Source organism: Streptomyces triticagri (assembly GCF_003429565.1).
Lineage (GTDB): Bacteria > Actinomycetota > Actinomycetes > Streptomycetales > Streptomycetaceae > Streptomyces > Streptomyces triticagri.
Genome location: NZ_QUAK01000099.1, coordinates 1 through 56,016, shown reverse-complemented (window position 1 = coordinate 56,016; position 56,016 = coordinate 1). Strand labels below are relative to the sequence as shown.

Annotated in this window: 55 protein-coding genes (1 of these 55 only partly in view); 31 read left to right on the top strand and 24 right to left on the bottom strand. The window is 71.7% G+C overall.

Features of this window, described 5'->3' with window-relative positions; genetic code table 11:
- The 4 genes from DY218_RS18405 to DY218_RS18390 form a co-directional block, all read left to right on the top strand.
- A protein-coding gene (locus DY218_RS18405) for a lytic transglycosylase domain-containing protein (RefSeq protein ID WP_128557155.1) crosses the window boundary here: on the top strand, positions 1–1,691 show its 3' portion. 7 nt of this gene lie to the left of the window's left edge; 1,691 of the gene's 1,698 nt are visible here — the last part of the coding sequence; its start codon lies beyond the left edge, outside the window; its stop codon occupies positions 1,689–1,691.
- Between the two features lie 33 nt (positions 1,692–1,724).
- Positions 1,725–2,165, top strand: a complete 441-nt coding sequence (locus DY218_RS18400) for a hypothetical protein (RefSeq protein WP_128557154.1) — start codon at positions 1,725–1,727, stop codon at positions 2,163–2,165.
- 144 nt (positions 2,166–2,309) lie between these two features.
- Positions 2,310–2,444, top strand: coding sequence for an SPW_0924 family protein (locus DY218_RS18395; protein ID WP_128557153.1), 135 nt, complete (start codon positions 2,310–2,312; stop codon positions 2,442–2,444).
- A gap of 14 nt (positions 2,445–2,458) precedes the next feature.
- Positions 2,459–3,463, top strand: a complete 1,005-nt coding sequence (locus tag DY218_RS18390) for a DUF3068 domain-containing protein (protein ID WP_128557152.1) — start codon at positions 2,459–2,461, stop codon at positions 3,461–3,463.
- 42 nt (positions 3,464–3,505) lie between these two features.
- On the opposite strand, the gene hrpB is transcribed toward DY218_RS18390, so the two are convergent.
- Both hrpB and DY218_RS18380 read right to left on the bottom strand, forming a co-directional pair.
- Positions 3,506–6,040, bottom strand: coding sequence for an ATP-dependent helicase HrpB (hrpB, locus tag DY218_RS18385; protein ID WP_128557151.1), 2,535 nt, complete (start codon positions 6,038–6,040; stop codon positions 3,506–3,508).
- Between the two features lie 55 nt (positions 6,041–6,095).
- Positions 6,096–7,016 (bottom strand): class I SAM-dependent methyltransferase, encoded by a 921-nt coding sequence (locus tag DY218_RS18380; RefSeq protein WP_128557150.1) that lies wholly within the window; start codon positions 7,014–7,016, stop codon positions 6,096–6,098.
- 387 nt (positions 7,017–7,403) lie between these two features.
- On the opposite strand from DY218_RS18380, the gene rpsA reads away from it, so the two are divergent.
- The 4 genes from rpsA (at position 7,404) to DY218_RS18360 (ending at position 11,177) form a co-directional block, all read left to right on the top strand.
- Positions 7,404–8,921, top strand: coding sequence for a 30S ribosomal protein S1 (rpsA, locus tag DY218_RS18375; protein ID WP_128557149.1), 1,518 nt, complete (start codon positions 7,404–7,406; stop codon positions 8,919–8,921).
- Positions 8,922–9,128: 207 nt separating this feature from the next.
- The gene (locus DY218_RS18370; protein ID WP_128557148.1) at positions 9,129–10,067 is read left to right on the top strand and encodes a PAC2 family protein; all 939 of its coding nucleotides are present in this window, start codon (positions 9,129–9,131) and stop codon (positions 10,065–10,067) included.
- Positions 10,068–10,133: 66 nt separating this feature from the next.
- A complete protein-coding gene (gene coaE / locus DY218_RS18365) occupies positions 10,134–10,754 on the top strand; it encodes a dephospho-CoA kinase (RefSeq protein ID WP_128557147.1) in 621 nt (206 codons plus the stop codon).
- 48 nt (positions 10,755–10,802) lie between these two features.
- The gene (locus DY218_RS18360) at positions 10,803–11,177 is read left to right on the top strand and encodes a tetratricopeptide repeat protein (RefSeq protein WP_128557146.1); all 375 of its coding nucleotides are present in this window, start codon (positions 10,803–10,805) and stop codon (positions 11,175–11,177) included.
- Between the two features lie 71 nt (positions 11,178–11,248).
- On the opposite strand, the gene DY218_RS18355 is transcribed toward DY218_RS18360, so the two are convergent.
- The 4 genes from DY218_RS18355 to DY218_RS18340 all read right to left on the bottom strand — a co-directional run bounded on the left by DY218_RS18355 (position 11,249) and on the right by DY218_RS18340 (position 15,731).
- Positions 11,249–11,518, bottom strand: coding sequence for a DUF6343 family protein (locus tag DY218_RS18355; protein WP_128557145.1), 270 nt, complete (start codon positions 11,516–11,518; stop codon positions 11,249–11,251).
- Positions 11,519–11,595: 77 nt separating this feature from the next.
- A complete protein-coding gene (locus DY218_RS18350; protein WP_128557144.1) occupies positions 11,596–12,744 on the bottom strand; it encodes an alkaline phosphatase PhoX in 1,149 nt (382 codons plus the stop codon).
- Between the two features lie 13 nt (positions 12,745–12,757).
- Positions 12,758–14,812 (bottom strand): hypothetical protein, encoded by a 2,055-nt coding sequence (locus tag DY218_RS18345; protein ID WP_128557143.1) that lies wholly within the window; start codon positions 14,810–14,812, stop codon positions 12,758–12,760.
- 4 nt (positions 14,813–14,816) lie between these two features.
- On the bottom strand, positions 14,817–15,731 hold the full coding sequence (locus DY218_RS18340; RefSeq protein WP_128557142.1) for an SGNH/GDSL hydrolase family protein: 915 nt from the start codon (positions 15,729–15,731) through the stop codon (positions 14,817–14,819).
- Between the two features lie 188 nt (positions 15,732–15,919).
- On the opposite strand from DY218_RS18340, the gene DY218_RS18335 reads away from it, so the two are divergent.
- From DY218_RS18335 to DY218_RS18320, 4 genes are all read left to right on the top strand, one after another.
- Positions 15,920–17,170 (top strand): helix-turn-helix domain-containing protein, encoded by a 1,251-nt coding sequence (locus tag DY218_RS18335; RefSeq protein ID WP_128557165.1) that lies wholly within the window; start codon positions 15,920–15,922, stop codon positions 17,168–17,170.
- Between the two features lie 102 nt (positions 17,171–17,272).
- Positions 17,273–18,262 (top strand): trypsin-like serine peptidase, encoded by a 990-nt coding sequence (locus tag DY218_RS18330; RefSeq protein WP_128557141.1) that lies wholly within the window; start codon positions 17,273–17,275, stop codon positions 18,260–18,262.
- Positions 18,263–18,352: 90 nt separating this feature from the next.
- Positions 18,353–19,045, top strand: coding sequence for a class I SAM-dependent methyltransferase (locus DY218_RS18325; RefSeq protein ID WP_128557140.1), 693 nt, complete (start codon positions 18,353–18,355; stop codon positions 19,043–19,045).
- 127 nt (positions 19,046–19,172) lie between these two features.
- Positions 19,173–19,637, top strand: coding sequence for a DoxX family protein (locus DY218_RS18320; RefSeq protein ID WP_199566773.1), 465 nt, complete (start codon positions 19,173–19,175; stop codon positions 19,635–19,637).
- Here the strand turns inward: DY218_RS18320 and DY218_RS18315 are convergent.
- Together DY218_RS18315 and DY218_RS18310 are read right to left on the bottom strand one after the other, a co-directional pair.
- A complete protein-coding gene (locus DY218_RS18315) occupies positions 19,612–20,919 on the bottom strand; it encodes a Tm-1-like ATP-binding domain-containing protein (protein WP_128557139.1) in 1,308 nt (435 codons plus the stop codon). The genes DY218_RS18320 and DY218_RS18315 overlap by 26 nt on opposite strands.
- A 179-nt stretch (positions 20,920–21,098) precedes the next feature.
- A complete protein-coding gene (locus tag DY218_RS18310) occupies positions 21,099–21,506 on the bottom strand; it encodes an RNA-binding S4 domain-containing protein (RefSeq protein WP_128557138.1) in 408 nt (135 codons plus the stop codon).
- Positions 21,507–21,545: 39 nt separating this feature from the next.
- Between DY218_RS18310 and DY218_RS18305 the strand changes: the two genes are divergently transcribed.
- From DY218_RS18305 to DY218_RS35635, 3 genes are all read left to right on the top strand, one after another.
- Complete coding sequence (locus DY218_RS18305; RefSeq protein ID WP_128557137.1) at positions 21,546–22,328, top strand: uracil-DNA glycosylase; 783 nt, start codon at positions 21,546–21,548, stop codon at positions 22,326–22,328.
- A 130-nt stretch (positions 22,329–22,458) separates the two neighbouring features.
- Entirely contained in the window at positions 22,459–23,688 is a 1,230-nt protein-coding gene (locus DY218_RS18300) for a nitrate/nitrite transporter (RefSeq protein WP_407703652.1), read from the top strand.
- 104 nt (positions 23,689–23,792) lie between these two features.
- The gene (locus DY218_RS35635; RefSeq protein ID WP_407703651.1) at positions 23,793–24,776 is read left to right on the top strand and encodes a pentapeptide repeat-containing protein; all 984 of its coding nucleotides are present in this window, start codon (positions 23,793–23,795) and stop codon (positions 24,774–24,776) included.
- Here DY218_RS35635 and DY218_RS18290 read toward each other — a convergent pair.
- Complete coding sequence (locus tag DY218_RS18290) at positions 24,742–25,149, bottom strand: RidA family protein (RefSeq protein ID WP_128557135.1); 408 nt, start codon at positions 25,147–25,149, stop codon at positions 24,742–24,744. The two genes, DY218_RS35635 and DY218_RS18290, sit on opposite strands and share 35 nt — an antisense overlap.
- Positions 25,150–25,325: 176 nt before the next feature.
- Between DY218_RS18290 and DY218_RS18285 the strand changes: the two genes are divergently transcribed.
- Positions 25,326–26,249 (top strand): NADP-dependent oxidoreductase, encoded by a 924-nt coding sequence (locus DY218_RS18285; RefSeq protein WP_128557134.1) that lies wholly within the window; start codon positions 25,326–25,328, stop codon positions 26,247–26,249.
- 108 nt (positions 26,250–26,357) lie between these two features.
- Here the strand turns inward: DY218_RS18285 and DY218_RS18280 are convergent, their stop codons facing one another.
- Positions 26,358–27,212, bottom strand: coding sequence for a S1 family peptidase (locus tag DY218_RS18280; RefSeq protein ID WP_128557133.1), 855 nt, complete (start codon positions 27,210–27,212; stop codon positions 26,358–26,360).
- Between the two features lie 210 nt (positions 27,213–27,422).
- Between DY218_RS18280 and DY218_RS18275 the strand changes: the two genes are divergently transcribed.
- Positions 27,423–28,907 (top strand): membrane-associated oxidoreductase, encoded by a 1,485-nt coding sequence (locus DY218_RS18275; RefSeq protein WP_128557132.1) that lies wholly within the window; start codon positions 27,423–27,425, stop codon positions 28,905–28,907.
- 55 nt (positions 28,908–28,962) lie between these two features.
- Here the strand turns inward: DY218_RS18275 and DY218_RS18270 are convergent, their stop codons facing one another.
- Entirely contained in the window at positions 28,963–29,691 is a 729-nt protein-coding gene (locus DY218_RS18270; protein WP_128557131.1) for an MmyB family transcriptional regulator, read from the bottom strand.
- A gap of 310 nt (positions 29,692–30,001) precedes the next feature.
- On the opposite strand from DY218_RS18270, the gene DY218_RS18265 reads away from it, so the two are divergent.
- Together DY218_RS18265 and DY218_RS18260 are read left to right on the top strand one after the other, a co-directional pair.
- Complete coding sequence (locus tag DY218_RS18265) at positions 30,002–30,670, top strand: helix-turn-helix domain-containing protein (RefSeq protein WP_233521684.1); 669 nt, start codon at positions 30,002–30,004, stop codon at positions 30,668–30,670.
- A 395-nt stretch (positions 30,671–31,065) separates the two neighbouring features.
- Positions 31,066–31,581: a lytic polysaccharide monooxygenase auxiliary activity family 9 protein gene (locus tag DY218_RS18260; protein WP_128557129.1), complete on the top strand. Its 516-nt coding sequence runs from the start codon at positions 31,066–31,068 to the stop codon at positions 31,579–31,581.
- 376 nt (positions 31,582–31,957) lie between these two features.
- Here the strand turns inward: DY218_RS18260 and DY218_RS18255 are convergent, their stop codons facing one another.
- From DY218_RS18255 to DY218_RS18240, 4 genes are all read right to left on the bottom strand, one after another.
- Positions 31,958–32,902, bottom strand: coding sequence for a TIGR03564 family F420-dependent LLM class oxidoreductase (locus tag DY218_RS18255; RefSeq protein WP_128557128.1), 945 nt, complete (start codon positions 32,900–32,902; stop codon positions 31,958–31,960).
- Positions 32,903–32,974: 72 nt separating this feature from the next.
- On the bottom strand, positions 32,975–33,481 hold the full coding sequence (locus DY218_RS18250) for a DUF3574 domain-containing protein (protein WP_128557127.1): 507 nt from the start codon (positions 33,479–33,481) through the stop codon (positions 32,975–32,977).
- Between the two features lie 130 nt (positions 33,482–33,611).
- A complete protein-coding gene (locus DY218_RS18245; RefSeq protein WP_128557126.1) occupies positions 33,612–34,898 on the bottom strand; it encodes a threonine synthase in 1,287 nt (428 codons plus the stop codon).
- An 82-nt stretch (positions 34,899–34,980) separates the two neighbouring features.
- Positions 34,981–35,910 (bottom strand): LysR family transcriptional regulator, encoded by a 930-nt coding sequence (locus DY218_RS18240; RefSeq protein ID WP_128557125.1) that lies wholly within the window; start codon positions 35,908–35,910, stop codon positions 34,981–34,983.
- Between the two features lie 113 nt (positions 35,911–36,023).
- Between DY218_RS18240 and DY218_RS18235 the strand changes: the two genes are divergently transcribed.
- Together DY218_RS18235 and DY218_RS18230 are read left to right on the top strand one after the other, a co-directional pair.
- Positions 36,024–36,551, top strand: coding sequence for a DapH/DapD/GlmU-related protein (locus DY218_RS18235; RefSeq protein WP_128557163.1), 528 nt, complete (start codon positions 36,024–36,026; stop codon positions 36,549–36,551).
- 74 nt (positions 36,552–36,625) lie between these two features.
- A complete protein-coding gene (locus DY218_RS18230) occupies positions 36,626–37,987 on the top strand; it encodes an amidohydrolase (RefSeq protein WP_128557124.1) in 1,362 nt (453 codons plus the stop codon).
- Between the two features lie 349 nt (positions 37,988–38,336).
- On the opposite strand, the gene DY218_RS18225 is transcribed toward DY218_RS18230, so the two are convergent.
- Together DY218_RS18225 and DY218_RS18220 are read right to left on the bottom strand one after the other, a co-directional pair.
- On the bottom strand, positions 38,337–38,762 hold the full coding sequence (locus DY218_RS18225; RefSeq protein ID WP_128557123.1) for a hypothetical protein: 426 nt from the start codon (positions 38,760–38,762) through the stop codon (positions 38,337–38,339).
- Entirely contained in the window at positions 38,753–39,223 is a 471-nt protein-coding gene (locus DY218_RS18220; protein ID WP_325052005.1) for an ATP-binding protein, read from the bottom strand. The genes DY218_RS18225 and DY218_RS18220 overlap by 10 nt, the downstream gene beginning before the upstream one ends.
- Positions 39,224–39,395: 172 nt before the next feature.
- Between DY218_RS18220 and DY218_RS18215 the strand changes: the two genes are divergently transcribed.
- Together DY218_RS18215 and DY218_RS18210 are read left to right on the top strand one after the other, a co-directional pair.
- Positions 39,396–40,256 (top strand): helix-turn-helix domain-containing protein, encoded by an 861-nt coding sequence (locus tag DY218_RS18215; protein WP_128557122.1) that lies wholly within the window; start codon positions 39,396–39,398, stop codon positions 40,254–40,256.
- Entirely contained in the window at positions 40,257–40,505 is a 249-nt protein-coding gene (locus tag DY218_RS18210) for a DUF397 domain-containing protein (RefSeq protein ID WP_128557121.1), read from the top strand.
- Between the two features lie 70 nt (positions 40,506–40,575).
- On the opposite strand, the gene pdxR is transcribed toward DY218_RS18210, so the two are convergent.
- Complete coding sequence (gene pdxR / locus DY218_RS18205) at positions 40,576–42,021, bottom strand: MocR-like pyridoxine biosynthesis transcription factor PdxR (protein ID WP_128557120.1); 1,446 nt, start codon at positions 42,019–42,021, stop codon at positions 40,576–40,578.
- Between the two features lie 41 nt (positions 42,022–42,062).
- Between pdxR and DY218_RS18200 the strand changes: the two genes are divergently transcribed.
- A complete protein-coding gene (locus tag DY218_RS18200; protein ID WP_128557119.1) occupies positions 42,063–42,578 on the top strand; it encodes a carboxymuconolactone decarboxylase family protein in 516 nt (171 codons plus the stop codon).
- A 34-nt stretch (positions 42,579–42,612) separates the two neighbouring features.
- Here the strand turns inward: DY218_RS18200 and DY218_RS18195 are convergent, their stop codons facing one another.
- Positions 42,613–44,106 carry a glutamate synthase subunit beta gene (locus tag DY218_RS18195; protein ID WP_128557118.1) on the bottom strand — a complete coding sequence of 498 codons (1,494 nt, stop codon included), beginning with the start codon at positions 44,104–44,106 and terminating at the stop codon, positions 42,613–42,615.
- Positions 44,107–44,281: 175 nt separating this feature from the next.
- Complete coding sequence (locus DY218_RS18190) at positions 44,282–44,764, bottom strand: anthrone oxygenase family protein (RefSeq protein ID WP_128557117.1); 483 nt, start codon at positions 44,762–44,764, stop codon at positions 44,282–44,284.
- Positions 44,765–45,031: 267 nt separating this feature from the next.
- Between DY218_RS18190 and DY218_RS18185 the strand changes: the two genes are divergently transcribed.
- From DY218_RS18185 to DY218_RS18175, 3 genes are all read left to right on the top strand, one after another.
- Positions 45,032–45,709, top strand: a complete 678-nt coding sequence (locus tag DY218_RS18185) for a nucleoside/nucleotide kinase family protein (RefSeq protein WP_199566775.1) — start codon at positions 45,032–45,034, stop codon at positions 45,707–45,709.
- Between the two features lie 121 nt (positions 45,710–45,830).
- Complete coding sequence (locus DY218_RS18180; RefSeq protein ID WP_128557115.1) at positions 45,831–46,250, top strand: CBS domain-containing protein; 420 nt, start codon at positions 45,831–45,833, stop codon at positions 46,248–46,250.
- A gap of 440 nt (positions 46,251–46,690) precedes the next feature.
- Positions 46,691–47,587 (top strand): class I SAM-dependent methyltransferase, encoded by an 897-nt coding sequence (locus DY218_RS18175; RefSeq protein WP_233521682.1) that lies wholly within the window; start codon positions 46,691–46,693, stop codon positions 47,585–47,587.
- A 95-nt stretch (positions 47,588–47,682) separates the two neighbouring features.
- Here DY218_RS18175 and DY218_RS18170 read toward each other — a convergent pair whose 3' ends face one another.
- From DY218_RS18170 to DY218_RS18155, 4 genes are all read right to left on the bottom strand, one after another.
- Positions 47,683–48,588: a carbohydrate kinase family protein gene (locus DY218_RS18170; protein ID WP_128557114.1), complete on the bottom strand. Its 906-nt coding sequence runs from the start codon at positions 48,586–48,588 to the stop codon at positions 47,683–47,685.
- On the bottom strand, positions 48,585–49,487 hold the full coding sequence (locus DY218_RS18165) for a pseudouridine-5'-phosphate glycosidase (protein WP_128557113.1): 903 nt from the start codon (positions 49,485–49,487) through the stop codon (positions 48,585–48,587). The genes DY218_RS18170 and DY218_RS18165 overlap by 4 nt, the downstream gene beginning before the upstream one ends.
- Positions 49,488–49,667: 180 nt before the next feature.
- A complete protein-coding gene (locus DY218_RS18160) occupies positions 49,668–50,231 on the bottom strand; it encodes a methylated-DNA--[protein]-cysteine S-methyltransferase (protein ID WP_233521681.1) in 564 nt (187 codons plus the stop codon).
- A gap of 51 nt (positions 50,232–50,282) precedes the next feature.
- Entirely contained in the window at positions 50,283–51,158 is an 876-nt protein-coding gene (locus tag DY218_RS18155) for a glycerophosphodiester phosphodiesterase (protein WP_128557111.1), read from the bottom strand.
- Between the two features lie 259 nt (positions 51,159–51,417).
- Here DY218_RS18155 and DY218_RS18150 point away from each other — a divergent pair, with 259 nt between their 5' ends.
- From DY218_RS18150 to DY218_RS18135, 4 genes are all read left to right on the top strand, one after another.
- Positions 51,418–52,254, top strand: a complete 837-nt coding sequence (locus DY218_RS18150; RefSeq protein WP_128557110.1) for an MHYT domain-containing protein — start codon at positions 51,418–51,420, stop codon at positions 52,252–52,254.
- 39 nt (positions 52,255–52,293) lie between these two features.
- Positions 52,294–54,447: an excinuclease ABC subunit UvrB gene (gene uvrB / locus DY218_RS18145; protein WP_128557109.1), complete on the top strand. Its 2,154-nt coding sequence runs from the start codon at positions 52,294–52,296 to the stop codon at positions 54,445–54,447.
- 164 nt (positions 54,448–54,611) lie between these two features.
- Positions 54,612–55,190: a TerD family protein gene (locus tag DY218_RS18140; RefSeq protein WP_128557108.1), complete on the top strand. Its 579-nt coding sequence runs from the start codon at positions 54,612–54,614 to the stop codon at positions 55,188–55,190.
- Between the two features lie 131 nt (positions 55,191–55,321).
- Positions 55,322–56,016: TerD family protein (locus DY218_RS18135; RefSeq protein ID WP_147336150.1), on the top strand; the 695-nt coding region annotated here is incomplete at its 3' end.

Below are 56,016 nucleotides of genomic sequence, written 5' to 3'. Positions count from 1 at the left end.
CGGTATTCGGCCGGCGGCTACGCAAGACGACGGTGACCGCCGCGGTCGCAGCCGCGGCGGTGGCGGCCCTCTCGGCCTCCCAGGCGCCGGGCCTGACGGACACCCCGCAGGGCAGAAAGTCCACCAGCGACTCCTCGAGGCCTTCGGGCGACGACTCCGCGACGGGCGACTCCCCGTACTACACCGACCTGCCGCCCCTGAAGTCGCCCAAGCCGCCGGGTGACGGTGGCAAGGCGAGCCCGGGCGAGGCGGAGGCCGGAATCCCGGCGACCGTCCTCGACGCGTACAAGAAGGCCGAGTCGGCGCTGCGCGAGGCCAGGCCCGGCTGCAATCTGCCGTGGCAACTGCTCGCGGCCATAGGCAAGGTGGAGTCCGGCCAGGCCCGCGGCGGCAAGGTGGACAGGGACGGCACCACCCTGTCCCCGATACTCGGCCCGCAGCTGAACGGCGACGGCTTCGCCAAGATCACCGACACCGACGGCGGCGCCTACGACGGCGACACCACCCACGACCGTGCCGTCGGGCCCATGCAGTTCATCCCGCAGACCTGGTCCAACTGGGGCAAGGACGGCAACAAGGACGGCAAGAAGGACCCCAACAACATCTACGACGCGGCCCTCGCGGCCGGCCACTACCTCTGCGGCGACGGCCGCGACCTGGCGTCCACCGCCGACCTGCACCGCGCGATCCTCAGCTACAACCGCTCGCAGGAATACCTCAACACCGTCCTGACCTGGCTCGAGTACTACCGCAAGGGCACCCACGAGGTCCCGGACGGCACCGGCGTACAGCCCGACGACCGCAGCGACGCGAAGCGTCCGGGCGCGGCCGGCCCGTCGCCGAGCCCGTCACCGGGCAAGGGCTCCGGCGGTCCGTCCCCGAGCCCCGGCGGTTCCGGGAAGCCCGGCGGCGGAGGCGGTTCCGGCAAGCCGGGCGGTGGCGGCGGCGGTTCCGAGACCCCGGGCGGCGGCGGAGGCGGCGGTGGATCCGAGTCGCCGAGCCCCGGACCCGCCGACCGGGTGGCCGCACTCGAGGCCGCCTCCACGGGCGAGTTGACGGCCACCGAAGGCACCACCTTCGCCACCCGCCCGTCCGTCACCGCGCACGACGCCAAGGGCGCCGGGGTGACGAACGTCAAGGTGAAGTTCACCCTGGTCGGCGACACGGACACCCGGTTCGACGGCGGCGCGACCAGCGCCACCGTCACCACGGTGGCCGGCGGCCGGGCCATCGCTCCCGCACTCGAAGCGGGCGAGCAGACGGGCGAGTTCACGATTCGCGCCAAGGTCGTCGGCCGCACCCTGGCCGGCGTCGACCAGACCGCGAAGGTGACCGCGCGCCAGGCGGACGCCCTCGCACGGACCAGCGACAAGGCACTGACCTGCAAGCCGGGCGGTGAATTCGCCGACGCCGTCGAGGTGAAGGCGACCCTCGACGGCAAGGCCGCCGCCGGAGTCGAGGTCTCCGCCACCATGATCAAGGGCGCGGACGACGCCGAAGTCAACGACAAGGGCCCGTACTTCAAGGACGCCGAGGGCAAGACCCTGCGCACCCTGAAGGGCCTCGAGACCGATGTGAACGGCGTCCTGAAGCTCCCGAAGATCTACGCCGACGACACCGCAGGCACCCACCTGCTGCGCCTGACCGCGATCGGCGGCGGCACGATCACCGTCGAGCTCGAGATCGCCTAGAGGGAGACGCCCCCTGGGCCATCCTTGGGTTCCATGAACGACATCGAAGCCGAACTCGACGACTACCTCACTCGCTACGCCGGCACCCTCACCTCGTACGACTCCCGGGCCGCGGCCGAGCTGTGGGGCAGCCCCGGCATGATCCTCAACGACCAGCAAGGTGCCGGCGTTGTGGAGTCCCGCGAGGCCATGGCCGCCGGGCTGGAGCAGTCCTACCCCGTCTACCGCCGGCTCGGCCTCGCATCCGTCGGATACGAACGCCTCGGCCATCAACAGCTCAGCGACGCCATCTTCCTCGTCCGCGTGCGCTGGCTCTTCTACGACAGCGACGGCACCGAAATGACCGACAGCTTCGCCGCCTACATCCTGCGCCGCGGAGAAGAAGGGCTCCGAGCGTTCGTCTGCGTCCCCGCCGACGACGCGGAAAAGCTCCAAGCCCTCGCGGACAAGAAGGGCGTCAACCTCTTCGAGTAGTTCTCCGGCGCATCCCCCAGGCGCAGCACGCCCACCGCCCCCGGACCCCACCAGGTCCGGGGGCGGTGCAACGTGTTCTCATCTCGTCCCCGTGTTGCTACGGTGCCTCAGCCCTGACGCCGTATCAGATCCGGGAGGCCGAGCATGCGCGCCCTCATCGCCGCAGCAGTCGGTCTTGCCGCCGCGTTCGCCCTCGTCCTGACCATCACGGCCGTGGGAGCGCCGCCCGGCGAGACCTCGCCCGAACCGCTGCTGACCACCGTGCCCGAGCACCCGTAGGGAGGGCCGCCGCGATGCGCCGCAAGGCCAGTCTGATCCTGCTCGCGTTCGCCGTGTTCTTCACGGCGCTCTCGCCCCTGATGCGCTGGTACGCCTTCCCCCGCCTGGCGAAGATCCCGCCGAGCCAGTACCAGACCATGGTGCTCGAGGCGAAGCCCGCCACCCTCGTCGACTACGGCACGATGAAGCCGAAGAAGGTCGACAGGCTGACCATCGTGCAGACCCTCAAGGGCAACGTCGAGGAATCCGAGAAGATCGAGAAGTCCGCCGACCGCGATGTGGTCGTCTGGGACGCGCAGACCTACGTCGAGGGCCCCGACAAGAAGATGGTCTCCAAGATCCCCGAGCGCTACATCTTCGATGCCCACAGTCAGGACCCCGTACACGCCAGTGGGGAGTCGGCCGACGGGCATCCGGTCAAGCGCGAGGGCATCGAGTTCAAGTGGCCGTTCCTGACCGAGAAGCGGGACTACACCTACTTCGACGCGCGCACCCGCACCTCCGCACCGATCCACTACAAGGGGGAGCAGACCTTCCGCGGCGTCGACGTCTACTACTTCGAGCAGACCATTCCGTGGACCAAGGTCGACTTCCCCAGCGTCATGCCTGTGGAGGGCATCGACCCAAGGACGCTGGAGAAGGAGTCGGGCACCACGATGTGGTACACGACGGTCCGCAAGTTCTGGGTCGAGCCCACCACCGGCGCCCCCGTCTACGGCGAGGAGGAGCACAAGGAGGAGATGCGCGGCGGCACCCTCATCGGGGAGGGACGCGACAAGGTCACCGCCTTCTCCGGCCATGTGAAGATGCGTGAGGACTTCATCGAGTCCACGGTCGACCTGGTGAAGTCCCAGCGGATCCTGGTCCTGCTGCTCACCAGCTACCTGCCCTGGGGATTCCTCGTCCTCGGCGCCGGACTGCTCGCCCTGTCCCTCGTCCTCGAAGCCCGCAGTCGGCGCCCCGGCGATCCACCGGCCGATCCCAGCCGCAGCCCGGAACCGGAACCGGCAGCCGCCTGACCTCACACGCGCCGCCAGCACTCGGACCCGCCTGCCGGTCGCTCAGCCGCGGCCGCGCCCCTCGAGGCGAGCCTTGGTGTGCCGGGTCGGCTCCGCCTCGGCCGGATGCTCAGGCCAGGGATGCTTCGGATAGCGCCCGCGCAACTCCGCCCGCACACCGCGATAGCCGTCCCGCCAGAACGACGCCAGGTCCGCGGTGACGGCCGCGGGCCGGCCCGCCGGCGACAGCAGATGCACCACAACCGGAACGCCGGCGACCTCGGGTGTCCCGGCCGCACCGAACATCTCCTGCAGCTTCACCGCGAGCACCGGCCGCTGCGGATCGGTGTAGTCGAGGCGGATCCGGGAACCGCTCGGCACCTCGATACGCTCCGGCGCCAACTCGTCGAGCCGCGCCGCCTCACCCGTCGCCCAGGGCAGCAGCCGCCGCAACGCCTGGCCCGCATCGATTCGCCCCAGGTCCGCCCGCCGCCGGGACCGGGACAGCTCCGGCTCCAACCAGTCGTCCACGCGCGCGTGCAGCGCATCCTCGGACACGTCGGGCCAGGGCTCCCCGATCTGCTCGTGCAGGAACGCAAGCCGCCGGCGCAGCTCCTCGGCGTCCCGGGACCAGCGCAGCAGCCCGGTGCCCTCCGCCCGCAGCCCGTCGAGCAGCGCCGCCCGCACCTCCGCGGCGCCCGGGTCGGCGAGCGGACGTACGGTCAACTCCACGGCGCCCAGGCGCTCCACCCGGCGCGCCAGCACATCGCCGCCGGCCCAAGCCACCTCCCGTACCTCCTCGTGGAGGGCGCCCGCGGCGGTACGGGCGATGTCCTCGTCGACGACCGCGCCGAGCCGTACGCGCGCGTGGGCGCTGCCCGTCGGACGGTCGGCCACGGCCACCGCGATCCACTCGGCGCCGTGCAGCACGGAACCGGACGCGACCTCCGCGCCGGTGCCGGACACCATCAGATGGCCGCCGCCCCTGCGCCGCGCAAGCCGCTCGGGGAAGGCCAGCGACACCACGATTCCGGCCGCCCGGTCGTCGCCCGAGCCGCCGTGCGAGGCCGCACCGGCCTGCGGACCGCCGCCACCTCCCGCCAGGTTCGTCTCGAGGCGGCGGGCCTCCGTACGCCAGCGACTGCCGTAACCGTCACGGCCCGCGCGTGCCGCGCGGAGGCAGGAGGCGAGGTCGTCGCCGTACTCGCGCGGCGGCTCCTCGCTCAGCAGCGCCACCACCTCGGCGGCCCGCCGCGCACCCACCTCGCGCGCGCCGTCGAGCAGCGCCCGCGCGAGCCGCGGATGCAGGCCCAACCGGGCCATCCGTACGCCCCGTTCGGTAACCCGGCCCGAACCGTCCACGGCCCCGATCGTCGTCAGCGTCTCGCGCGCCACGGCCATCGCACCGGCCGGCGGCGGGTCGAGCAGCGCGAGCCCCGCGGCGTCCGGATCGCCCCAGCACGCGGCCTGCAGGGCGAACGCCGTCAGATCGGCCACCCGGATCTCCGGCAGCGGGAACCGCGCCAGACGACCGTCCTCGGCCTCTGACCAGCAGCGGTACACCGTGCCGGGCGCCTCACGGCCCGCCCGCCCCGCCCGCTGCCGTCCGGCCGCCGCCGACGCCCGCACTGTGGTCAGCGCGCTCAGACCTCGCGCATGGTCGATGCGCGGCTCGCGGGCCAGGCCGGAGTCCACCACGATCCGCACCCCCGGCACGGTCAGGCTCGACTCGGCGACCGACGTGGCAAGGACCACCCGCCGCCGCCCGGACGCAGTGAGCACCGCGTCCTGCACGGCGGCCGAAGCCCGGCCGTGCACCTGCAGCACCTCGACCCCGTCCAGGCCGCCCAACTGCCCCGCAACCCGCCCGATCTCACCGACACCGGGCAGGAAGCAGAGCACATCGCCCTCCCGCTCCGCGAGCGCCCTGCGCACCACCGACGCGACATGCGCCAGGAGCGCCGGATCCACCCGCATCCCGTGCGGCGGCCGCACCGGCCTGGCCGGCGGCGCCCAAGCGACCTCCACCGGATGCGCGACACCCGCCGCCTCGACCACGGGCACGTCACCGAGCAGCCGCGCCCACCCCTCGGCGTCCGTGGTCGCCGACGCCGCCACCAGGCGAAGCTCCGGGCGCAGCGTCCCGCGTACGTCGAGCAGGAACGCGGCCACCGTGTCGGCGTCCAGATGCCGCTCGTGGCACTCGTCCAGGACGACCGTGTCGACGCCGGTCAACTCCTGGTCCCGCTGCAGCCGTTGCAGCAGCACCCCCGTCGTGACGACCTCCACGCGCGTGCGGGGGCCGACCGCCCGCTCGCCGCGCACCGTGAAGCCGACGCTCTCGCCGACCCGTTCACCGAGCAGCCAGGCCATCCGCCGGGCCGCGGCCCGCGCGGCGATCCGCCGCGGCTCGGCCACCACCACACGGTGCGCGGGCCCGGCCCCGGTCAGACCGGCGAGCTCGAGCGGCACGAGCGTCGTCTTGCCGGTGCCGGGCGGTGCGCAGAGCACCGCGCCACCCCCGTCGTCGAGCGCCGCGCGCAGGGCGGGCAGCGCACTGCGTACGGGCAGCCGGCCGAGGTCGTCGTAGCGGATCACACCCCAAGTCTCCCGGACGCCGAAGCCGCGCCGACGGCTGCACCCGGCCGGCCGGTCAGCCCGTCGCCGTCTCCTGCCGCTCGCAGACGAAGATCGCCGTGCCGGGGATCAGCCCGCCGCGCAGCGGAGACCAGCCGCCCCACTCCTGCGTGTTCCATGCGGGCCATTCCGGTTCCACCAGATCCACCAGGCGGAATCCGCCCGCGACCACGTCCCGCACCCAGTCGCCGATCGTGCGGTGGTGTTCCACATAGACCGCGCGGCCCTGCTCGTCCTGCTCGACGTACGGCACCCGGTCGAAGTAGGAGGCGCTGATCGAGAGGCCCTCGGGTCCGGGCTCGTCCGGGAACGCCCACCGGATGGGATGCGACACCGAGAACACGAACCGCCCGCCGGGCCGCAGCACCCGGCGCACCTCCCGCAGCACCAGCTCCGCATCGGCGACGAACGGCAGCGCGCCGTACGCCGAGCACGCCAGGTCGAAGGAGCCGTCCGCGAAGGGCAGCCCGCCTGCGTCCGCCTGCACGAGACCCACCGTGTGGTCGCGGTTCAGGAGGTCGTCGATCCGCAGGGCGTGCTGCAGCTGCCGGTGCGAGAGGTCGAGCGCCACCGGGCGGGCGCCCTGGGCGGCCAGCCAGCGCGAGCACTGCGCCGCACCCGCGCCGATCTCCAGGACGCGGCGGTCCTGCAGGTCCTCGACCGGGCCGAGGAGGCCGGCCTCCACCTCGTCCAGGCCCTCCGGTCCCCACACGAAGCGGTCGTCGCCGAGGAACGTGCCGTGCTCCTGCTGGTACTCGTCGGCGTTCCCGTCCCACCAGCCGCGATTGGCCCGACTGCTCTCGGCGACACCCGCGCTGCGCCGCGTCGCCACGGGCTCGGCGGCCTCCGAGTCCACAAGGGGCAGCCCGTGCGTCCCGGACCTCTCGTGCGTCCCGGACCTGTCGTGCGTCTCGGACTCTTGGATGATCGGCTCCATCGTCGTACTCTCAGCTCGAAACCGGCGGCCGTCGACCGCCGTGGGGCACAGGGTGACAGTGTGCTCCACGCCGGGTGGCGCGGGCGCCGAGAGTGACCTGTGCCGGGTATGCGGCGATCCGCCCCGGGTGTGCGCCTTCGCGCATTGACCCTGCCCGACGGCCCCCGTATGCTACAAGTTGCGCTGCGGGCCTGCGCTCCTCAGACAGAGCAGGGCGCGCTCGCATCTGTTGTATGTCCCCTCGGTCGTCGAGGCGCTGATGGACTTTCCCGGGAAATCTCCCTGGCAGGACCGCGCCTTTCACACTGTCCGGCTTCTGCAGAGCGAAACGGGCTCCCGGCGTAGCAGTACCTACGACTCACCGTCCGTACCGGAGCCCTTTCCCACATGACGAGCAGCACCGAGACCACCGCCACCACTCCGCAGGTAGCGGTCAACGACATCGGTAACGAGGAAGCCTTCCTCGCCGCGATCGACGAGACGATCAAGTACTTCAACGACGGCGACATCGTCGACGGCGTCATCGTGAAGGTCGACCGGGACGAGGTCCTGCTCGACATCGGTTACAAGACCGAAGGCGTCATCCCCTCCCGCGAGCTTTCGATCAAGCACGACGTCGACCCCAACGAGGTCGTCGCCGTGGGCGATGAGATCGAGGCCCTGGTTCTCCAGAAGGAGGACAAGGAAGGCCGTCTCATCCTGTCCAAGAAGCGCGCTCAGTACGAGCGTGCCTGGGGCACGATCGAGAAGATCAAGGAAGAGGACGGGATCGTCACCGGTACCGTCATCGAGGTCGTCAAGGGTGGTCTCATCCTCGACATCGGCCTCCGCGGCTTCCTCCCGGCCTCCCTGGTCGAGATGCGCCGCGTCCGCGACCTCCAGCCCTACGTGGGCAAGGAGCTCGAGGCGAAGATCATCGAGCTGGACAAGAACCGCAACAACGTGGTCCTGTCCCGCCGCGCCTGGCTGGAGCAGACCCAGTCCGAGGTCCGCCAGACGTTCCTCACCACCCTGCAGAAGGGCCAGGTCCGCTCCGGCGTCGTGTCCTCCATCGTCAACTTCGGTGCCTTCGTGGACCTGGGTGGCGTCGACGGTCTGGTGCACGTCTCCGAGCTCTCCTGGAAGCACATCGACCACCCCTCCGAGGTTGTCGAGGTCGGCCAGGAAGTCACCGTCGAGGTCCTCGACGTGGACATGGACCGCGAGCGCGTCTCCCTGTCGCTCAAGGCCACGCAGGAAGACCCGTGGCAGCAGTTCGCCCGGACCCACCAGATCGGTCAGGTCGTCCCCGGCAAGGTCACCAAGCTCGTTCCGTTCGGTGCGTTCGTCCGCGTCGACGAGGGCATCGAGGGCCTGGTGCACATCTCCGAGCTGGCCGAGCGCCACGTGGAGATCCCGGAGCAGGTCGTCCAGGTCAACGACGAGATCTTCGTCAAGGTCATCGACATCGACCTCGAGCGTCGCCGCATCAGCCTCTCGCTGAAGCAGGCCAACGAGGCCTTCGGTGCCGACCCGTCCGTCGTCGAGTTCGACCCGACGCTGTACGGCATGGCCGCGTCCTACGACGACCAGGGCAACTACATCTACCCGGAGGGCTTCGACCCCGAGACCAACGACTGGCTCGAGGGCTACGAGACCCAGCGCGAGGCCTGGGAGACCCAGTACGCCGAGGCGCAGCAGCGCTTCGAGCAGCACCAGGCCCAGGTCATCAAGTCCCGCGAGGCCGACGCCCAGGCCGAGGCCGAGGGTGCGGCCGCGCCCGGCGGTGCGGCCCCGGCGCCCTCCGGTGGCGGTAACGCCGGCGGCGGTTCGTACTCCTCGGAGACCACGGACAACTCCGGCGCCCTCGCCTCCGACGAGGCCCTGGCCGCGCTCCGCGAGAAGCTCGCGGGTGGCCAGAGCTGACGACGGCTGACGGCCGGCGGCAGCCAGTAGCACACTGAGGCCCGCACCCTTCGGGGTGCGGGCCTTCGTGCTGCCCGCTTCTGCCCTTCCGCGGCGCAACTCCCGTACGCCTCGCGTGCGATGAGGACTCTGCCCGCATGCCCGGGGCGGGAATGCGGACGGGCCGCTGCGTGTTCTTCGGGGGGAACACGAGGAGGAGCGGTCACAGTGCTTGATCCCAAGGGTTTGTACGCATGGGAGCCGAAGGGCCTCGCCGTCGTCGACATGGCGCTGGCGCAGGACTCGGCCGGACTCGTCATGCTCTACCACTTCGACGGATACATCGACGCGGGCGAGACGGGTGACCAGATCGTCGACAAGCTGCAGGACTCTCTCCCCGGTCAGGCCGTCGCCACCTTCGACCACGACCGGCTGATCGACTACCGCGCCCGCCGTCCGCTGCTCACCTTCGAGCGGGACAGCTGGACCCACTACGAGGTGCCGGAGCTCACCGTGCGCTTGGTGCAGGACGCCACCGGCGCACCGTTCCTGCTGCTCTCCGGTCCCGAGCCGGACGTGGAGTGGGAGAGGTTCGCGAGGGCCGTGGAGCAGATCGTGGAGCGGCTCGGAGTGCGCCTCGCGGTCAACTTCCACGGCGTCCCGATGGGCGTGCCGCACACCCGCCCGGTCGGACTCACCCCGCACGGCAACCGCACGGACCTGATCCCCGGCCACCGCAGCCCCTTCGACGAGGCCCAGGTGCCGGGCAGCGCGGCGGCCCTCATCGAGTACCGGCTGATCGAAGCGGGCCACGACGTGCTCGGCGTCGCCGCACACGTACCGCACTACATCGCGCGCTCCGCCTACCCGGACGCCGCCCTGACCGTCCTGGACGCCGTCACCTCCGCGACCGGCCTCGTACTGCCCTCGGTGGCGCATGCGCTGCGCACCGAGGCGCACCGCACCCAGACCGAGATCGACCGCCAGATCCGGGAGGGCGACGAGGAGTTGGTGACCATGGTCCAGGGCCTTGAGCACCAGTACGACGCCGCGGCCGGAGCCGAGACCAGGGGGAACATGCTGGCGGAGCGGGTCGACATCCCCTCCGCCGACGAGATCGGCCAGGAATTCGAGCGGTTCCTGGCGGAGCGGGAGGGCGACGGCTGAGCGGCCGCGGGATGCGCAGGGGCCGGCCCATGGGCAGTCCCTGGCCCCGCGGCTAAGCTGCCGGGCATGCTGAAAGTTGGCCTGACCGGCGGAATCGGTGCCGGTAAGAGTGAGGTGTCCCGGCTGCTCGACTCCTACGGAGCGGTCCTCGTCGACGCCGACCGGATCGCCCGCGAAGTGGTGGAGCCGGGCACCCCCGGTCTGGCCGCGGTCGTCGCGGCGTTCGGCGAGGAGATCCTGACGCCCGACGGCGCCCTCGACCGGCCCAGGCTCGGGTCCGTCGTCTTCGCCGACCCCGAGCGCCTGTCCGTACTCAACGGCATCGTGCATCCACTCGTCGGCGCACGCTCCGCCGAACTGGAGGCCGCCGCGCCGCCGGACGCCGTGGTGGTGCACGACGTCCCGCTGCTCGCCGAGAACGGCCTTGCCCCCCTCTACGACCTGGTGGTCGTCGTCGACGCCTCGCCCGCCACCCAGCTGCACCGCCTGGTGCAGCTGCGGGGCATGAGCGAGCAGGACGCCCGGGCCCGGATGGCCGCGCAGGCGGACCGCGAGAAGCGGCTCGCCGTCGCGGACGTGGTCATCGACAACGACGGCCCGCTCGAGGCCCTCGAACCGCAGGTGCGGGCCGTCTGGGAGGACCTCGTCCAGCGGGCCAGGACCGGCCCCGCAGACGCAGCGGAATAGCCCGGAAGACCGGCTGGTTGAAGGGGGCAATCAAGGAAGGATGCGCTCGTGTCCCAGAGCTTCAGCCGTACCCCCGAGACGGACATCATCGACTACCGGTCGGCCGAGCACCTGCTCGCCGCCCGTGATCCGCGCGGTGCGATCAAGCTGCTCGACGAGGTGATCGGCCAGCACCCGGAGAGCACCGCGGCCCGCCTGCTGCGCGCTCGGGCCTTCTTCGCCGCTGCCCAACTGCGGGCCGCCGAGCTGGAGTTCACCATCGTCCTGGAGCGCGAGCCGGACAACGCGTTTGCGCACTTCGCGCTCGCCCGCACCTTCGAGCGGGCGAACCGTCCGGATCAGGCCAAGCGGCACTTCCGCCTCGCCGCCGCACTCGATCCGCAGCCCGAGTACGTCACCGCGGCCAGGTTCGAGCAGACGTGAGCCCACGCAGGACCCCGCCACGGCGGGACGGACGCTGAACAGGCCGGAATGCGGAGTGCACTCCCTCCCGGTCAGCGGTCCGTCCCGCCGTGGTCCGGTTCGTAGGGCGGTACGTCACGGCCGGGCTGGTAGTGCGGGCCCTGCCGGATGTGCCGTACCACCAGGACCAGGTCGACCGTGACGATCAGCCAGAGGATCCCGCAGGCCAGCGCCCAGCCGGGCCGGCCGACCAGGGCGAAGGCGACCGTCCCGCCGGCGGTCCAGATCAGGCCCCACACGCTGAGCCAGAAGCGCATACGCAGGGCACTGCGTGCGGTGACGGGTTCACTGCCTGTACGCATCGGTGCTCATCTCCCGCTGCCGGCTTCCCCCTCCATGATTCACCCGGTGGCCGCGAACCCCCAACACGCACGGTGCCTCAATGCCGGAACGGCCCGGTGACCTCGTAGGTGATGCCACCGGAGCCGGTGCGCTCGCCGCTGGTGCCGCGCTGCGAGGAGAAGTACAGCCGGCTTCCGTCGGGGGAGAAGGCCGGTCCGGTGATCTCCGATTCCGACTGGTCGTCCAGGCGCAGCACCGGGGCGACGACGCCGTCCGGAGTGATGATGTTGATCTCCATGTTGCCGCCGTCCTCCGCGACATAGAGGTCGCCCGCCGTGCTGCCGGTGACGTTGTCGACGCCGTCGAGCGGGCCGCCGCCGCTGTAGACGGCCGTCACGGTCTGCGCGCGCGTGTCGTACGCCCATACCGAGCGGTCGCCCTTGGCGGTGAAGTAGCAGACGCCGTCCGCGTAGTGGCAGCCTTCGCCGCCGTCGAAGTGGCGGGCCTCGTCCACCTGGTGGCGGGTCTGGACCAGGGGCGCGTCCGGATCGGGGACCTCGCGCCACTCCACCGAGTCGCCGCCGGTCGAGCAGAGCACCTCGAGCCGTCCCGCGGTCAGATCGCCCCAGGTGTCCGGCGTGTAGCGGTACAGACAGCCGTCGTCCTCGTCCTCGGTGAGGTACACGACCTCGTGGTCCGGGTCGCAGGCGGCGGCCTCGTGCTTGAAGCGGCCCATCGCGTGATGGGAGCGCGCCGGCACTTCGCCGTACGGGTCGGTCTCGAAGACCCGGCCGCGGTGGATCTCCTCGCAGGACAGCCAGGTGTGCCACGGTGTGGCGCCGCCCGCGCAGTTGAGGTTGGTACCGGACAGGATGCGGTACGCGTCCGAGACGCTGCCGTCGGCCGTGAAGCGGAGCGCCGACACCCCGCCGATCAGCGGAAGTTCGGAGTTCGACACATAGATCCAGCCGTCACCGTCCGGGAAGCAGGCTCCGCCGTCGGGCGCCGAGTGCCACAGGATGCCGCCGACCGAGTGCAGCGACTTCGCGACGATGCGGCCGGTGAATCCGGCGGGCAGGGCGAGCCCGTTGCCGTCCGGTGCGCCCAGCGGTCCGTACGGGCTCTCGGCGGCGGCCGGCCGGGCCGGTGCATCGGCGGCGGCCTGCTGCCAGAGCGCGCCGGAGAAGGCGACGGCTCCGGCTCCGGCGGTGACGATGCGCAGGAAGGTGCGGCGTTGCAGCGGCATGGGGGCCTCTCCGTCAGGGGGCGGGCAGGGCGGTGCAGGGGGCGCCGCCGCATACATCGATGACCCGCCCGGTGGTCAGGAAGGTGGCCTTCTGCTGACGGGCGGACGGCATGTTGCGGGGATCCTCGTGCGGGTCGGCGCCGTGACCCGGTTCGCCGGGCGGGGTGTTGGACAGGGGCGGGGTCGGTGTGCCGCTGTCCCAGACGACCATCGCCGAGCCCTGGTACGGCAGTCGGGCCGGACGGATGCCCCAGTGCGGGACCCGGTCGGGGCTGCGGCCGTCGGCCAGGGCTGGGGTGACGAGCCGGGCGCCGATGGTGCGGGCCTGTACATCGGCGGCGATGTTCGCGACCTGGTGGTCGCCGTACGCGATGTGCATCAGGACCGACTTGGGCGGGGAGTGGCCACCGGTGCGGTCGCCCGGGCGGCCGCGGGCGCCGGTCAGCACGCTCGCGTAGCCGTTGGTCTCGCCGCGGTCCCAGACCATCTGGTAGAGCCCGAGCACCAGTTGCTGTCGGAGCCGGTCCGGGTACGCCACGTCGAGGATCTGCTGGAACGGCGCGAAGTCGGCGCTGCGGTTGAGCAGCAGGCTGTAGTTCATGCCCGTCACGCCCAGCACGCCGCGCTCGATGTCGGGTGATGCGGCGACCAGGGCACCGCCCAGGATGCCGCCCTGGCTGTTTCCGTCGTACGCCAGGCCCTGCCGGGTGTCGAGCAGGGGACGTCCACCGGGGGAGCGGAACGCGGGATCGCGGGTGAGCCCCTGCGGGTGGATCAGTGCGCGCCCGAGGAACTGGGCGCCGAGCATGCCCTGTTGGGAGCGTTCGGGCACGGACGGGAAGAGGTTCATGTCGGACAGGGCGCCGACGACGACCGGGATGTCGTCCTCGGCCATGCCGATCCAGTCGGTGGCGCAGAACGTGAAGTTGTGTTCGCCGGCCATCGCCTTGACGTTGCCCGCGCCGACCTCGTTCCGGCTGCCCAACAGTCCGTGCCCGTACAGCGACGCGCTCGAGGGGGTGGTGAACGCGGAGCGCGGGATCTCGCAGCGGAACTCGGCGCGCTGGGTCCGGCCCGGCAGCCGGCGCGGGCTGCCGTCCCGGCCGCGGTGGAAGACCGAACCGGGCGGGCCGCCCGGCAGATCGAGATAGCTCGGCACCGTGACATGCCCGGTGACCTCGCGCGCGATCAGCGGGTCGTCCCCCGCGGTGAAGTCCTCGACCCCGGTGACCTGGAACTGCGGTGCGCGGGAGCCGAGTTCACCGAACGCCTGGTCGCGCACGGAGTACAGGTCACCGGTCAGATTCGCTTCGCTCGCCACCGTGAAGTCCCAGGCCAGATGCAGTCCTTCGGTGCGGACGCCGGCGCGGCGCAGCTCGTGCAGGACCGGTCGCAGCTGCCGCTGACGCTCGTACAGCGGATGGCTGCGCGGCAGGCGGGCACCGGCGGCCAGAGCGAACGGCTCGGGCGCGGGCAGCGCGCGGCCGGCGGAGTCCTTCATGCCGCGCAGCGCGACCAGATAGCGGTGTCCGGGCCGGAAGTTGCGTGCGGGGTGGATCAGCAGCGCCTGCCGGTCGCCGCTCGTGGCGTTCGCGTCCGCCTCGACCCAGTACGGGTGGCGGCGGCCGGTGGTGGCGTCGATCAGGACCACCGGGGCTGCGCGGTCCAGGGAACGCCCGATGTCGGTGATCGGGGCGGCGCCGGTGGCCGCCAGGTCGAGGCCCGGCACATGAGCGGTCACGGTCGAGCCCGGGGAAAACCCGTCGGAGCGGTTCCACGGCGCCGGATCGACCGGGCGCCCGAGGACGGGCCGGGGCAGTACATCGCCGCGGAACGCGACCCGGCGGCCGGTCTCGGTGCCCGGATCGCGGCGCGTGTACCAGTCGTTGGGGAACGGCAGCAGGCACTCGGAAGCGGTCAGCGGATCGCAGCCGCCGGGGCGTGCGGCACCGGCCTGCTGCGGCGAAGCGGCCGAGGGACGGTCGCCGGCCTGCGCGGGCTGCGCGAGTGCCGGACCGGTCGCGGCGAGGACCGCCGCGAGCAGCGTCGTCAGGAGCCGGTGCCGCATCGGATCAGCTCCCGGCCAGGTGTTCGGCGATCAGCCGGGCGTAGTTCTCCTCGCCCCGCCGGTTGGGATGCAGCGGTGCGGCTGCCGCAGTCGGTACGTATCCCTCGACCCACTTGTCGGAGGGTTTCCGGCAGGCGTCGTGGCCCTCGCTCGGGGTGGCCAGGTCCACGTACTCGGCGCCGTGTGCCGCGGAGGACGCGGCCATCACGTCGTTCAGACGGTTCACGTTGCCCTGCAGATAGTCGGCGTCCACGCCGAGCACCGGCTGGTACGGGAAGCAGCCGCCCGGCTTGATGTACAGGCCGTAACCGGCCACCACGACACGGGCGTCGGGCGCCTTGGCGGTGATCGTGTCGAGTACCGCGTCCAGCGCGGGGCGGAAGGCGTCGACGCGCTCGGCGACCTGGTCCACGCCGCCCTCGGTGAACTTCTCCTTGCAGGGCGTCGCGTTCGGGTCGAGGGTCTGGCAGTCCTGGGCCACGCCGACCAGTCCCGCGTCGTTGCCGCCGATGGTGAGGGTGACCAGGGTGGTGTCCGGTCCGAGCGCGTCGAACTGCGGCGGCGCCTCGCCCATCGGCACGTCGAGGAGTTCCAGCTTCTGCGGGGTCGTCATGTGGTCGCTCTTCGCTCCGCTGCAGGTGACGTCCCGCAGTTCGGCGACGCCCAGGGTGGCGGCCAGTTCGTGCGGATAGTTGTGCGTGGAGCGGCCGCAGGCCAGCGGGCCGGTCGGGCTCGGGATCAGCGGGCCGGCCGGCATGGAGTCCCCGAGGGCCACGTACACCTCCCCCTCGGCCGGCCGGGCACGCTCCTCGGCCGCCGCGGGTGCGGCGAGCGTGCCCGCGGCGAGCGCGGCCAGCGCGGCGCCACCGGCCAGGTTCCTGACGGTTCGACAAATCCCCGTGCGGTACGTCGAGTTCATGGTGGGCTCCCGGCGTCGTGGAATGTCCGCCGGTCACTATGCAGATTCCCGCACCGCTCTTTAACTGGTGGGTAACGCAGATTTATCGGGGGGCCTTTGTGATGCGTGACAAGGACGGCGCGAGAGCACGGCGGTCCGGTGCGCACCCGCGCGCGGACGCACGGCAGCCCGGCCCGCCGCACCGGCTGCTGCGTATCGCCGGGCGCCCGGCCGGACCGCATCTGCGCGCCCGCGTACCCGAGCTGACCCGCCGCGTCGTCGCCCGGCTGCGGGCCGAACTCCCGGTCTACGCGGAACTGCCGGGCGAGGAACTGACCGGTGACATCGCCGACATAGTCCAGCACAATCTGCGGCTCTTCGCCGACTGCGTCGAGCACCGCAGGCCCGCCACCGAGACCGAACTCGACCAGCAGCGCGACTCGGCCGCCCAGCGCGCCGAGGAGGGCGTCCCCCTCGACGCCATCCTCACCGCGTACCACATCGGCACCATCCTGTGCTGGCAGGAGATCTCCGCGGACGCCCGCCCGCACGAACTGGCCGATGTGCAGGAGACCGTGGACCGGATGATGGAGCTGCAGCGCCGGCTCACCTCAGCCGTCAGCGCCGCCTATCTGGAGGCCCGCAGCATTCTCGACAGGCAGGAGCACGACGGCCGGCACGCGCTGCTCGCCGCGCTCCTCGCCGGGGAGCCCGCACGGCTCGGGCCCACCGGACCTCGCCCGGCCGCGCTGTACGTGGCGATGACGCTCGCCCTCGGCACCCACCCCGACGAGACGGTGGCCGGCCCGGGCGCGGGCATCGCCGCACGGCGCAAGACCCGTCGGGTGCGCTCCGTACTGGACCGGCACACCGGGGAACCGGCCCTGACCGCGCTCGACGCCACCGGCGGAACCGTCCTGCTGCCGGTCGCGGAGCCGCCCTCCTGGGACGGGCTGCGGGCGCTGGTCGAGCGTGCGGGCGAATCGGCCGGCGTACCGGTCACGGCGGCCGCCACGGTCGCGGCGCCGCACGAGGTGGCGCCCGCCGTCACCCGCAATGCCGAGGTCGTCGACCTGGTGCGCCGCACCCGACGGCCGCCCGGCCTCTACCGCCTCGCCGATGTCCTGCTCGACTACCAGCTCAGCCGGCCGAGCGCAGCCCTGGACGATCTGGCGGCGCTGCTCGCACCGATCGAGGAGCGCCCCGGGCTGCTGCACACCCTGCAGACCTTCCTCGACGAGGGGCTCGACCGCAGGGCCGCCGCCGCGGCCCTGCACGTACACCCCAACACCGTCGACTACCGGTTGCGCAGCATCGCCCGTCTCACCGGTCTCTCCCCGGTACGGCCCGCGGATCTGCCGCAGCTCGGTGCCGCCCTGGTGGCGCGCCGCGCACGGGCCGGTGCGCCGGGCGAGGCGCGCGGTGCAGGCGCCGGAAGTGGGCCGGTTCCCGCCTCCTGACACGGCGTCGGTTCCGTGGCACGCTGCCCGTGCACGTCTTCCCGTACCCCCGCAGGTCCGCGCGGTGATTCCGCAACGACCCCCGCAGAAGGAGTACTTCGCGTGAGACGCAGCCTTCACACACCCCGGCGCATACTCGGCGCCCTCGCCGCGACCGGCGCACTCCTGGCCGGCACCCTCGTGGCGGCCGCACCCGCAACCGCGGCCCCGGGGTCCCCCACACACGTCAAGGCTTCGGACAGCGAGACCGGTCGGCCCACCGACACCGCGGCCTACTGGACCGCCGAACGCATGCGCGCCGCCGAACCGCTCGACCTGCTGCCCGCCGCGGTCGGCGAAGTGACCGACCGGATCGCCAAGGGCACCGAACTCCTCGTCCCGCCCACCGAGGCCCCGCCCGGCGCCGAGGCCTTCCCCGAATCCGGCGCACCCTGGACCGGCGGCGGCCAGGTCGCCACCACCTCGGGACGGGTCTTCTTCACCTACGACGGCCGGCAGGCCTCCTGCTCGGGCAACGCCGTGACCAGCGCCAACAAGTCGACGGTGCTCACCGCCGGGCACTGCGTGAAGATGGACGGCGCCTGGCACACCGACTGGGTGTTCGTGCCCGGCTACCACGACGGCGAGGCGCCGTACGGCACCTGGACCGCGGCCAAGACGCTCTCCACCCCGCAGTGGACGGCGAGCGAGGACATCAACTTCGACGTGGGCGCCGCCGTCGTCGAGCCGCTCGACGGCAAGCAGCTCACCGATGTCGTCGGCGCCCAGGGCGTGGCCTTCAACTCCGGCTACGACAAGGCCATGTACGCCTTCGGCTTCCCCGCGGCCGATCCGTACGACGGCACCGAACTCATCCACTGCAGCGGCAACTCGACCCGCGACGTCCTGCTCACCGACGACCACAGCCTGGGCTGCGACATGACCGGCGGATCCAGCGGCGGACCGTGGTTCGAGGAGTTCGACGAATCGACGGGCACCGGCCTGCAGAGCTCGGTGAACAGCTTCGGCTACACCTTCCTGCCGGGCTACATGTTCGGCCCGTACTTCGGCGACGACGCCAAGAACCTCTACGAGGAGGCGCAGACGAGCTGACCCGGTACGGCCCGCACGACCGCCGGCCGGAACCGCATCAGCGGGCCGGGCATCCGGGAACGGGTGCCCGGCCCGCCGCGTTGGACCGGCATGACCCCACAGACTCGGCCCGGCTACGGCGGCACCGGCCCCGGCGCCTTCACCCCCGACGGCTGTTCCGTCGACCTGTACACCCGACTGCCCGTCGGCGAGGAGCCACGCATCATCGCGGATGCCGCACCACCGGGCGCCCGCCTGCTCGAACTCGGCTGCGGCGCGGGCCGGATGACCCACCCCCTCCTCGAGCGCGGACTGGAGGTCACCGCGGTCGACGAGTCGGCGGAGATGCTCACCCACGTCCGCGGCGCGCGTACCGTGCACGCGAGCATCGAGGATCTCGACCTCGGCGAGCGGTTCGACGTGGTCACCCTCGCCTCGTTCCTGGTGCACTCCGGGCTCGACGGGGTCCGCGACCGGCTCCTCGCCACCTGCCGGCGCCATGTGCGCGACGACGGCTGCGTCCTCATCCAGCGCGAGGGCGCCGACTACCACAGCGTGGTGCCGCGCGAGCGCGTCCTGCCGGGCGGGCTCACCATCAGGATCGCCGCCGTCACGCCGGTCGGTGACGGTGTCGACGAGGTCCGCACCGAGTACGTCTGGCCCGATGCGGTGTGGACGCAGACCTTCCTGTCCCGCGAGCTCACCCACGAGGAGTTCGAGCGCCATCTGGCGGCGGCCGGCCTGGCGATCGACCGCATCCTCACCGACGACGGGATCTGGGTGCGCGCGGTGCCGGCCGGCTGACACCGCGCCGCCCGGCCGGCGCGCCGTGATTTTCCTCCGGAGGAGCGGGCGTACGGCGATGAGTCGGCGATCCCGGACCGGTCTACCCCTGTGACAGCACGCCGGACCGCTCACCCAGGAGATCACCATGTCCGAGGCCACCCTCCCCACCACGACCGGCGCCGGCACCGCCGCCCCCGCCCGTACCGCGTCCGAAGGCCCGGCGCGCAGCCGGAGCGCCACGATCGGGCTCAGAGTGCTCGCGACCGTTCTCGGCGTCTTCTACGCCGTGGCCAGTGGCGCGCCGAAGCTGGCCGCGCACTCGTCCGCCACCGAGAGCTTCGACCGGATCGGCTGGGGCGACGGCTTCATGTACACCATCGGCGCGCTCGAAGTCCTCGGCGGGATCGCCCTGTTGATCCCTCTCCTGTCCGGTGTCGCCGCGCTCGCCTTCATCGGCCTGATGATCGGTGCGACCGTGATGTCCCTGGTGTACTTCGACGCCGAGTTCTGGTTCACGCCGGTGATCCTCGTGGTGCCGCTGATCGTCATCGCCAGGACGCAGCGCCATCGGACCCTGCAGCTGGTCAGGCTCCTGAGCCGGCGTTCGTGAGTCGGGTGCCGGAGCGGTCGACGATCAGCCGGTGCAGATGGTCGGCCGCGGCCCGGCCGAAGGCCGGATCGTTGATGTGCGTGGGCAGTTCGTGGATCTCGACTGCGCTGCCGCGCAGGGTGTCGCGCAGCGCGGCGAAGAGCACGGCATCGGTCTCCGGATCGTGGTACGGGCCCGCGGGTGCGGGCCCGTCCGCGGGAGCGCCCAGGGTCGACATTCCGAGCAGCGGCAGGCACAGCGCCGCGGGTCCGAGTGCCGCCCGGAGCTTGCCGCCGATCCGCCGGCCCAGCTCGCCGACCTCCTCCGGGGTGGTCCTGATGACCGTGACCGACGGATTGTGCACCCGGACGTGCCGGTCGCGGAATCGGTCGGGCAGCGTGGCGAGCGGCCCGAACTTGACCATGTCGAGCGCGCCCACGCTGACCACCTGGGGTATCCCCGCCAGCCCGGCGGCCTCGAGCCGGTCCGGGCCGGCCGTGAGGACTCCGCCCACCAGATCGTCGGCCAGCTCGCAGGGCGTGAGGTCCAGCACTCCGGCGAACAGGCCCCGTTCGGCGAGCGATTCGAGGGCCCGGCCCCCGGCACCGCTGGTGTGGAAGACCAGGACCTCGTAGCCGAGTGCGTCGAGTCGGGCTCTGGCCGCGTCCACGCCCGGAGTCGTCACGCCGGCCATGGAGGCGGCGATCAGCGGCCGCCCTTCGTGCGGGCTCGTGCCTTGCGGGACCGTCCCTCCCACTGTCCGGCCTCGGGCCGCGAAATCCTTCGCCATTCCGGCGATCCCGGCGGCCGCGTTGGCGAAGACGGGGGCGGAGAGGCGGTTGACGCCCGCGATGTCGACGACCGAATGCAGCATCGCCACGTCCGAGCCGCCGACGTACGGCGACACATCACCGCCGGCCATCGACGATACGATCAACTTCGGTACGCCGACGGGCAGATCACGGACGGCACGGCCCGCGATCGAGGCCCCGCCGCTGCCGCCCACCGCGAGCACACCGTCGAGTCGGCCCTCCTCGTACAGCTGGGTCACCACGGCCGCGGCACCGGTGCCCATCACGGTCACGGCGGCGCCCCGGTCGGCCTCGGCCCGCAGCCGCTCCAGGTCGTCCCCGGCCGCGGCGGCGACGACGGCGCGCGCGATGTCGGCCTCGGTACGGGGCCGTCCGGCGACACCGGTGTCGACGAGGAGGACATCGACGCCATGAGCGGTCAGGCGGGCGCGGAGCCAGGCACATTCCTCACCCTTGGTGTCGAGAGTGCCCAGCAGCACGACAGTCGTCATGGGTCGGTCCTACGACGCGGACCCGCGACGAACAAGCCCCACCTTCGATTTTGAGCCTGTCCGGCGACTTGCGACTTTGAGCCCGTCCGGCGATCGAGGACGAGGCCGCCAGGCCGATGCCTGGAAGGTGAGCTCGACGCGGCTGCCCGGAGTGCGCTCAGAAGCGGGAGCGCCGTCGCTCAGGAGGGACTCGAGGGGCCCAGGCCCCTCAACCGATCCAGTTCGCGCCGATCGCGCTTCGTCGGCCGCCCGGCCCCCCGATCCCGAATCCCCGCGGGCACCACCCGCGGCGGCGGAGGCGGACTGTTGTCCACGTACGCCTCGACCGCCACCGGCGCCCCGACCCGCTTGCGGAGGGCCCGGCGTACGACCACGATCCGCTCCCGGTCGCCCTGCCGTACCCGGACCTCGTCGCCCGCCCGGACCGTGTGGGCCGGCTTGACGCGCTGACCGTTGACCCGGACCTGGCCGGCCCGGCAGGCGGTCGCCGCCGCCGAGCGTGTCTTGGCCAGCCGCACCGACCAGACCCAGGCGTCGACCCGCACGCCGCCGGTGTCGCCCTCGCTCGTCCCCTTGGTGGTGGTCATGGTTTGACTTTAGTCCGGGACCGGGCCTGCGATGGAGGCATGTCCGAGTCCGAGCCCGGCCCGTCGCCGGACAGCGCAGCGTTTCCGCAGGCCACGGCCCGTACCGCCGGCTCGCTCGCGGTCCTCGACCCGGCGCTCACCGACTGCCGGGCCTGCCCGCGCCTGGTGGCCTGGCGCGAAGAGGTGGCGGCGGCCCGGCGGGCGGCCTTCGCCGAGCAGGAGTACTGGGGGCGTCCGGTCCCGGGATTCGGGCCTGCGGACGCGCGCCTGCTCGTGGTCGGGCTCGCGCCCGCCGCGCACGGCGGGAACCGGACCGGCCGGATGTTCACCGGTGACCGGGCGGGAGACACCCTGTTCGCCGCGCTGCACGAGCTCGGGCTCGCCTCGTCGGCCGTCGCGACCGGCCCGGGCGACGGCCTCACCCTGTACGGCGTACGCGTCACCTCACCGGTGCACTGCGCCCCGCCGGCGAACAGGCCCACCCCCACCGAGCGCGACACCTGCCGCCCCTGGCTGGCCCGCGAGCTCGAACTCGTCCGCCCGACCCTGCGCGCCGTCGTGCTGCTCGGCGCCTTCGGCTGGTCGGCGACCCTGCCGGTCCTTGCGGCGGCCGGGTACGAACTCCCGCGTCCCCGGCCGGTGTTCGGCCACGGCGCCCGTGTCGTCCTGCACGACAGCCGCGGCCGCCCCCTGGACGTCCTCGGCTGCTTCCACGTCAGCAGGCGCAACACCTACACCGGCCGCCTGACCCCGGCGATGCTCACCCGAGTCCTCGCGGACGCGGCGAAGGCAGCCGGCCTCGACGTCCCGGGAGACAGCTGATCACCCGCCGCGTCGGGACCATCGCTCAGCCCCGCCCGGGACCGCTCCGGCCGCCGCCGCGGGATCCGGTGCAAGCCGTACGGCGCAGCAGAACAGGTGGCGCCCCGTCGCGCCTGCTTAGCGTGCAGAGGTGGATGAGACGAAGAGCGGCGTGCCCCAGAGCAGCGCCCCGAGCCCGCCGGCGGACCGCCCCTCCGCTGCCGCCTACCGCAACCTCGTCGTGGCCACCGTCGGCTTCTGCCTGACGTTCTGGGCCTGGAATCTGATCGCTCCGCTCGGCGGTGACTACAAGGACCGCCTCGGCCTCAGTTCGTTCCAGCAGTCGCTGCTCGTCGCCGTGCCGGTGATCGTCGGGTCGCTGGGCCGCATCCCGGTCGGAGCGCTCACCGACCGCTTCGGGGCGAAGCTGATGTTCCCCGTGGTGTCGGCGTTCACCATCGTGCCGGTGCTGCTTCTGATCCCCGCCAAGGACTCCTACGGCGCGATGCTCGCCGTGGGCTTTCTGCTCGGGCTCGGCGGTACGACGTTCGCGATCGGCATTCCGCTGGTCAACTCCTGGTTCCCGCCGGCAAGTCGGGGCCTCGCCCTCGGCATCTTCGGTATGGGCATGGGCGGTGTCGCGCTCTCCGGCTACTTCACCCCGCGGATCGCCGAGAACGGCGAGAACCTGCCGTTCATCGTGGTGGCGATCGCGCTCGCCGCCTTCGCCGTACTGGCGGCCGCGCTGATCACGGACCGGCCGGACCGGCCCGTGCCGACCGCGTCCCTCGGCAGCCGCCTCGGCTCGGCCGGCCGGCTCCGCGTCACCTGGGAACTCTCCGCCCTGTACGCGATCGGCTTCGGCGGCATCGTCGCCTTCGGTGTCTATCTGCCGACGTATCTGAAGACCTGGTACGAGCTCTCGCCGACCGACGCGGGCACCAGGGCGGCCGGATTCGCCCTGGTCACCGTGGTGTTCCGGCCCATCGGCGGCTGGCTCGCGGACCGTGTCCACCCGGCGACCGTCACGGCCTGGGCACTCGGCACCGTGGCGCTCCTCGCCATCGTGCAGGCCTTCGACCCGTCCCTCAGCCCGGTCGGGACCATCTGCTTCCTGATCATGGCGGCGGGCCTCGGCACCGCGAGCGGCAGCGTCTTCGCGCTGGTCTCGCAGGTCACCCCGCAGCCGCAGGTCGGCAGTGTCACCGGCATCGTCGGCGCGGTCGGCGGCCTCGGAGGTTTCGTACCGCCGCTGGTCATGGGTGCGATCTACAGCGCCAAGGACTCGTACTCCATCGGCTTCATGCTGCTCTCCGACCTCGCGCTCGCCGGATGCGTCTACGCGTACGGCCGGATGCGGGGGATCCGGCGTGCGGCCTGAGGGGGACCGCGCCGGCGCGCGCAGTCGTGGACAATGGCCGGTCGAAGACGGCGCCGGCGGCCCGAGCGGTGCGGCGCCCCCTGACGGCAGAGAGACCAGGCACGTTGGCGAACGAGCAGCGCGACACGGCGCCCGACGGTGAACGGCCCGTCGGCGTCCCCGACCCGCGTCCCGCGGACACCGCCCGCGCGCCCGAGCTGCAGGCCGACTGCTCCAGCTGCTTCGGACTGTGCTGCGTGGCCCTGCCCTTCGCGGCCTCCGCCGACTTCGCCCGCGACAAGCGGGCCGGCACGCCCTGCCACAACCTGCAGCCGGACTTCCGCTGCGGCATCCACCGGCGGCTGCGCGACGAGGGCTACAGCGGCTGCACCGTCTACGACTGCTTCGGCGCCGGCCAGCAGGTCTCGCAGGTCACCTTCGGCGGTGTGGACTGGCGCAGCGCACCGGAGTCCGCGGCCGAGATGTTCGACGTCTTCCCCGTGATGCGGCAGCTGCACGAGCTGCTCCGGTACGTCACCGAGGGCCTCGGCCGGCCGGAGGCCGAGCCCGTGCACGCCGGACTGCACGGCGAGCGCACCCGCCTCGAGCGGCTCGTCGGGAGCGACGCCCGCACCGTGCTCGGCACCGATGTGGGAGCCCTGCGCGGCGAGGTCAACACCCTCCTGGTACGGGTCGGGGACCTGGTGCGCGCTCAGGTCCCCGGCCGGACCAGGAACCACCGCGGCGCCGACCTGTTCGGCGCCCGCCTGTCCGGCGCGGACCTGCGGGGCGCGAGCCTGCGCGGAGCCTGTCTCGTCGCAGCCGACCTCAAGGGCGCCGACCTGCGCCGGAGTGATCTGATCGGCGCTGACCTCAGGGACGCCGACCTCTCCGGCGCCGATCTCACCGATTCCGTCTTCCTCACCCAGCCGCAGCTGAACGCGGCCCGCGGCGACGCGGCCACCCGTCTGCCACCGGACCTGTCCCGCCCGGGCCACTGGGCCGCGGAGGCGGACACGCCGGGACGGCAGCGGACGGACCGGGCCGGGCGGCCCGGACCCGGCCCGAAGCGCGTCAGGCCCCGTCGGGCACGGCCGCGACGGCGGTGATCTCGACCAGCTGCCCCGGATAGCCCAGCGAGGCAACCCCGAGCAGCGTGGAGGCGTGCGGTCCGGTGCTGAGCCCGGAATCGCGCACCACGTCCCAGACCGAGGCGAGGACCGCGGAGTCGGGGCTCACCACGTACACATCCGTGTACGCGACCTGGGCGAGGTCGGAGCCGACGGCTGCCAGCTGCTCCTCGAGATTGGCGATCACCTGCCGGGCCTGCTCGACCGGATCGCCCGCTCCGACCAGCACGCCTGCCGCGTCCAGCGGGACCGAACCGGCCAGGAAGGCGAGCCGGGTGCCGGCCTCGACGACGGACGCGTGCGAATAGGTGGGCGGGGCGAAGAGCGAGGGCGCGAGAACCCGCTTGATCATGACTGCCTTTCCGCGTCGACGGGCGGCACCGCCCGTGCTCCGGGAGGTGCCGCGGTGCGGTCCAGCGGATCATGGGAAGCGGTCGACGGCATCCCGTTTTCCGGGCCCGGCGCAGCAGCAGGGGGAACGATCCGAGGCGGGGGAATGAACCGCTACGTACAGGAGTTGGGCAACGCATGAAGGCGATGGCGATCGACAGCTACGGATCCCCCGACGACCTGCGGCTCGCCGAGCTGCCCGACCCCAAGGTCGGACCCGGCGAGGTGCTCGTCCGGGTCAGGGCCGCCGGGGTCAACCCGGTGGACTGGAAGGTGGCCGCCGGATATCTCGACCCGATCATGGAGACGGCCTTCCCGATCGTCCCGGGCTGGGACGTGGCGGGAGTGGTGGAGCGCACCGGCCTGGACGCGGGCGAGTTCTCCGTCGGCGACGAGGTCTTCGGCTATGCCCGCAAGGACTGGGTGCAGCGCGGCACCTACGCCGAGCTGGTCTCCGCGCCGGTGCGCACCCTGGCCCGTAAACCGGCCGCGTTCGACTGGCAGCAGGCGGCCGGCACCCCGCTCGCCGGACTGACGGCCCTGCAGTCGCTGCGACGGGTCGGTGCGGGCCCCGGCGACACCGTCCTCGTGCACGCGGCGGCGGGCGGCGTCGGCTCGTTCGGCGTACAGATCGCCCGCGCACTCGGCGTGGACCGGGTGATCGGCACCGCCGGCGAGCGGAACCACGACTATCTGCGCTCGATCGGCGCGGAGCCCGTGACGTACGGCGAAGGGCTGGCCGAGCGGGTGCGCGCACTGGCCCCGGAGGGCGTCGACATCGCGCTCGACTTCGTGGGCGGCGATGTCATCGACGTCTCGCAGAGCCTGCTGCGCAATCCCGACCGGGTGGTCTCGATCGCCGACCCGGCAGCGGGCGAGAAGGGCGGTCACTATGTGTGGGTGCGTCCGGACGCCGCCGATCTGGAGTTCCTCGCCGGGCTTGCCGACGACGGACAGCTCTCGGTGCATGTCGAGCGGGCGTTCCCGCTGGCCGAGGCGGCGGAGGCCTGGCGGCTCAGCCAGACGGGGCGCACCCGCGGGAAGATCGTCCTGACGGTGTGACGGCCCGCCCGCCGGGGCCGAGGCCACGGCCCCGGGTTCCGTCCCGCGCAGTCGCGCCGGACGGGCCCGGGGCCGGCGGGGCCTGCTGCTCCACCCCTGCTGCTGCTCCTACTCCTCGCCGGGCTTGGGCAGTTCACAGCCCGGTGCCGAGAGGTCGATCTTGTTGCCGGTGCCCACGCAGGGCACGATCGTGTGGGTCTGCTGGGCGTAGCTGATGCCCGGGTGCGAGGTCACGTCGCCGTTCTCGTCCACCTCGCACGGGTTGTTGATCTCGCAGTCCGTGCCGCCCTCGTGGCCGGTGTTGTTCACGGCGACCACCTTGCCGGTGGCGTCGTCGACCACCGGTGAGCCGGAGGTGCCGCCGATGGTGTCGCAGGCGGCGGTGTAGCGCACGGAGTCCTTGAACGTCCAGTCGCCCTCGCGCAGTTCGTACGCGAAGCCGTCGATGTCGCAGCTGTAGACGCGCTTCCAGTAGCCGGACACGACGCTGATCGCGGTGCCCTCGGAGGGGCGGTCCGCCGAGAGTTCGAGGGCCTCGATGCCGTGCTCGCTCGCGATCTCCTCGTAGCTGGAGGTGAGTTCGTACAGCGAGACGTCCGTGTCGGTCATCGTGGCGTAGGCGACCTTGCTCGCCTGCAGGGTGGTCACCTCGTCGCCCGCGGCGTCGAGGAGTTCGAAGGTACGGCTCGACGGCTGGTCGAGGACGACCTCGCCCGCGCCGGGGAAGCCGCTCTCCAGACAGTGGCCGTTGGACATCACCAGAGCCGGGTCCGTGGGCTCCGAGTCGGGCATCCGGACGACCGAACCGGAGCAGTTGCTCAGGGCGACGGTGCCGGCGAAGTCGACGGCCTGCACGGCGGGGCGGTCGTCGGCGGGCGCGGGGGCTGCGGCCGCGGCAGCCGGAGCGGCGGTGGCTCCGACGAGCAGCAGGGTCAGCAAGGAACCGAGAATCGGTTTCTTCATGTGGTGGCCTCGAAGTGTCCGTGGGGGGACCGGAGTTCGGGCTGAACCCCGGCTGTTGTCATGCGCATTGTGGGGGTGGCGGGGGCTTCGGACAACAGTGCACGGTTAACGGACACCGAGCGGGGCTGCCGGGCGCGGCCGCGAACGCTCAACTGCCCGCCGCCGAGAGCGGGTTGACATGCCACGAACCCGCGGGACACAGTCCCGTCGATGGAGATCACCGATCCGACACCCGCGGAACGCCGCGTCCTGGAGGCATTCCCGCGCGGGGACCGGCTCGACTTCCGCACCGGCCCCGGCGACGATCCGGCCCTGGGTGCCGACTGGGGACCCGAACGCACGGTCCGGGCCCGGCTGTTGCGTTCCCTGCTCTTGGACGGGCGCCGCCTCGACGGCGAGGTGGCTGCCCTGCGGATCGCCGGCGCCAGGATCGTCGGGCCGCTCGAGCTGCAGGGTGCCACGATCGACTGCACCGTCAGCTTTCTCGCCTGCCACTTCGACCGTCCGCCGCTCCTGTTCGGCGCCCAGGTCCGCAGGTGGTACCTGGGGCAGTGCGTGCTGCCCGCGCTGCACGCCGGGACCCTCCGCACCGAGGGTGATCTGGTGCTCTCCGACGCGCGCATACGAGGTCAGGTCCGCCTCGCCGGCGCCCGGATAGGCGGCGCGCTCTTCCTGAAGCGGGCGCGGATCGGCCCCGTGCCGCCGCCCTCCGGCGACGAGCCCGACCTCGGTTCGGCACTCCAGCTCAACCAGATCGCCGTCGAACGCGATCTGGTCGCCGACGGCCTGCGGGTGCAGGGCGAGACCCGGCTGACCGGCGGCGCCGTCACCGGCACGCTGCGACTGAACGACGCGGTGCTCGACCACCGCGGCGGCACCGCCCTGGAAGCCACGACACTCACCACCGGCGCCGACCTGCACGCGATGCGCCTGACGGCACTCGGCCGCGTCAATCTGCGCGGCGTCCAGATCCCCGGCCAGTTGAACCTGGCCCACGCCCGGCTCGCCAACCCGGGCGGCGTCGCCCTGCGCGCCGGCAGCATCACCGTGGGCGAACTCTGGCTGCGCGAAGCCGAGCGGATCCAGGGCTCGTTGACCCTGCGCCGCGCCCAGCTGGATCTCCTGCACATCGCCCCGGAGACCTGGCCCGACCAGGTCCGCCTTGACGGTCTGTCCTACCACTCGCTCGACCCGCACGAGCCCGCCGACCGCCGCCTGCCGGTCCTGGAACGCGACACGGACGGCTATGTGCCGTACGCCTACGAGCAACTCACCGCGGCCTACCGCAGCATCGGCGACGACGCGGGCGCCCGTGTCGTGCAACTCGCCAAGCAGCGGCGCCATCGCGGCACCCTGCCCTGGTACGGCAGGCTCTGGGGCCACCTCCAGGACGCCACCGTCGGCTACGGGTTCCGGCCCACCCGCGCCGCGGCCTGGCTGCTCTCGCTGCTGCTCGCCGGCTCACTCGCGTACGGACTGCATCCGCCGGAGCCGTACAAGACGGGCGAGGCACCCGAGTTCAACGCGCCCTTCTACGCGCTCGACCTGCTCCTGCCGATCATCGACTTCGGACAGGAGCGGGCATATGCGCCCGCGGGCGTCCTGCAGTGGCTGAGCTATGGGCTGATCGCGGCGGGCTGGGTGCTCGCCACCACGATCGCGGCCGGCGTCACCCGGGCCGTCAGCCGGCAGTGAACGCCCTTGGTTCCGGCGGGAGTTCAGGGCCTTCGTCCGGTCGGCGACCAGACCGTCACCCGCGGTCCGATGTGTCCGTGTCCCGTACGACGCGCAGGCGCGGTGCGCCGCGGTGCTCGGGAGCCGGAGCCGCCGACTCCGGGGCCGGCTCGGGCTCGGGGGCGGGCGTGCCGCCGTGCGGGTGCAGGGCGAGGGTGAGCCGGGTCAGGCCCGCCGCGCGCAGCGTGCTGGGTGTCTCGCTCACCACACGGCACGTGGTGCGGCCCCACCGGGGATCCGGGTGCTGCACGGGACGTACGGCCCCGTCGTGGTCCACGGCGCCCGGGCCCACGGCCCGTACCCAGTGCGGAAGTCCCTGCTGGAAGGCCGCGTTCATGATCGGGTCCTGACCGATCTCGTGCCGGATCTCCTTCAGCACCGGATCCTGCCGGTGCACGTCGAGGGCCGCCGCGAACTGGGCCAGCATCGGCAGGCACCAGCTCGTCTCGCGCTCGCGCAGCACCCGCCCGGCGTCCGGGTGGAAGAGCACCAGACGCAGGAAGTTGTGCCGCGGCATCGCGGTCGGATGCGGCCGGAAGCCGTCGAAGAGGAGGTCGTACGCGGAGTTGGTGACGGCCACGTCCCAGCGGTGGTCGACGAGCAGCGAAGGGAACGGCACGGAGTCGAGCACGCTGGTGTAGTCCCGCAGGTACGCCCTGGTGCGGGGGTCGTGCGCGTGGCGTTCCGGATCCCGGACGGCCCGGACGGCGCCGGACGAACGGCTCGCCGACATGTCGTTCCCCATCGGGCGGGCCTCCTTCCGGTGCGCGCGGGATGCGCGGCTGCGCGCATGGGATGCGCTGCGGAGCGATCCTGGCGTCCGGGACGAGGGCGTGTCAACAATCGTGGCATTTGCTGCCGTTGAGCGAGTGGATCGCGCCACAGCTGTGGCAGGCTCTGGCTGTCGACCCGAGGACGGGTTAGCCTCCCGGCAGTTCCGCCGAGCCGTCCGAGTCCTGTTTTCGACGCATCGGCCCGGGTGGATCGCGCCGGGTCGTCGGCCCGGGCGGACACAGCAGCAGACCAGCCATACCGGCAGATTGAGGAGACGAGCGGTGCCAGAAGGCTTCTCGGCTGTGGGCCCGTCGGCCGCCGGGGCGCAGGCGTCCGTGGTCGCACGTGTGGTGGAGCTCGCCGAACGGCTCGGCATGAGCCGCGACGAGATCCTCGACCCGGAGCGGCTGTCCGCCGAGTCCGGAGTGCCTGCGCATACGGTCCGTGCGCTGCTCGACGGCCGCCCGGCCGGTGAGAGCGATCTGCAGGCCCGATTCCTGCAGCGCTTCGAGCTGCTGCGCAGGACCCGTCTGAAGCCCAACGGCCGTCCGTACACCCAGCAGGAGATCGCCGACGGCGCCGGTATGTCGAGGCAGCAGGCGGGGGCGCTGATCCACGGCGACCGGCGGCCGACGATGGAGCACTGCGCCGCCATCCAGCGGTTCTTCGAGGTGCATGCGGGGTTTCTGACCGCCGAGGATCCCGAGGCGCTGGCGGACTGTCTGCGCCGCACCGAGCAGGAGCTGTTGCAGCGCCTGACCGGCGCCGAGGCGGAGGCGCCGTCGTCCGCCGGTGAGCTGCAGGGTGATCCGCTGCAGCGGCTGCTGCAGGACCACGGCGTGCGCGGGATCGCCTGGCGGGCCGCCCAACTCCCCTCGGACAAGCACCGGGACAAGGTCACCGAGTGGCTGGACCTGCTGCTCGAGAACGTCCGGCGCGACGACTCCTGACGCGCGGCGACTCCTGGCCCGCGGCGACTTCTGACCCGCGAGGCCGCACGCGCGAGCGCACGGCCAGGCGCGTAAGTCGGCCGAGAATCGTCCTATCGCACCACCGTCCCGGAGGGCGATGCGGCCGTGCCGCCGCGTGCCTCCGAAGAACGTTGCGAGATCAAGGAGTTGGCCGAGAACCGCTTGACCGTGGCCCGTCACGCGCTAAGGTCTAGACCAAGAAAGAACGTGAACTTCGTGCTCCGGACGTCGCGTTGACGCCTGCCCGGCACCCGGGTACGGCAGGGGTCGAGGCGTCCGGCTGCCCGAGGTGTCCCCTTCGCGTTCGCACCCCCACCAGGCGGGGCGCCGTTCCCCCCCCACTCGTCCGGCGCCCACGCCGTGAAGGAGTTGGCATGCACAAGAGCCGTAAGCTCGCCGTCGCCCTCGGCGCGGCCATCGCCCCTCTGATCACGCTCAGCATGACCGCGTCACCGGCAAGTGCCCACGGGTACGTGAACGCACCGCCGAGCCGGCAGGCGCAGTGTGCGGCCGGCACGGTCGAGTGCGGTGACATCAAATACGAACCGCACAGTGTCGAGGGCCCCAAGGGGCTCAAGTCCTGCAACGGCGGAGTCGGCCGCTTCGAGGAGCTGAACGACGACAGCAAGGGCTGGGTCCACACCAACGTCGGGCAGTCGCAGCAGTTCACCTGGACGCTGACCGCTCGGCACGCCACCAGCACCTGGGAGTACTACGTCGGCGACAACAAGATCGCCGAGTTCGACGACGGTGGAGCCCAGCCGGGCGAAACCGTCAACCACCAGGTCGACTTCGGTGGCATCAGCGGTGAGCAGACCGTGCTCGCGGTCTGGAACATCGCCGACACCGCCAACGCGTTCTACGCCTGCATCGACGTGAACATCGGCTGAGTGAACGACGGTCGAGTGGCCGTCCGCCGGTCGGAGCCGAACCCATGACGACCGGTCGTACGGCCTCGTCGGCCCGCTGACGAGCCGACCGGACCGGATCCGGGCCTGGACCGGACCTGTGCCGGGCACACGCTGTCGCGCCCGCCACAGGTCCTCACCACCGGTCGGGAAACAGTCCCGGACCACCGGACGGCGAGACCGCCNCCTCACCACCGGTCGGGAAACAGTCCCGGACCACCGGACGGCGAGACCGCCCCGGGGCAGGGCCCGAGAGAGTCCTGCCCCGGGGCGTCGGCGCGCCCGACCCCCGGTGCGCGCCGAGCGGAGCCACCTCCGTGATCCCCTGTCGGAGGGCTCCGCGGTCCGAAATGCCCTGCTACGACGACGGGTTGCCGCCGGCGGCCAGTCCGCCTAGCAGCTGCCAGGTCCGCCTGCGGTCCGCCTCGCCGCCCAGGTCCGTCGCCGTCACGACCACCTCCGTCGCCCCCGCGTCGCGATAGCGGCGCACCGTGTCCGCCAGCGTCCGCTCGTCGCCGATCGCCGCGAGCTGCGCGGCCCGTTCAGCGCCGGAGAGGGCGATCACCCGCTGGTACGACGGGATCGTGTCGTAGAAGGCGAGATCGATGGCGGCCCGCTCGCGCACCGCGTCGGGGTCGGAGGTCACGACCCCCGGCACCAGGGCGACCACACGGGGAGCGGGACGGCCCGCCGCCTCGGCCGCCTTGGTCAGGACCGGCACGACATGCTCCTCGAGCGCCTTCGGGCCGGCCAGGAACGGCAGGGTCCCGTCGGCCAGTTCACCGGTCACCCGCAGTGCCTGCGGACCCATCGCGGCCACCAGGAGCGGCACCGGAGGCTCCGCGCCGCCCGGCACACCGGCCGGCAGCGGAGTGGTCGCCGTGAGCAACTCGCCGTGGTGGTCGGCGCTTCCGGTGGTCAGCAGGCCCCTCAGGGCGGTGAGGAACTCCCGCAGCAACCGGATCGGCCGCTCGTGCGCAATCCCGAACGCGGACTCCACCACGGTCTTGGCGCCGAGTGCGAGCCCCAGGTGGTAGCGACCGCCCGTCGCCGCCTGCGCGGTCTGTGCCTGACTGGAGACGATCAGCGGGTGCCGGCCGAAGATCGGGATCGCCGACGAACCCACCTGCAGCCCGGGTACCTCCCGCCCCACGATCGCCGCCAGTGACGCCGAGTCGTACCCGAGCGTCTGGGCGAACCACCCCGACGTCAGGCCGCTCGCCGCCGCCTCTTCGGCGCGCAGCACCGTCTCGTCGATCGTTGCGGCCTGACCGCCCGACATGAGGACCACTCCGACTGTCATGACGGGTCCAACGGCCGTGATGCGCAGGGCATTTCCGGTGGAGTGTTAAGCCTTTGTGTCATCAGGGCCGGTTCAGAAGTCCGCGACCACCCGCTCGTCGACGCGCGCCACGGACTCCTGGCCGAACTGCTGCATGTACCGCTTGCGCACCTGCTCGATCCTGGCGTCGCGCTCGGGTGCCTCGGCGCGCGGGTACAGCAGGGTGAGTTCGTAGGAACGCTCCCGCTCGATGCGCCCGTTCGCGTCGCGCCACTGGCCACGGCCCTCCTGGACGGTGAGGCCCTCGGGGAAGTACGGGGTCACCTCGCGGTCGACGAAGCGGGTGAACTGCCGCTCGGTGACGTCCGGTCCGCCGTCGGGCCGCTCGGTGCCGAAGAGCAGCCGCGTCTCGCGGTACGCCGTCCCGTCCGCGGGGCGGGCCGTCTCGTGCACCGCGCGGGCGGCGGGACGGGTCGTCTCGTACGAGGCATGGGCCGTGGGGGCGGTGCAGGCGAGCACGGCGAGGCCCGCGACGAGTACGCCGGCCCGGGTACGGGCGCTTCGGGTGCGGGTCGACCGGGTGGTCGGGGTGGCGTGCATGGGGGAGATCCTTTCGGTGGCTGTCGGCCGGACAACGGCGCCCGACGGCCGAGGTCACGGAGTCGGCAGGACACGGAGGGTACGGGGCCGGCAGGACACGGGGCCGGGAGGGTACGGGGCCGGACGGTGTTCAGGCGCCGATGCCGGCCTCGCGCAGGAGCCGTTCCACCGATTCCCACGCGGGGTCCACCGGCGCAGGCCGTTGCCCGCCCACACCCAGGTCCTTGAAACCGCTGGACGTGGCGATGCACACCACCGGTCCCTCGGCCCGTACCGCGGCCTCGTCGGCCGGCCCGCGGAACCCCGCGAGTCCGGCCGCGGACGACAGCTCGAACCACAGGCCCGCATCGGCGAGTTCACGCTGAGCCGCCCGCATCGCCGGGTCGTCGACGAGCAGGGCGCGCCCCTCGCTGCGGGCCACCGCGAGCACACCCCGGTGGCCGCCGACCGGACAGCCGATCGCGTAGGCGTCCGTCGGGCCGAGCTCCACACGTGCCGCGGCTGTCCCGCTGCGCACCGCCGCGGCGAGCGGCCCGCCGGCCGCGGGCTCGCAGCTGAACATCCGCGGCACCCGGTCGACGAGGCCGAGGCGGTGCAGCTCGGCGAAGCCCTTCCACACCCCGAAGAGCAGCTCGCCGTAGCCGGTCGGCGCGAATACCGAGCCCGGTGTGCCGAGTTCGGCGGCGATCTCGTAGGCGAGGGTCTTGTAGCCTTCCGGGCCCCAGGCGTGGCCGGTGTGGAACGGCGTCAGATTGCTGGCCGTGTGGAAGCCGAAGGTGTCGGCGATCCGGTCGGCCAGCGGCCAGCGCGCATCGACCGGCACGGGCAGCACGACGGCCCCGTACGCGCCGAGCAGAGAGGCCATCGCGGGCGGTACCGCCGGGGACGTGAGGACCACACAGCGCAGTCCGGCCCGTGCCGCATAGGCGGCCGCGGAGGCGCCGTGGTTGCCGGAGGAGGCGACCACGATGCCCGGGGCGCCCACGCCCTTCGCCGCCGATGTGGTGACCCGGTTGAGGCGGTCCTTGTGGCTCCAGGTCGGGTTGCGGGACTCGTCCTTGACGAACACCCCGTCCGCCAGCTCGACCAGGGGCGTGCCGCCTTCGCCGAGCCCCGGCGTGAGCAGCGGCGGCAGCAGCGCCGCCCAGCGATCGTGCCCCGAGGGCGCACGCCGCGAACCCGCCGCGCCGCCCGAACTGTCCCCTCGCGGCTGCCCGTTCAAGCCCCGGCCCAGAAAATCGTCCCCCACGCGCGCGTAGTCGTAGTCGACCTCCACCGGATACGACATCGCGTCCGTACTGGTCCGCGGACACCCCCGGGTGAGCGGCGGCCACAGGGGATACTCGACCGAGGAATCACCCAGCGACCGCTGAACCGTAGCCAGTGAGACGTCCGGGCGCGGGAGTGCAGAAGTCATGACCGTGAGCCTAGATCCAAACCGACGCAGGCTGTTGACAGTCGCACGCCGAGGGGGCTTCTCTGCCGATTCGGGTGTCTGGTCAGCAGCCTGCCCGGTCCGGCTCCCACACATCGTGCGGGGTCGGTGGTCCCGAGACGCGCAGATGGTCGCGGAGCGCGGTCAGTACGGGGTGCTGGTCTCCGCTGCGAAACAGCAGTACGTGCGGATAGACCGGAGTCGGGTCGTGCAGTGGGATGCGCCGTAGGTCGTGGGCCTGTGTCCACAGGTACCGGTCCCCGGTGCCGACGAGGGTGGCCAGCGATGCCGAGTCGGCCAGCGCGTCCATCAGGGCCTCGTCACCGAAGTTGGGGCCGAGCGCGTCGATGCTCAGGCCGAAGGCCTCGGACAGCGCCCGATAGAAGGCCGCCCACTCCGTGCCCGGCCTGATCCCGGGGATCCAGATGCGGTGGCCGGTCAGCTGCGCGGGACTGACCCGGGGCGCGTCGGCCAGCGGGTGGTCGGGGCCGACCAGGAGCTCCAGGGGTGCGTCCAGGACCCGTTCGGCGCTGATGCCGGCCGGGATCTGATCTGCCGGCAGGGCACGGAAGGACGCGTCGACGGTCCCGTCGAGCACCGCTCGGGCGGCCTGGGCGGCGTTCTCCGTGCTCAGCGTGACCGCGTCGAGGTCCATCTCGGGGTGGGAGCGGTAGAACCGGTAGACGGCCTGAGCAGGGGAGATGCGCCGATTGAGGACATCGACGCGCAAGGGACGGCTGCCGGGGCGCACGGCCTGCTCGGCCTGCGCGACGGCCGCCAGGATCTTCTTGGCGTGCGTCAGGAAGACCTGCCCGTCCAGGCTCAGCCGGGAGCCCCGGGAGGTGCGCACAAGCAGCTTGACCTCGATATGCCGCTCCAGGGCCGCGATCCGCTTGGAGACCGCCTGCTGGCTGACCCCAAACTCGTCGGCCGCGGCCTGGAACTGACCGGCCTCGGCGACGGCCACGAAGGTCCGCAGTGCCTCGACATCCATGTGCCAAACCTACGTCCACAACCATTGGTTGTTTCCGGTGCGATGCCGGGTTGTTTGATCGAAGCTCGGCGCGATGCTGAGATCGGCGCATGTCTACCCGCACAGAGCAGGTCATGCATGTCCGGACAGCTGAGTTCGCGCGTCATGCGCAGCGGATCGTGGCGGTGACGGATGCGACGTCTCGGCTGAACGTGCTGCCCTTCAGCGACAGCGAACGCCGCAAGGAACTACTTTCAGTTGTGTTCGGCGGCCCGCTGCCGGAGTCGGTGACGATCTACCCGCCGTTCTTCACCGAGTACGGCCTGAACACGACGTTCGGGGAGAACGTCTTCGTCAACCAGGGATGCACCTTCATGGACAAGGGAGGCATCCGGATCGGGAACGACGTCATGATCGCCCCGAAGGTCGGCCTCATCACCGGAGGTCATCCACTGCCCTTGGCCGAGCGCCGCGAGTACCTCTCTTTCGCGCCGATCGTCATCGAGGACGATGTCTGGATCGGGACGGCTGCCCTGATCATGCAGGGGGTGACCGTCGGTGCCGGTGCGGTGGTCGCTGCCGGTGCGGTAGTCACTCGTGATGTCCCTGCCCGCTCCGTGGTCGGGGGAGTGCCCGCCCGAGTGATCAAGAAGATCGACTGATCGCCGTATCCGCCTGTCCGCCGTATCCGCCGTATCCGCCGTGACCCGGCCACCCCGCCCCGTACCGTTGCGGGATGACGTCCCGCGCGTACGACGGACCGGCCGATCTCGTCATCACCGACTGCACGGCACTCGTGCCAGATCAGGACGGCCAACCCGGCTTCGTCGAGGACGCCGGCATCGTCGTCCGCGACGGAGCCATCGCCGAGGTCACCGGCTCGGCGCACGCCGCGGCGGTCCCCGCGGGCGAACGCATCGACGCCCAGGGGCGGATCGCCATGCCCGGGCTGATCAACTGCCATACGCACGCGGGCATGGCGGCGCTGCGGGGCATCGCCGAGGACCTGCCGATCGAGCAGTGGTTCAACGAACGCATCTGGCCCGTGGAGTCCCGGCTCACCGACGAGGACGTGGCCTGGGGCACGCGGCTCGCCTGCGCCGAGATGATCCGGGCCGGCGTCACCTGCTTCGCCGACCACTACTTCGCCATGGACAAGGTCGCCGAGGTCGTCTCGGAGTGCGGACTGCGGGCCGATCTGGGCTGGGCCCACTTCTCGTCCCAGGGACCCGAGGCCGCCGCGCGGTCGCTCGACTTCGCCCTGGCCGCTCGCGGCACCGCCGGCGGACGCATCTCCACCAGCCTCGCCCCGCACGCCCCGTACACCGTCGACGACGCCGATCTGGCCCGGATCGCCGAACTCGCCGCCCGGCACGGCCTGCGCGTCCATCTGCACGCCGCCGAGAACCGCGACCAGACCGAGGCGAGCCTGGCCCGGCACGGCCGTACGCCCATCGAGGTGCTGCGCGACACCGGCCTGCTCGACGTCGACGTGCTCATCGCGCACGGAACCGGAATCGTCGAGCGGGACCTCCCGGTGCTCGCCGCCGCCGGTGGACGGGTCGCCGTGGCCACCGCACCCCGCGGCTATCTCAAGTTCGGCTGGGACACCACTCCCGTCGCCCAGCTCGCCGAACTCGGCATCCCCGTGGGGCTCGCCACCGACGGAGCGGCCTCCAACAACACCCTCGACGTATGGGAGTCCATGACGCTCACCGCGCTCGTCCAGAAGTCGGTGCGCCGCGACCCCACCTGGCTCACCGCCCGCCAGGCACTGCACCACGCCACCGTGCAGAGCGCGCGGGCCGTCGGCCTCGGCGACGCGATCGGTGAACTCGCCCCCGGCAGACGGGCGGACATCATCCTGGTCGACCTCACGGGACCGCACACCCTGCCCGTGCACGACCTGGCGAGCACCCTGGTGCACAGCGCCCGCTCCAGCGACGTGACGACGACGATCGTCGACGGCCGGATCCTCATGCACGACCGCGTCCTGCGCACCCTGGACCTGCCCCGCATCACCGAGGCACTGACCCGTCGCCTCCCCGACCTCGTCGCGTACGAACCGGGCGAACGCATCCAGACGTACGAGGGCTGATCGCGGCCGGTCGAGAGGGAAGCAACCGCATGGTCGGGTGCGGTGCCCGCCGAGCGCGTCGCAGACGTCACCGGTGCGGTTGCGGACGGAACATCGGCTTCCTCGACGGCGAGCGAGTCATCCGGCCCGAGGCCGCCGTACTGCCGGGAATCACCATGCCGCTGCTGGGGCGAGGGCTGGAGGCCGAGGGCATCACCTCGCCGGCCGTCCCGGTCGCGGGCATCGACGAGGCGGCGTTGACCGTCGACGCCGAGGTGCCGGACCTGCTCGTGCGGGGCCTACGAGACCAACCCCTGGCAGCCCGTGCAGACGGTGCCGGACGGTCGTCGCGCGATCGTGCGCCGGGACGTCAGCGCTCGGCGGACCGCCGCGGGTGCGGAGTACGCCGCATCCATGCGGGCACGGTCCCGGTGATCCGGCACAGCGTGAGGTACAGCGGGATCGGGGGCGTGTACGGAGCCGTACCGCCGGGCCGGTGGATCAGCCGCGGACCGCCCCGGCCGCCGGGCACCACGGCGCCCGTCGCATACCGCACGGGGGTGGGCCAGTCCATGCAGAACTCGGATCCGGACGGCACGATCAGCCACCACACGGGGCCGTCCGCGTACACGCAGCCGACCTGGGGGAGGCGGGCCATCACCTGGCGCCCGAATGCCTCCGGCATCCCCACGGCGTCGCAGCCCAGCGGTGTGCGCATACCGTCCGGCAGCGGCAGGGACACATCCCCGATGCGCCGCTGCAGTGCGGTCAGGGAGTCGACGGTCATCAGACGCATCCGGGCCCTCCCTCCCTGGCGAGTTCCGCCCAGACGACCAGGCCGAGCCCGCCGTCCGCCTCCTGGGCGCCCCAGGCCTTGCTGACCGCGGAGACGAGGAGCAGTCCGCGCCCGTGGTCGTCATCGCCCGCGCGGGACGGATGGGGACTCGGTGTGCCGTCCGCGCAGCCCTCGTCGCGCACCACTATGCGCAGGGTCCGGGCGTCGGAGTCGTCGCGGAGCTCGCAGACGATCTGCTCGCTGACCGTGTGCACCACCGCGTTCGTGACCAGCTCGGATATGACCAGGGCGGCTGTCTCGCAGGTGTCGTCGCCTATCGACCAGCTCGACAGGTGGTGGCGCGCGAGCCGCCTGGCCCTGGCCACGGAGTCGGCTCGGGCCGCCAGCTCGAAGCGACAGCGGCGGTCGCCGACAACGGTCCCGGCGTGGTGGTGCACAGTGTTGGCGTTACCAAGTGCCACGGCCGGTTCCTAACGGGGCGGACGATTTCACGCATGCCACTATCGCCCCGCCGCGGACACTTGGCAAGGGCCACAATGAAAAGTGCAGAGTGCAGTGTGCTCGAGCGATCCGCGTGGCAGACTGCACCGCGACAGCGACGACAGGCCCGACGGCGGCCAACAGGAGGCAGTAGTGAGCGAGCCGCGGTCCGCTCCCACCGTGGGCCAGGTCGTCCTGGGCAAACGCCTGCAGGAACTCCGGGAGAGTGCGGGGCTCAAGCGCGAGGAGGCCGCGAAGATCCTGCGGGTCGCGCCGGCCACGGTGCGCCGCATGGAGACCGCCGAGGTCACCATGAAGATCCCGTACCTCCAGCTGCTTCTGCAGGCCTACGGAACGTCCGCCGACGAGGCCGAATCGTTCATCACCCTCGCCGAGGAGGCGAATCAACCCGGCTGGTGGCAGCGCTACCACGACATCCTGCCGGGCTGGTTCAGCATGTACGTCAGCCTCGAGGGTGCAGCCTCCCTGATCAGGTCCTACGAGCCCCACTTCGTCCCCGGACTGCTCCAGACCGAGGACTACGCGCGCGCGGTACTGCGGTCCGGCGCGGTCGGGCAGACCAGCCCCACGGAGATCGAGCGCCACGTCGACCTGCGGATGCAGCGCCAGGAGCTCCTCACCGCCGAGGAAGCGCCGCGGCTGTGGGTCGTCATGGATGAAACCGTGCTGCGCCGAGCCGTCGGAGAACCCGGCGTCATGCGCGGCCAGGTGGACCGCCTCCTCGAGGCCGCCGAACTGCCGAACGTGACCCTCCAGATCGCCGAATTCGATGCCGGACACCATCCCGGCACCTATGGCCCCTTCGTCCTGTTCCGGTTCGCCGTACCCGAACTGCAGGACATGGTCTACACGGAGTATCTGACCGGTGCGGTCTATCTCGACCGCCGCGCCGAGGTCGTGACCTATCTCGAGGTCATGGACCGCATGGCGGCGCAGTCGGCTACGGCACACCGCACGAAGGAGATCCTCCGGGATCTCCGCAAGGAGCTGTAAATGGACCATATATCCGACCGGATCTACAACGGCATGCCCGCACGCGAACTCGGCTCCGAGGGCTGGCACAAGCCCTGGAGCGGCGGCAACGGCGGGAACTGCGTGGAAGCCATGCGCCTTGCCGACGGCCGGGTCGCGGTACGGCAGTCCGCCGACCCCGACGGCCCCGCGCTCATCTACAGCAGCGGCGAGATCGACGCGTTCATCCGCGGCGCGAAGTGCGGTCAGGCCGACTTTCTGCTCTCGTGACCGGCCGTCCCCGTCCCGGCCCCCGCGCCCTTCGTCCATACGTCCCCTGTCCCCGCGTCGCACGTCCCCGTCAGGGGGGCGGCAGAGCGCGGACCAGGGCCTCGAGAGCCGCCGGATAGGCGCGGTCCGAAGGGGCCGCGTAACCGACCACAACCCCGTCCGTGAGCGGCATCGAACTGTCCGGGTGACGGAACTCCGACAGGCCGTCCACGGCCACCCCTTGCCAGACGGCTCCCTTCAGCACCGACTGCTCGGTCCCCGGCGGGAGTTCGACCACCGCGTGCAGCCCGGCCGCGATTCCTGAGACCGTGAGTCCCGGCGCGGCCGCGGCCAGCGCCTCGACCAGCAGATCCCGTCTCCGGCGGTACCGCTGTCGCATCCGCCGCAGATGGCGGTCGTACGCCCCGCACTCGATGAAGTCCGCCAGGGCCAGCTGGTCGGTCACTCCCGTCCAGGCCTCCCGCTCGCCCTTCGCCCGCAGCACGGGCTCGACCAGATGTTCCGGAAGCACCATCCAGCCCAGCCGCAGCGCGGGGGAAAGGCTCTTGCTCACCGAACCGACGTACACCACCCGCTGTGGGTCGAGGCCCTGCACGGCGCCCACCGGCCGGCGGTCGTACCGGAACTCGCCGTCGTAGTCGTCCTCGATCAGCAGGCCGTCCCGCCCGCGTGCCCAGTCCACCACCGCGGCGCGGCGACCGGCCACCAGCGGGCCGCCCGTCGGGAACTGATGGGCCGGCGTGAGCAGCACCGCACGCTGGCGGTCCAACTCCTCCACCCGCGCGCCCTGTTCGTCCAACGAGAGGGGAGTGGTGACCAGCGATGCGTCCGCCAGCAGACCGCGGTGGAATCCGAGCCCGTACGCCTCCACGGCCAGCGGCCCCCGCAGGACGCCGCCGCCGGCCCCGGCGCTCCCCGCGAACAGCAGCCGCAGCGCGTGCGCGAACCCGGCACAGATCACGATGCACTCGGGGCGAGTCCGCACGCCGCGGACTCGCGCCAGATACTCGGCCAGCGCTGCCCGCAACTCGATGCGACCCTGCGGCGAGCCCGGACCGAACGCCTGGTGCGGTGCCGCGTGCAACGCCCGCCGTACGGACGCCGCCCACGCACTGCGCGGGAACGCGGTCATGTCCGGAGCGCCCTGGCGCAGATCGTGCCGGGGTCCCGCAGCGGGTCCGGGAGTCTTCTTCGGTACGCGCACCGGTTTCAGCGGCGCCGTGCGCGCCGCGACCCGGGTGCCGGAACCCTGACGGGCGGTGAGCCAGCCCTCCGCCACCAGCTCGGCGTAGGCCTCGGCGACCGTGTTGCGTGCGATGCCCAGGTCGGCGGCCAGGGCGCGGTATGCGGGCAGCCGCGTGCCCGGTGCCAGCCTGCCGGAGCGCACCGACTCCCGCAACGCCGTGATCAGGGCGGTCCGGCGGCTTCCCGTCGGGGACAGGTCCAGATGGAGATCGGAACCTGCGAGCGTCGCCTCGGACGGCTCGGCTCGCGAATTGACCTCAGGATCATGCATCGAATTGCACCCTACCAACGGTCTTTCTCGCTCGTAGATTCATGGTCATGACGAACGACGGAACGCCGATCAACCCGCAGAGCAGCACCAGCACCAGCACGTCCGAGCCCAGGGTCAACTTCGCCAAGGTCGCGCCCAAGGCCTTCAAGGCGCTGATCTCCTTCGACGCGGCGGCCCGTGAAGGGCTCGAACCCTCCCTGGTCGAACTCGTCCAGATCCGGTCCTCCCAGCTGAACCACTGCGCCTACTGCCTCCACATGCACACCACCGACGCCCGCAAGGCGGGGGAGAGCGAGGAGCGGCTGCACATGGTCGCCGTATGGCGCGAGGCCCGCCACTTCTTCACCGACCGGGAACAGGCCGCACTCGACCTCACCGAGTCGGTCACCCTGATCGACCGGGGTGGCGTCCCCGACGGCGTCTACGCCCGAGCCGCCGCCCACTTCGACGAGGCCGAACTGGGCCATCTCCTGACCCTTGTCCTCGCCATCAACACCTGGAACCGGATCGCCATCACCGGCGCGAAGACCGCGGGGACGGACGAGCGCAACTCCTGAGTCGTGTCCGCAAGGCCCCGTCCGGCAACCGTCGTCAGACGGTCGCCGGACGGTCGTCGGGGGCGATCGGTGCCGGCAGACCGGTGCGTCCCGTCAGGTATCGGTCGACCGCCGCCGCGACGGACCGGCCCTCCGCGATCGCCCAGACGATCAACGACTGGCCGCGCGCCGCATCACCCGCCGCGAACACCCCGGGCACGGTCGTCGCGAAGTCCGCGTCCCGCACGACCAGACCGCGCCGGTCGACTGCCGGGCCCGGGTGCCCGATCAGGCCGCCCGACGGATCCGGGCCGGTGAACCCGAGGGCGAGGAGCACCAGATCCGCCCTCAGCACCTGCTCCGTGCCGGTCCGTGGACGCCGCCGATCCTGCGGCTCCACCTCGACCAGGTGCAAGGCACGCACCCGTCCTTGTGCGTCCCCCGTGAAGCGCAGGGTGGATGCGGAGAACAGCCGAGCGTCCGCATGCGCCACCGGCGCCGATCCCAGTTCACCTGCCTCCTCGTGTGCTGCCGACATCCGATAGATCTTGGGATGCACCGGCCATGGTTCGGCGACCTCGTCCCGCTCCGACTCCGGCAGCGGATGGATGTCGAGCTGGGTGACGGAGGCCGCACCCTCGCGTACGGCCGTGCCCAGACAGTCCGCCCCGGTGTCCCCGCCGCCGACGATGACCACATGGCGTCCCGCCGCGGAGAGCGGGGACGGCGCCCGATCGCCGTCACACGCCCTGTTCGCCGCCGGCAGATACTCCATGGCCTGGACGATCCCGCTCAACTCACGGCCCGGTACGTCCAGTTCCCGCCAGCTGGTCGCGCCGACCGCCAGGACCACGGCGTCGTACCGCGCCTCCAGTTCGGCCCGCGTCACATCGATTCCCACGGTGACGCCCGGCCGGAACTTCGTGCCCTCCGCCCGCATTTGCCCGAGCCGCCGATCCAGCTGGTCCTTCGTCATCTTGAACTCGGGGATGCCGTACCGCAGCAGCCCGCCGATGCGGTCCTCCCGTTCGTACACGACGACCGTGTGCCCGGTGCGGGTCAACTGCTGTGCGGCGGCGAGCCCGGCAGGCCCGGAGCCCACGACTGCCACCCTCCGGCCGGAGAGCCGCTCCGGCGGTCGTGGACCTGCGAAGCCGCGCTCCCAGGCCTGATCGGCGATGGCCACCTCCACATTCTTGATCGTCACGGCGGGCTGGTTGATCGCCAGTACACATCCCGACTCGCACGGGGCCGGGCACAGACGGCCGGTGAACTCGGGGAAGTTGTTCGTCGCATGCAGCCGGTCGGCCGCCGCCCGCCAGTCGTCGCGCGCCACCAGGTCGTTCCACTCGGGGATCAGATTCCCCAACGGGCAGGCGTCGTGGCAGAAGGGGATGCCGCAGTCCATGCACCTGTCGGCCTGCGGCCCGACGATGGGCAGGAGCGCACCGGGCACGTACACCTCGTCCCAGTCCCCGACCCGCTCGGCCACGGGCCGGCGCGGCCACTCCTGTCGTGTGGTGGTGAGAAAGCCCTTGGGATCGCCCATGCCGTCTCCTTGCGACGGTTCGCTCCCTGCCGGCCCCCCGGATGATGCTCCTTCCTCGTCACGATACGACGCGCCCATGGCCCCGGCGACCCGATGACCTGGGCAGATATCGGATCTCGCTGCTGTCGTGCATCGATCCGGTGACTGCAGTGCCCGCTGTGTCCTGCGGGGCAGTTCAGGCGGCCAGGCCGAGGACCAGGCAGACGCAGGCCGCCAGTGCCGCACCGCCCCGCACGTGATTCCACACCGTCCACTCGCGCAGGAACCGCGCCCAGTGCTCGGCGCTCGCGGGGGCCTCGGGATCGAGCTCGTCCAGAGCCTTGTTGCGAGGTATGTTCGCCGCTCCCGTCACGCCGAACGAGCCCACCAGATACAGCAGGCAGCCGAGCCACAGCTCGATCCGCCCGGGGTCGGGTGACTCCACGAGCGTCACGACGGCCACCACGACGGACAGCACCGTGGTGCCCACGAAGACGGCGAGGAACCTGGCGTTCACGATCACCACGTTGATCTTCTGCATGGCGGCTATGCCCTGCGCGGCGGGCAGCGCGCCCAGTGCCCGCATCACCGAGGTGGAGAAGGCGAAGAAGACGCCGGCCATCAGACCGCATCCCAGAGCGGTCAGCAGAGTGAGGATGAAGTACGGACCGTCGATCATGACAATTTCCGTTCTGCGAAGACTGGTTGAAGACTGGTGGAGGAAGGCGCGTGTTCCGGGAGGGAGAGCTGAAAACGGGCTGAGGAGAGCTCCTGCGGCGCGGACGCCGAAGATCCTGCAGTGCGCGGTGCACCACTACAAGTGAATTGCCTCCGGCCCTCGCGGACCATGGCCGAGGCGCGCGGCGGCATACGTCGTCGTCCACCGTCGCCGTCCGCATGCGGGGTGGCACGCCCGGCCCTCCGGCCGGCCGAGCGCCCATGCATGATGGGGGCCGTGCACCTCCGACCGATCACCTGGGAGCGGCTCACCGAAGCTGTCGCGGACCGCTTGTCTGCGCACCGGTCCGCACCGGGCGACCTGTGGCTGAGGATCGCGGTGGACGGGGCGCCGGCCGCGCAGCCGGACCGGTTCGCCGCGAGACTGGCCGACGCACTGCGGGAACGCGGCAGCCCCACGCTCTCGATCGACACCCACGGGTTTCTACGCCCGGCATCCCTGCGCTTCGAGTACGGCCACGAAGACGCCGACTCCTATTACGACGGGTGGTTCGACACCGGTGCGCTGTGGCGCGAGGTCTTCGGGCCGCTCGAGTCCGGCGGGAGCGGGCGCGTGCTGCCCGATCTCTGGGACCCGGAGCGGGACCGGGCCACCCGCAGCGCGTATGCCGAACTCCCGCCCGGTGGCGTGCTCGTCGTCCATGGCCCCCTCCTCCTCGGGCACTGGTTCCCCTTCGACTGCGTCGTGCATCTCGCCCTGTCCCCGGGAGCGCTGCGCAGGCGCACCCCTCAGGCCGAGCGCTGGACCCTGCCGGCCTTCGCCCGCTACGAGGCCGAGGCGGCGCCCGCCGAGACCGCCGACGTCGTGGTCAGGGCGGATGATCCGAAGCGCCCGGCCTGGTGGGCCCGCTCCGGCTCGGACGCCGACCCCGAGGGGACGCGGTGACCGTCCGTGACGCCTCTCGGTGAGCGGGTGCGCACCGGACGGGGCGGGACGAGAATGAGTCCGCCGGTACCCGCGGCGCCTCCCGTGTCGCACCGGCTGTCCGGACCGCAGGAGGTACCAGATGACCACCGCCGGAGACATCATGCACCGCGGCGCCCAGTGGATCCCCGGCCACGAGACGCTGGACAGGGCGGCCCAGCTCATGAGTCGCCTCAATGTGGGCGCCCTGCCGATCAGCGACGAGAACGAGCGTCTCTGCGGCATCCTCACCGACCGGGACATAGTGGTGGGCTGTGTGGCCAAGGGCCACGACCCCGCCAAGATCACCGCCGCCGAGATGGCACAGGGGACTCCCCGGTGGATCGCCGCGGACGCCGACGTGGGTGATGTGCTCGAGGAGATGAAGGGGCACCAGATCCGCCGTCTCCCTGTGATCGAGAACAAGCGGCTCGTCGGGATGATCAGCGAGGCCGATCTCGCCCACCACCTCACCGACGAACAGATCGCGGGCTGGGCCGAGAGCGTCTACGCCCGGAGCTGAGCGCCGGCGCACCGGGGCCCGGGCTCCGAGCGACCGCTCCGGCGGTCCGCAACTGCCCACGGACGCACGGGGACTCGGAAGCGGCCCCTGGCTGTCGCCGGGGGCCGTCGCCGCGCCCGCTCGGGCCGGCGCGAGTGCGGATTCAGCGGACCCGGCGGACCCGGCGGACCCGGCTGTCGCGGTGGATCGGACGGACGGTGCAGATTCGATCAAGCGTGAGTAGCTGTTCATGCCTGGTATACACCGGCCGAGTCGCCGAGGTTCCCATTCCGACGCAATCGGTTCGGGAGGCCGCGTCGCCCGGCGCCGCGCTCCGTATCCGGCGCCGCGCTCCGTATCCGGCGCCGCGCTCCGTGCCCGGCGCCGCGGCGGTGATGAATCGGGCGGCCGAACGGCCCGCAGAATGCGATCCGATCCGGACAAACTGGAATGATCGCCGCATGACCCGAACCGACAGTCACATGCTCGGACACCCACAGCCCGAGCAACCCGGCGCCGTACCCCCCGACGCCGATCCCGCCGGCCCCTCGCACGCCGCCGCGCCCCGGTCCTCGCGACCGCAGCCGCTGCCCTCCGCAACCCCGTCGTCCCGGCGCGATGCACTGGCAGCTCTGCTCGACCCCACGTCGATGCGCCATATCGACCGTCTCGGCCTCACGACCGGCTGGCGGTGCTGGGAGGTCGAAGCGGGCGGCGACTCGCTCGTCGGCCGTCTCGCCAAGCGGGTCGGCCCCACCGGCCGGATTCTCGCCACCGATCTCGACGTGTCGTGGGCCCGTTCCCCGGTCCGCCCGCCACTGGAGGTGATCCGGCACGACATCGGCCGGGACGCGCCGCCCGGCGAGGGCTTCGACCTCGTACACGTACGACTTGCCCTCGCTCATGTCCCGGACCGGGAACAGGCGTTGCGCACGATGATCAAGGCTCTGCGGCCCGGTGGCCGACTGCTCGTGGAAGAGGTGGATCCGGCGCTGCAGCCGCTGCGCTGCCCGGACGAGTACGGCGCCGCGCAGCAATTGGCGAACCGGATCGGCCAGGCCTGCACCGCGGTTCTCGCAGGCCGCGGCGGACACCGCAGCGAGGGCCGTACGCTGCCACGCCGGCTCCGCGAGTACGGCCTCGTCCAGGTCGGCGCCGATCTCCACGTCACGCTGTCGGGACCGGAAGCGGCGGCGCTGGACGCGGCGACCGTGGGCGAGTTGAGGGACCGTCTGGTCGGCAGCGGATCCGTGAGCGACGCCGAGATCGAACGGCACCTGGAGCTGCTCGCGGCCGGCTCCCTCGATGTCGCGGCACCGCCCGTGATCTCGGCCTGGGGACGCAGACCGGCACGCTGATCCGTGCCGTTGCCCGGAGGGGGATGCTGCCCCGAGGGGACCGTTCACCCGAAGGGGCCGTCTACCCGAGGGGACCGCGGCGCTCCCGCCAGGTGTCACGCGTCGCGACGCTCGCCGGGCCGTGCCCCCACCCCCTGCACGGCCGCCGCCCCCGCACGACAGCCCGCCGCCGCGGCCTCGGCGTCGCCGAGGCCCGCGAGCCGGGCGGCGAGGAAGGCGCCGGTGAACGCATCACCGGCGCCCGTCGTGTCGCGGGCCGTCGCGGTCACGCCCGGGACACGCTCACCGCCCGGTCCGCCCGCCCGTACCAACAGGGCCCCGGACGCCCCGAGCTTGACGACCACCAGCGGGAAGAGACGGCTCAACTTCGCGGCCGCGTCCGCCGGTTCGGGCAGCCCGGTGAGTACCGCCGATTCGTCCGCGCTCGGCAGCAGTACGTCGGCCCCCGCGGCAGACTCGAGGAAACTCTCCACACCGGTCTGCCGCAGGAACCCGGCGGACGCCGGGTCCACGCTCACCGGAATCCCTGCGGTGCGCGCCGCATCGAGCGCCGTGACCGCGAGCGAACGGCTCGGCTCGGCGAAGAACAGATAGCCCGACAGGTGCAGATGACCGACGCCGTCGAGCAGTTCGGGTGACCAGTCGGACGGTGAGATCCGCAGGACCGCGCCGCCGTCGGAGAGGAACGTCCGCTCCGCGTGCGCGTCGACCAGGCAGATCACCGTCCCGGTCGGCGCTTCCGCGTCCACGACGAAATGCGGTCGCACACCCGATTCACGCAGCACGCGCGCGTGCCCCGCGGCCGCGTCCGTGCCCACCCTGGCCAGCAGACGGACGTCCGGACAGCCGTGGTGCGCGGCCCACGAGGCGACGTTCGCCCCCGCTCCGCCGGGCAGCGTCACGATGTCGGCGGCCGTGTCCGTGCCCGGGGCCAGCGGGGTGTCGTGGCGGGCCACCACATCCGTCACGACGTCGCCGACCACCAGCAGCGCCCCGCTCATGCGACACACGCGATCGCGATCCGGGCTGCCAGCGTCACGTTCCCCCGCACCGCGGCCAGGTTCGCCTCGAGCGAGGCACCGCCGGTGTGGCGCATCAAGTAGTCGAGCAGGAACGGTGTCACGGCCTGCCCGGTGATGCCGTCGGCCGCGCAGGCGTGCAGCGCATCGTCGAGCACACGCGCGTGGAGGACGGGGTCGAGCTGCTCGGACTCGGGCACCGGATTCGCCACGATCAGCGCCGAACCGGGCCCGTCGAGCGCGTCCTGGGCGCGGATCACGGCGGCGGCCTCGGCGGGGGAGTGCAGCGTCCAGTCCACCGGCAGGCCGGAGTCGGTGAGGTAGAACCCGGGAAACCGGTCGGTGCCGTAGCCGGCGACGCATACTCCGAGCGTCTCCAGGCGCTGCAGCGTGGCCGGCACGTCCAGGATCGACTTCACGCCCGCGCAGACGACGGCGATCCGGGTACGGGCCAGCAGTCCCAGATCGGCGGACTCGTCCTGCGTCGACGTCCATTCGCGGTGCACGCCGCCGAGACCGCCGGTGGCGAACACCCGCACGCCCGCCCGGGCGGCGAGGAAGGCGGTCGCCGACACCGTGGTCGCGCCGCTCGCGCCCGTGGCGAGTGCCGGCGCCAGATCGCGGTGCCCCAGCTTGCGGATCTCCTTGCCGCCCGCGATCCGCTCCAACTGGCCCTTGTCGAGGCCGATCCTGGCCGCACCGTCGATGACCGCGACGGTGGCGGGGACGGCACCCTGCCGCCGTACCAACGCCTCCAGTTCCACCCCGACCTGGAGATTGCGCGGTCGCGGCAGGCCGTGCGCGATGATCGTCGATTCGAGCGCCACCACGGGGAGCCCCCGCTCCAGCGCGTCGTGCACCTCTTCGGACAGCACCAGCACCTGAGGCCTCCCGTCGACCGCGTGGCCCGGTGGCCCTTCGTGCGGGCCTCGCCGGGGCGTACGTCTGATCCCTGGCGACTCCGGAACGCCGTCAAACCCCCGACCGCCGGGACGCTGATCGGCAGAACGTCCCACCGGGCGTCCCGTGCGTCGGAACAGCCCGAGCCGGAACACCCGGCGTCAGAAGAGCGGCTGTGGCAGTACGCCCTCCAGCGCGAGGAGTTGACGCTTCGTCTCGAGGCCGCCGCCGAAGCCGCCTATGCCGCCGTCGCTCTCGACGACGCGATGGCACGGCACCACGACCGGCAGCGGATTGGCTCCCATCGCCAGGCCCACGGCCTGCGCGGCGCCCGGCTGGCCCACCCGCGCCGCGAGATCGCCGTATCCCACCACCGAGCCGTACGGCACGTCGGCTGCCAGTGCGGACAGGACCTCTCGGTGGAAGGACGAGGCCAGACGCCAGTCCAGGTCGAGCTCGAAGGTGTGCAGTTCGCCCGCGAAGTACGCCGCGAGCTGGCGTATCGGCTCGGCGAGGCGCCGCGATTCGGGCGCCTCGGCGACCTCGCCGCCGAGGCGCGACACGAGCCGGCGCAGCGCGGAGTCCCGCACGCCGTCGTCGGCATGGAAGGCGACCAGGACCAGCCCCCGGTCCGTCGCGGCCAGGAGGAGCGGGCCGATGTCGGTGTCGACGACGGCCCACTCCGCGACCGGTCCGGCCGCCTGCTCAGCTCGGTTGGTGTTCACGCCGACCACCGTACGGCCGGGCACTGACAACCGATCTCGTACGGACCGACGTCAGCCCGTGCCGACCGCTCCGCGCACCACGTCAGGGGCGTTCGAGATGATCCCGTCGACACCGAACGCGGTCACACGCACGGCGTTCGGGATGTCGTCGACCGTCCAGGTGTAGATCTCCAGAGGCTTGTCGTGCGGGCCCTTGAGGGACTGGATCGCCGCGACGTAGCCCGCGGAGATCGTCGTGTGCGAGGAGTTGATCTGGTCGGCGAACTCGGCGTACTCGGGGAGCTCGGCCACCGCGGGCGTACCCAGGAACCCGGTTTTGATGTCGGGGCGCAGGGTGTGCACGGTACGCACGCTTCCGGCGTCGAAGCTCTGGACGACCAGCTTGTGCTTGACGTGCTGCCGGTCGAGCCAGCCCGACCTGCGCAGCTCCCGCAGGGTCTCCTTCTCGATGCCCGGGTACAGGTCGGGCGCCTTCAGTTCGAGGACCAGCTTCTGGTCGTGACGGGACACCCGGTTCATGTACTGCTCGAGGGTGGGCACGCGCGCGCCCGCGTACTTGGCGTCGAACCAGCTGCCGGCGTCCAGCTTGGCGATCTCGGCGGAGGTGAAGTCGGCGACGTTCCAGGGGGCGCGGTCGGGGAAGACCTCCTCGACGTTCGTGGTCCTCGCGAGGGTCGTGTCGTGCATGACCACGAGTTCGCCGTCCTTGGTCCGCTGGACGTCGTTCTCCACCCAGCTGATGCCCAGTTCGGCGGCCTTGTCGACGGCGGCGAGCGTGTTCTCCGGTGCGTAGGCGGACGCTCCGCGGTGGGCGACGACAACGGGCTTGTCGGTCGTGCTGTCGGCGTGGGCGGTGGTGGCGGGCAGCAGCAGGGCCGCCGCTCCGGCCAATGTGACGGTGCCGGCGGCTGCGACGCGTGCGTACACATGAACTCCTCGGTTCGGTAATCGCTTCCTGACCGAGAGTTACAGGCACGGGTCAACGGCAAACGGGCACAACATGGCCATGGGCTGAACGGAGTTGCCCCTGAGGGCTTCGTCCCGTGCTGCGTGTGCGATTCTTTGGCGAGAATCGCTCGTGCGTTCCTGGACGTGCGCCCTACTGCTCAACCGACCACGACCACCGGGGCAGCCGTGGAGCGCAACGGCGACACATCGGGGAACACGGGTGGAAGGGCGACCGCGCATGCAGGGCACGATCGACGGATTCAGCTATGGGCTCGTCACGCCTGTCGTTGCCTATCTGATGGCCTGTCTGGGCGGCGCGCTCGGGCTGCGCTGCACCGCCCGGTCGTTGCTCGTGAGCAACTCCTGGCGTCCTGGCTGGCTGGCCCTGGGATCGGCCGCGATCGGCTCGGGCATATGGACCATGCACTTCATCGCGATGATGGGATTCAGCGTCGCCGAGACGCCGGTCACCTACGACGCGCCGATCACCTTCGCCAGCCTGGCGGTGGCGATCGTGATGGTGGGCGTGGGGATCTTCATCGTGGGATACCGCGGGGCCACCGTGATGGCGCTGTTCACCGGGGGCACCATCACCGGCCTGGGTGTCGCGTCCATGCACTACCTGGGAATGGCCGGAATGCGACTGAGCGGGACCCTGGAGTACGACACCCCGACGGTGGCCCTCTCGGTGGTCATCGCCGTGGTGGCCGCGACGGCCGCCCTGTGGGCGGCCGTTCAGGTGCGGGGCATCGCCTGGAGCCTGGCGGCCAGTCTGGTGATGGGGCTCGCCGTGAGCGGTATGCACTACACGGGGATGGCCGCCCTGAGCGTGCATCTGCACGACGCCGCCCCGGGTGCCGTAGGTGACTCGTCGGCGGACCTTCTGGCGCCCCTGATGATCGGTCCGCTGGTCTTCCTGTTCCTGGCCGGCGTGGTGGTCATGTTCGACCCGAGGATGGTCATGGGCAGGCCGGACTGGAACCGCACACCGGTCGAACTCGGCCGCCCCGCTCACCCGGCACGGACGTCCCCGCAGGCCTCGCGGGGCGGGGCCGGGCGGCGCCGGGACTGGTGACGGAGCCCCGTTGTCGGTGCCGGGTCGTACGGTGGTTGCATGCGGCCCGAAACCAAGATCGAACAGCTCCGCCAGAGCGGCCGGCCCTTCGAGGTCGTCAGCCCGTACAGCCCGAGTGGTGACCAGCCCACGGCCATCGCCGAGCTGGACCGACGCGTGCGCGCGGGCGAGCAGGACGTCGTCCTGCTCGGCGCCACGGGCACGGGCAAGTCGGCCACCACGGCCTGGATGATCGAGAAACTCCAGCGCCCCACCCTGGTCATGGCGCCGAACAAGACCCTGGCCGCCCAGCTGGCCAACGAATTCCGCGAACTCCTGCCGAACAACGCGGTGGAATACTTCGTCTCGTACTACGACTACTACCAGCCCGAGGCGTACGTCCCGCAGTCCGATACGTACATCGAGAAGGACTCCTCGATCAACGAGGAGGTGGAGCGCCTTCGCCACTCCGCGACGAACTCCCTGCTGACCCGCAGGGACGTCGTCGTGGTCGCCTCCGTCTCCTGCATCTACGGCCTCGGGACCCCGCAGGAGTACGTGGACCGCATGGTCCAGCTGAAGGTCGGCGAGGAGTTCGACCGCGACCAGCTCCTGCGCCGCTTCGTCGACATCCAGTACACGCGCAACGACACGGCGTTCACCCGCGGCACCTTCCGCGTCCGCGGCGACACCATCGAGATCTTCCCGGTCTACGAGGAACTGGCCGTGCGCATCGAGATGTTCGGCGACGAGATCGAGGCGCTCTCCACCCTGCACCCGCTGACCGGCGAGGTCATCAGCGACGACCAGGAGCTCTACGTCTTCCCTGCCACGCACTACGTCGCCGGCCCGGAGCGCATGGAGAAGGCGATCCACGGCATCGAGAAGGAGCTCGACGAGCGCCTCGCCGAGCTCGAGAAGCAGAACAAGCTCCTCGAGGCACAGCGCCTGCGCATGCGCACCACGTACGACCTGGAGATGCTCCGGCAGATCGGATCCTGCTCCGGCGTCGAGAACTACTCGATGCACTTCGACGACCGTGAGCCGGGCACCCCGCCGCACACCCTCCTCGACTACTTCCCCGACGACTTCCTGCTCGTCCTGGACGAGTCGCATGTGACCGTCCCGCAGATCGGCGCCATGTACGAGGGCGACGCCTCCCGCAAGCGCACCCTCGTGGATCACGGCTTCCGGCTCCCGTCGGCCTTGGACAACAGGCCGCTGAAGTGGGAGGAGTTCCAGAAGCGCATCGGCCAGACCGTCTATCTCTCGGCCACCCCGGGCAACTACGAGCTGTCCCGCTCGGACGGGTTCGTCGAGCAGATCATCCGCCCGACCGGTCTCGTCGACCCGGAGGTCGTCGTCAAGTCCACCGAGGGCCAGATCGACGACCTGGTGCACGAGATCCGGAGCCGCACGGAGAAGGACGAGCGCGTCCTGGTCACCACGCTGACCAAGAAGATGGCCGAGGACCTCACGGACTACTTCCTCGAACTGGGCATCCAGGTCCGCTACCTGCACAGCGACGTCGACACCCTGCGCCGGGTGGAGCTGCTGCGCGAGCTCCGGGCGGGCGAGTTCGACGTCCTGGTGGGCATCAACCTCCTCCGGGAGGGCCTCGACCTGCCCGAGGTGTCCCTGGTGGCGATCCTCGACGCGGACAAGGAAGGCTTCCTGCGCTCCGGGACCTCCCTGATCCAGACGATCGGCCGAGCCGCACGAAACGTGTCGGGGCAGGTCCATATGTACGCGGACAAGATCACGCCGGCGATGGAGAAGGCCATCGACGAGACGAACCGCCGCCGTCAGAAGCAGATCGCTTACAACACGGAGCGCGGAATCGACCCGCAGCCGCTCCGCAAGAAGATCAACGACATCGTCGCCACCATCGCCCGCGAGGACGTCGACACCGAGGCCCTGCTCGGCACCGGGTATCGCAAGGGCAAGGACGGCAAGGGCGCGAAGGCCCCGGTGCCCTCGCTCGGCGACGCCAAGGCGAAGGCGGCCACCAAGTCCGGCTCCAAGCCGAAGGCCGGGGCCGGCACCCCCACGGACCGCCCCGTCGCCGAACTGACCGAGCAGATCGAGGAGATGACCGAGCGGATGAAGGCGGCCGCCGGGGACCTCCAGTTCGAGATCGCCGCCCGGCTCCGGGACGAGGTCTCCGAGATGAAGAAGGAGCTGCGCCAGATGAAGGAGGGCGGGCTGGCCTGACGGGCGGGCCGGCTCCGGACACGCGGCCGCGTCGCAGCATGCCGCCGTGTTGCAAGACCGACACAAATGACCGACCGGGGTGCGGGAGTGTCAGTGTCACTGCGTAGGGTGCTGGGCAACCGCACACAGGCGGTTGTTGGGGAATGTTCGAGAGGGGACAGCGCGTGACGGTCAACATGACCAAGGGTCAGGCCATCAGCCTGCAGAAGAACGACGGGGGCACCCTGACCGCGGTGCGCATGGGACTCGGCTGGCAGGCCGCGCCCCGACGCGGACTGTTCGGTTCGCGCACCCGGGAGATCGACCTCGACGCCTCGGCGGTGCTCTTCGCGGACAAGCAGCCCGTGGACGTGGTGTTCTTCCGCCACCTCGTCAGCGACGACGGCTCGGTCCGGCACACCGGTGACAATCTGGTCGGCGGCGCCGGTCAGGGCGGCGACGACGAGTCCATCCTGGTCGACCTGCAGCGGGTCCCGGTGCACATCGACCAGATCGTCTTCACGGTCAACTCGTTCACCGGCCAGACGTTCCAGGAAGTGCAGAACGCGTTCTGCCGCATCGTCGACGAGACCAACGGCCAGGAGCTGGCCCGTTACACCCTCGACGGCGGCGGCCAGTACACCGCACAGATCATGGCGAAGGTGCACCGCCAGGGCAGCGGCTGGCAGATGACGGCCCTGGGGAACCCGGCCAACGGCCGCACGTTCCAGGACCTGATGCCGGCCATCCTGCCGCACCTGTAAGGCACCGCAGGCCGGTTGCGACGTCGCGCGGCTCATGGAGGCGACCGCCTGCCGGGAGCCGCGCGACCGCGCAACCCAGCGCCGGCGGGGCGCAGCACAGCCGGAAGACAGCACCGAGGGGGACGAAGGCGATGACGGCCGAGCTGGTCAGGGGACAGAACCACCCGCTGCCCCAGACCCGTCTGGAAATCAGAGTGTCGGCCGGCAAGCCGGTCGTGGCGGGAGCGACGCTCAGCGACGGTGCGGGCAAGGTCCGCGGGGTCGAATGGGTCGCGCATCCCGGCTCGCCCCAGCTTCCGGGACTCGAGGTCTCCAAACAGGCCGCGGCCGACCATCGACTCGCCGTCGACCTCGGTGCGCTCCCGGCCGAGGCGGACCGGGTCAATGTCCTCCTCGCCCTGCCCGCCGGCGTCGGAGCGCCGGTCAACTTCGGTGCCGTGGCTGCCCCGTTCATCGCCGTCACCGGACTCGACGGCACCGAGGTGGCCAGCTACACGGTCACGGATCTGGACGCCGAATCCGCAGTCGTCGCGCTCGAGCTGTACCGCAGGCAGGACGCCTGGAAGGTACGGGCGGTCGGCCAGGGATACGCGGGCGGCCTCGCCGACATGCTCGCCGACCAAGGACTGCCGCAGGCCCACGAGTTGGCGTCCCAGATCCTGGACGCGGTGGCCCGTGGCATGGCCCGCTCGGTGGCCGCGCCGCCGCCCCGCACCGCGGACGGCGACAGGATCCGGCGTACGGCCCCCGCGACGGGACCCGGGTCCGGGGCCGATGCCACTCAGCCGGGCCCCGCCCGGCCCGCTCCCGCCGGGCCCGGCCCTCA

Bases quoted from the DNA above. Each gene is read 5' to 3' on its own strand.
- DY218_RS18400 (WP_128557154.1), top strand. From the start codon at position 1,725: ATGAACGACATCGAAGCCGAACTCGACGACTACCTCACTCGCTACGCC.
- DY218_RS18395 (WP_128557153.1), top strand. From the start codon at position 2,310: ATGCGCGCCCTCATCGCCGCAGCAGTCGGTCTTGCCGCCGCGTTCGCC.
- DY218_RS18390 (WP_128557152.1), top strand. From the start codon at position 2,459: ATGCGCCGCAAGGCCAGTCTGATCCTGCTCGCGTTCGCCGTGTTCTTC.
- DY218_RS18380 (WP_128557150.1), bottom strand. From the start codon at position 7,016: ATGGAGCCGATCATCCAAGAGTCCGAGACGCACGACAGGTCCGGGACG.
- rpsA (WP_128557149.1), top strand. From the start codon at position 7,404: ATGACGAGCAGCACCGAGACCACCGCCACCACTCCGCAGGTAGCGGTC.
- coaE (WP_128557147.1), top strand. From the start codon at position 10,134: ATGCTGAAAGTTGGCCTGACCGGCGGAATCGGTGCCGGTAAGAGTGAG.
- DY218_RS18355 (WP_128557145.1), bottom strand. From the start codon at position 11,518: ATGCGTACAGGCAGTGAACCCGTCACCGCACGCAGTGCCCTGCGTATG.
- DY218_RS18350 (WP_128557144.1), bottom strand. From the start codon at position 12,744: ATGCCGCTGCAACGCCGCACCTTCCTGCGCATCGTCACCGCCGGAGCC.
- DY218_RS18345 (WP_128557143.1), bottom strand. From the start codon at position 14,812: ATGCGGCACCGGCTCCTGACGACGCTGCTCGCGGCGGTCCTCGCCGCG.
- DY218_RS18340 (WP_128557142.1), bottom strand. From the start codon at position 15,731: ATGAACTCGACGTACCGCACGGGGATTTGTCGAACCGTCAGGAACCTG.
- DY218_RS18325 (WP_128557140.1), top strand. From the start codon at position 18,353: ATGACCCCACAGACTCGGCCCGGCTACGGCGGCACCGGCCCCGGCGCC.
- DY218_RS18320 (WP_199566773.1), top strand. From the start codon at position 19,173: ATGTCCGAGGCCACCCTCCCCACCACGACCGGCGCCGGCACCGCCGCC.
- DY218_RS18315 (WP_128557139.1), bottom strand. From the start codon at position 20,919: ATGACGACTGTCGTGCTGCTGGGCACTCTCGACACCAAGGGTGAGGAA.
- DY218_RS18310 (WP_128557138.1), bottom strand. From the start codon at position 21,506: ATGACCACCACCAAGGGGACGAGCGAGGGCGACACCGGCGGCGTGCGG.
- DY218_RS18305 (WP_128557137.1), top strand. From the start codon at position 21,546: ATGTCCGAGTCCGAGCCCGGCCCGTCGCCGGACAGCGCAGCGTTTCCG.
- DY218_RS18290 (WP_128557135.1), bottom strand. From the start codon at position 25,149: ATGATCAAGCGGGTTCTCGCGCCCTCGCTCTTCGCCCCGCCCACCTAT.
- DY218_RS18285 (WP_128557134.1), top strand. From the start codon at position 25,326: ATGAAGGCGATGGCGATCGACAGCTACGGATCCCCCGACGACCTGCGG.
- DY218_RS18280 (WP_128557133.1), bottom strand. From the start codon at position 27,212: ATGAAGAAACCGATTCTCGGTTCCTTGCTGACCCTGCTGCTCGTCGGA.
- DY218_RS18275 (WP_128557132.1), top strand. From the start codon at position 27,423: ATGGAGATCACCGATCCGACACCCGCGGAACGCCGCGTCCTGGAGGCA.
- DY218_RS18270 (WP_128557131.1), bottom strand. From the start codon at position 29,691: ATGGGGAACGACATGTCGGCGAGCCGTTCGTCCGGCGCCGTCCGGGCC.
- DY218_RS18260 (WP_128557129.1), top strand. From the start codon at position 31,066: ATGCACAAGAGCCGTAAGCTCGCCGTCGCCCTCGGCGCGGCCATCGCC.
- DY218_RS18255 (WP_128557128.1), bottom strand. From the start codon at position 32,902: ATGACAGTCGGAGTGGTCCTCATGTCGGGCGGTCAGGCCGCAACGATC.
- DY218_RS18250 (WP_128557127.1), bottom strand. From the start codon at position 33,481: ATGCACGCCACCCCGACCACCCGGTCGACCCGCACCCGAAGCGCCCGT.
- DY218_RS18245 (WP_128557126.1), bottom strand. From the start codon at position 34,898: ATGACTTCTGCACTCCCGCGCCCGGACGTCTCACTGGCTACGGTTCAG.
- DY218_RS18240 (WP_128557125.1), bottom strand. From the start codon at position 35,910: ATGGATGTCGAGGCACTGCGGACCTTCGTGGCCGTCGCCGAGGCCGGT.
- DY218_RS18235 (WP_128557163.1), top strand. From the start codon at position 36,024: ATGCATGTCCGGACAGCTGAGTTCGCGCGTCATGCGCAGCGGATCGTG.
- DY218_RS18230 (WP_128557124.1), top strand. From the start codon at position 36,626: ATGACGTCCCGCGCGTACGACGGACCGGCCGATCTCGTCATCACCGAC.
- DY218_RS18225 (WP_128557123.1), bottom strand. From the start codon at position 38,762: ATGCGTCTGATGACCGTCGACTCCCTGACCGCACTGCAGCGGCGCATC.
- DY218_RS18210 (WP_128557121.1), top strand. From the start codon at position 40,257: ATGGACCATATATCCGACCGGATCTACAACGGCATGCCCGCACGCGAA.
- pdxR (WP_128557120.1), bottom strand. From the start codon at position 42,021: ATGCATGATCCTGAGGTCAATTCGCGAGCCGAGCCGTCCGAGGCGACG.
- DY218_RS18200 (WP_128557119.1), top strand. From the start codon at position 42,063: ATGGTCATGACGAACGACGGAACGCCGATCAACCCGCAGAGCAGCACC.
- DY218_RS18195 (WP_128557118.1), bottom strand. From the start codon at position 44,106: ATGGGCGATCCCAAGGGCTTTCTCACCACCACACGACAGGAGTGGCCG.
- DY218_RS18190 (WP_128557117.1), bottom strand. From the start codon at position 44,764: ATGATCGACGGTCCGTACTTCATCCTCACTCTGCTGACCGCTCTGGGA.
- DY218_RS18185 (WP_199566775.1), top strand. From the start codon at position 45,032: ATGGGGGCCGTGCACCTCCGACCGATCACCTGGGAGCGGCTCACCGAA.
- DY218_RS18180 (WP_128557115.1), top strand. From the start codon at position 45,831: ATGACCACCGCCGGAGACATCATGCACCGCGGCGCCCAGTGGATCCCC.
- DY218_RS18175 (WP_233521682.1), top strand. From the start codon at position 46,691: ATGACCCGAACCGACAGTCACATGCTCGGACACCCACAGCCCGAGCAA.
- DY218_RS18170 (WP_128557114.1), bottom strand. From the start codon at position 48,588: ATGAGCGGGGCGCTGCTGGTGGTCGGCGACGTCGTGACGGATGTGGTG.
- DY218_RS18150 (WP_128557110.1), top strand. From the start codon at position 51,418: ATGCAGGGCACGATCGACGGATTCAGCTATGGGCTCGTCACGCCTGTC.
- uvrB (WP_128557109.1), top strand. From the start codon at position 52,294: ATGCGGCCCGAAACCAAGATCGAACAGCTCCGCCAGAGCGGCCGGCCC.